Annotated in this window: 49 protein-coding genes (1 of these 49 running past the window's edge); 21 read left to right on the top strand and 28 right to left on the bottom strand. The window is 49.9% G+C overall.

Going from position 1 to position 57,671, the window contains the following annotated elements; genetic code table 11:
* From GN208_RS06110 to GN208_RS06085, 6 genes are all read left to right on the top strand, one after another.
* Positions 1 to 1,280, top strand: partial view of an amidohydrolase gene (locus GN208_RS06110; protein WP_004237585.1) — the 3' portion only. Its footprint begins 118 nt before the window's first position; only the last 1,280 of its 1,398 coding nucleotides appear in the window; its start codon lies beyond the left edge, outside the window; its stop codon occupies positions 1,278 to 1,280.
* A complete protein-coding gene (locus GN208_RS06105) occupies positions 1,277 to 2,107 on the top strand; it encodes a haloacid dehalogenase-like hydrolase (RefSeq protein WP_004237584.1) in 831 nt (276 codons plus the stop codon). Before GN208_RS06110 ends, GN208_RS06105 begins: the two co-directional genes overlap by 4 nt.
* Positions 2,108 to 2,259: 152 nt before the next feature.
* Positions 2,260 to 3,189, top strand: coding sequence for a Dyp-type peroxidase (locus GN208_RS06100; RefSeq protein ID WP_004237582.1), 930 nt, complete (start codon positions 2,260 to 2,262; stop codon positions 3,187 to 3,189).
* 132 nt (positions 3,190 to 3,321) lie between these two features.
* Entirely contained in the window at positions 3,322 to 4,674 is a 1,353-nt protein-coding gene (gene yegD, locus GN208_RS06095) for a molecular chaperone (RefSeq protein ID WP_015422706.1), read from the top strand.
* Between the two features lie 37 nt (positions 4,675 to 4,711).
* On the top strand, positions 4,712 to 5,308 hold the full coding sequence (locus GN208_RS06090; RefSeq protein ID WP_004237580.1) for a TetR/AcrR family transcriptional regulator: 597 nt from the start codon (positions 4,712 to 4,714) through the stop codon (positions 5,306 to 5,308).
* Positions 5,309 to 5,384: 76 nt separating this feature from the next.
* Complete coding sequence (locus tag GN208_RS06085; RefSeq protein WP_036417189.1) at positions 5,385 to 6,485, top strand: alkene reductase; 1,101 nt, start codon at positions 5,385 to 5,387, stop codon at positions 6,483 to 6,485.
* Between the two features lie 41 nt (positions 6,486 to 6,526).
* Here GN208_RS06085 and GN208_RS06080 read toward each other — a convergent pair whose 3' ends face one another.
* The 4 genes from GN208_RS06080 to GN208_RS06065 are packed head-to-tail and all read right to left on the bottom strand — an operon-like array spanning position 6,527 to position 11,318.
* On the bottom strand, positions 6,527 to 7,273 hold the full coding sequence (locus tag GN208_RS06080) for an ABC transporter ATP-binding protein (protein ID WP_004237577.1): 747 nt from the start codon (positions 7,271 to 7,273) through the stop codon (positions 6,527 to 6,529).
* Positions 7,270 to 8,253, bottom strand: coding sequence for an iron ABC transporter permease (locus GN208_RS06075; protein ID WP_015422705.1), 984 nt, complete (start codon positions 8,251 to 8,253; stop codon positions 7,270 to 7,272). The genes GN208_RS06080 and GN208_RS06075 overlap by 4 nt, the downstream gene beginning before the upstream one ends.
* Positions 8,250 to 9,161, bottom strand: a complete 912-nt coding sequence (locus GN208_RS06070; protein ID WP_004237574.1) for an ABC transporter substrate-binding protein — start codon at positions 9,159 to 9,161, stop codon at positions 8,250 to 8,252. Before GN208_RS06070 ends, GN208_RS06075 begins: the two co-directional genes overlap by 4 nt.
* A 9-nt stretch (positions 9,162 to 9,170) precedes the next feature.
* A complete protein-coding gene (locus GN208_RS06065; protein WP_004237573.1) occupies positions 9,171 to 11,318 on the bottom strand; it encodes a TonB-dependent receptor in 2,148 nt (715 codons plus the stop codon).
* Positions 11,319 to 11,858: 540 nt separating this feature from the next.
* On the opposite strand from GN208_RS06065, the gene GN208_RS06060 reads away from it, so the two are divergent.
* Both GN208_RS06060 and GN208_RS06055 read left to right on the top strand, forming a co-directional pair.
* Complete coding sequence (locus tag GN208_RS06060; protein ID WP_004237572.1) at positions 11,859 to 12,851, top strand: YeeE/YedE family protein; 993 nt, start codon at positions 11,859 to 11,861, stop codon at positions 12,849 to 12,851.
* 8 nt (positions 12,852 to 12,859) lie between these two features.
* Positions 12,860 to 14,230 carry a rhodanese-like domain-containing protein gene (locus GN208_RS06055; protein ID WP_243828314.1) on the top strand — a complete coding sequence of 457 codons (1,371 nt, stop codon included), beginning with the start codon at positions 12,860 to 12,862 and terminating at the stop codon, positions 14,228 to 14,230.
* Between the two features lie 55 nt (positions 14,231 to 14,285).
* Here the strand turns inward: GN208_RS06055 and GN208_RS06050 are convergent, their stop codons facing one another.
* Entirely contained in the window at positions 14,286 to 14,552 is a 267-nt protein-coding gene (locus tag GN208_RS06050) for a VF530 family protein (RefSeq protein ID WP_004237570.1), read from the bottom strand.
* A gap of 618 nt (positions 14,553 to 15,170) precedes the next feature.
* On the opposite strand from GN208_RS06050, the gene GN208_RS06045 reads away from it, so the two are divergent.
* Positions 15,171 to 16,292 (top strand): cupin domain-containing protein, encoded by a 1,122-nt coding sequence (locus tag GN208_RS06045; RefSeq protein ID WP_004237569.1) that lies wholly within the window; start codon positions 15,171 to 15,173, stop codon positions 16,290 to 16,292.
* Between the two features lie 143 nt (positions 16,293 to 16,435).
* A complete protein-coding gene (locus GN208_RS06040) occupies positions 16,436 to 16,843 on the top strand; it encodes a hypothetical protein (protein ID WP_015422704.1) in 408 nt (135 codons plus the stop codon).
* A 13-nt stretch (positions 16,844 to 16,856) separates the two neighbouring features.
* Here the strand turns inward: GN208_RS06040 and GN208_RS06035 are convergent, their stop codons facing one another.
* The 4 genes from GN208_RS06035 to GN208_RS06020 form a co-directional block, all read right to left on the bottom strand.
* Positions 16,857 to 17,342, bottom strand: a complete 486-nt coding sequence (locus tag GN208_RS06035; RefSeq protein ID WP_004237567.1) for a GNAT family N-acetyltransferase — start codon at positions 17,340 to 17,342, stop codon at positions 16,857 to 16,859.
* A gap of 82 nt (positions 17,343 to 17,424) precedes the next feature.
* On the bottom strand, positions 17,425 to 20,121 hold the full coding sequence (gene mgtA, locus GN208_RS06030; protein ID WP_004237566.1) for a magnesium-translocating P-type ATPase: 2,697 nt from the start codon (positions 20,119 to 20,121) through the stop codon (positions 17,425 to 17,427).
* A 670-nt stretch (positions 20,122 to 20,791) separates the two neighbouring features.
* Entirely contained in the window at positions 20,792 to 21,238 is a 447-nt protein-coding gene (locus GN208_RS06025; RefSeq protein ID WP_004237565.1) for a GNAT family N-acetyltransferase, read from the bottom strand.
* A 4-nt stretch (positions 21,239 to 21,242) separates the two neighbouring features.
* Positions 21,243 to 22,580, bottom strand: coding sequence for a PLP-dependent aminotransferase family protein (locus tag GN208_RS06020; RefSeq protein WP_004237564.1), 1,338 nt, complete (start codon positions 22,578 to 22,580; stop codon positions 21,243 to 21,245).
* Between the two features lie 86 nt (positions 22,581 to 22,666).
* Between GN208_RS06020 and GN208_RS06015 the strand changes: the two genes are divergently transcribed.
* Both GN208_RS06015 and GN208_RS06010 read left to right on the top strand, forming a co-directional pair.
* Positions 22,667 to 23,551, top strand: coding sequence for a DMT family transporter (locus tag GN208_RS06015; RefSeq protein WP_004237563.1), 885 nt, complete (start codon positions 22,667 to 22,669; stop codon positions 23,549 to 23,551).
* A 162-nt stretch (positions 23,552 to 23,713) separates the two neighbouring features.
* Positions 23,714 to 24,325: a M91 family zinc metallopeptidase gene (locus GN208_RS06010; protein ID WP_004237561.1), complete on the top strand. Its 612-nt coding sequence runs from the start codon at positions 23,714 to 23,716 to the stop codon at positions 24,323 to 24,325.
* Here GN208_RS06010 and GN208_RS06005 read toward each other — a convergent pair.
* The 9 genes from GN208_RS06005 to malI all read right to left on the bottom strand — a co-directional run bounded on the left by GN208_RS06005 (position 24,316) and on the right by malI (position 33,153).
* Positions 24,316 to 25,458 carry an MFS transporter gene (locus GN208_RS06005; protein ID WP_004237558.1) on the bottom strand — a complete coding sequence of 381 codons (1,143 nt, stop codon included), beginning with the start codon at positions 25,456 to 25,458 and terminating at the stop codon, positions 24,316 to 24,318. The genes GN208_RS06010 and GN208_RS06005 overlap by 10 nt on opposite strands.
* Positions 25,458 to 26,252 (bottom strand): HEXXH motif-containing putative peptide modification protein, encoded by a 795-nt coding sequence (locus tag GN208_RS06000; protein WP_225806416.1) that lies wholly within the window; start codon positions 26,250 to 26,252, stop codon positions 25,458 to 25,460. The genes GN208_RS06005 and GN208_RS06000 overlap by 1 nt, the downstream gene beginning before the upstream one ends.
* Positions 26,253 to 26,775: 523 nt before the next feature.
* Positions 26,776 to 27,801 carry an aminotransferase class I/II-fold pyridoxal phosphate-dependent enzyme gene (locus GN208_RS05995; RefSeq protein WP_004237556.1) on the bottom strand — a complete coding sequence of 342 codons (1,026 nt, stop codon included), beginning with the start codon at positions 27,799 to 27,801 and terminating at the stop codon, positions 26,776 to 26,778.
* A gap of 69 nt (positions 27,802 to 27,870) precedes the next feature.
* Positions 27,871 to 28,527, bottom strand: coding sequence for a Crp/Fnr family transcriptional regulator (locus tag GN208_RS05990; RefSeq protein WP_004237555.1), 657 nt, complete (start codon positions 28,525 to 28,527; stop codon positions 27,871 to 27,873).
* Positions 28,528 to 28,647: 120 nt separating this feature from the next.
* Positions 28,648 to 29,895 carry an adenosylhomocysteinase gene (locus GN208_RS05985; protein WP_004237554.1) on the bottom strand — a complete coding sequence of 416 codons (1,248 nt, stop codon included), beginning with the start codon at positions 29,893 to 29,895 and terminating at the stop codon, positions 28,648 to 28,650.
* Positions 29,896 to 30,012: 117 nt separating this feature from the next.
* Complete coding sequence (locus GN208_RS05980; RefSeq protein WP_004237553.1) at positions 30,013 to 30,474, bottom strand: NUDIX domain-containing protein; 462 nt, start codon at positions 30,472 to 30,474, stop codon at positions 30,013 to 30,015.
* 18 nt (positions 30,475 to 30,492) lie between these two features.
* Positions 30,493 to 31,398, bottom strand: coding sequence for an AEC family transporter (locus GN208_RS05975; protein ID WP_004237552.1), 906 nt, complete (start codon positions 31,396 to 31,398; stop codon positions 30,493 to 30,495).
* A gap of 151 nt (positions 31,399 to 31,549) precedes the next feature.
* Positions 31,550 to 32,119: a hypothetical protein gene (locus GN208_RS05970; RefSeq protein ID WP_004237551.1), complete on the bottom strand. Its 570-nt coding sequence runs from the start codon at positions 32,117 to 32,119 to the stop codon at positions 31,550 to 31,552.
* Between the two features lie 5 nt (positions 32,120 to 32,124).
* A complete protein-coding gene (gene malI / locus GN208_RS05965) occupies positions 32,125 to 33,153 on the bottom strand; it encodes a Mal regulon transcriptional regulator MalI (RefSeq protein ID WP_004237550.1) in 1,029 nt (342 codons plus the stop codon).
* A 195-nt stretch (positions 33,154 to 33,348) separates the two neighbouring features.
* Here malI and malX point away from each other — a divergent pair, with 195 nt between their 5' ends.
* Together malX and GN208_RS05955 are read left to right on the top strand one after the other, a co-directional pair.
* Entirely contained in the window at positions 33,349 to 34,965 is a 1,617-nt protein-coding gene (gene malX, locus GN208_RS05960) for a maltose/glucose-specific PTS transporter subunit IIBC (protein WP_004239373.1), read from the top strand.
* Between the two features lie 50 nt (positions 34,966 to 35,015).
* Positions 35,016 to 36,188 (top strand): MalY/PatB family protein, encoded by a 1,173-nt coding sequence (locus GN208_RS05955; RefSeq protein ID WP_004237548.1) that lies wholly within the window; start codon positions 35,016 to 35,018, stop codon positions 36,186 to 36,188.
* Between the two features lie 38 nt (positions 36,189 to 36,226).
* Here GN208_RS05955 and GN208_RS05950 read toward each other — a convergent pair whose 3' ends face one another.
* From GN208_RS05950 to GN208_RS05940, 3 genes are all read right to left on the bottom strand, one after another.
* The gene (locus GN208_RS05950) at positions 36,227 to 36,391 is read right to left on the bottom strand and encodes a hypothetical protein (RefSeq protein ID WP_004237547.1); all 165 of its coding nucleotides are present in this window, start codon (positions 36,389 to 36,391) and stop codon (positions 36,227 to 36,229) included.
* Between the two features lies 1 nt (position 36,392).
* A complete protein-coding gene (locus tag GN208_RS05945; RefSeq protein ID WP_004237546.1) occupies positions 36,393 to 37,148 on the bottom strand; it encodes a PadR family transcriptional regulator in 756 nt (251 codons plus the stop codon).
* Between the two features lie 241 nt (positions 37,149 to 37,389).
* Entirely contained in the window at positions 37,390 to 38,400 is a 1,011-nt protein-coding gene (locus GN208_RS05940) for an NAD(P)H-quinone oxidoreductase (RefSeq protein WP_004237545.1), read from the bottom strand.
* A gap of 502 nt (positions 38,401 to 38,902) precedes the next feature.
* On the opposite strand from GN208_RS05940, the gene GN208_RS05935 reads away from it, so the two are divergent.
* Positions 38,903 to 39,661, top strand: coding sequence for an FNR family transcription factor (locus GN208_RS05935; protein WP_004237544.1), 759 nt, complete (start codon positions 38,903 to 38,905; stop codon positions 39,659 to 39,661).
* A gap of 143 nt (positions 39,662 to 39,804) precedes the next feature.
* Positions 39,805 to 40,752, top strand: coding sequence for a universal stress protein UspE (gene uspE / locus GN208_RS05930; protein ID WP_004237543.1), 948 nt, complete (start codon positions 39,805 to 39,807; stop codon positions 40,750 to 40,752).
* A 58-nt stretch (positions 40,753 to 40,810) separates the two neighbouring features.
* On the opposite strand, the gene GN208_RS05925 is transcribed toward uspE, so the two are convergent.
* The 3 genes from GN208_RS05925 to pntA all read right to left on the bottom strand — a co-directional run bounded on the left by GN208_RS05925 (position 40,811) and on the right by pntA (position 44,259).
* Complete coding sequence (locus GN208_RS05925; RefSeq protein ID WP_004237542.1) at positions 40,811 to 41,254, bottom strand: hypothetical protein; 444 nt, start codon at positions 41,252 to 41,254, stop codon at positions 40,811 to 40,813.
* Positions 41,255 to 41,332: 78 nt separating this feature from the next.
* Positions 41,333 to 42,724, bottom strand: a complete 1,392-nt coding sequence (gene pntB / locus GN208_RS05920) for a Re/Si-specific NAD(P)(+) transhydrogenase subunit beta (RefSeq protein ID WP_004239384.1) — start codon at positions 42,722 to 42,724, stop codon at positions 41,333 to 41,335.
* A 5-nt stretch (positions 42,725 to 42,729) separates the two neighbouring features.
* Positions 42,730 to 44,259, bottom strand: coding sequence for a Re/Si-specific NAD(P)(+) transhydrogenase subunit alpha (pntA, locus tag GN208_RS05915; protein ID WP_004237540.1), 1,530 nt, complete (start codon positions 44,257 to 44,259; stop codon positions 42,730 to 42,732).
* A gap of 392 nt (positions 44,260 to 44,651) precedes the next feature.
* Between pntA and ydgH the strand changes: the two genes are divergently transcribed.
* Both ydgH and GN208_RS05905 read left to right on the top strand, forming a co-directional pair.
* Positions 44,652 to 45,608, top strand: a complete 957-nt coding sequence (gene ydgH / locus GN208_RS05910; RefSeq protein ID WP_004237539.1) for a DUF1471 family protein YdgH — start codon at positions 44,652 to 44,654, stop codon at positions 45,606 to 45,608.
* Between the two features lie 264 nt (positions 45,609 to 45,872).
* Positions 45,873 to 47,264 carry an amino acid permease gene (locus GN208_RS05905; protein WP_004237538.1) on the top strand — a complete coding sequence of 464 codons (1,392 nt, stop codon included), beginning with the start codon at positions 45,873 to 45,875 and terminating at the stop codon, positions 47,262 to 47,264.
* Positions 47,265 to 47,515: 251 nt separating this feature from the next.
* Here the strand turns inward: GN208_RS05905 and hrpA are convergent, their stop codons facing one another.
* Positions 47,516 to 51,409, bottom strand: a complete 3,894-nt coding sequence (gene hrpA, locus GN208_RS05900; RefSeq protein ID WP_048884227.1) for an ATP-dependent RNA helicase HrpA — start codon at positions 51,407 to 51,409, stop codon at positions 47,516 to 47,518.
* Between the two features lie 252 nt (positions 51,410 to 51,661).
* Here hrpA and GN208_RS05895 point away from each other — a divergent pair, with 252 nt between their 5' ends.
* A complete protein-coding gene (locus tag GN208_RS05895) occupies positions 51,662 to 52,267 on the top strand; it encodes an FMN-dependent NADH-azoreductase (RefSeq protein WP_004237536.1) in 606 nt (201 codons plus the stop codon).
* A 93-nt stretch (positions 52,268 to 52,360) separates the two neighbouring features.
* On the opposite strand, the gene GN208_RS05890 is transcribed toward GN208_RS05895, so the two are convergent.
* Genes GN208_RS05890 through GN208_RS05880 form a run of 3 tightly spaced genes read right to left on the bottom strand, consistent with a single transcriptional unit; the run spans position 52,361 to position 55,526 of the window.
* Positions 52,361 to 52,699 (bottom strand): YdbL family protein, encoded by a 339-nt coding sequence (locus tag GN208_RS05890; protein ID WP_004237535.1) that lies wholly within the window; start codon positions 52,697 to 52,699, stop codon positions 52,361 to 52,363.
* 8 nt (positions 52,700 to 52,707) lie between these two features.
* Positions 52,708 to 52,899 (bottom strand): YnbE family lipoprotein, encoded by a 192-nt coding sequence (locus GN208_RS05885; RefSeq protein ID WP_004237534.1) that lies wholly within the window; start codon positions 52,897 to 52,899, stop codon positions 52,708 to 52,710.
* Between the two features lie 17 nt (positions 52,900 to 52,916).
* Positions 52,917 to 55,526, bottom strand: coding sequence for a YdbH family protein (locus tag GN208_RS05880; protein ID WP_004237533.1), 2,610 nt, complete (start codon positions 55,524 to 55,526; stop codon positions 52,917 to 52,919).
* 155 nt (positions 55,527 to 55,681) lie between these two features.
* Here GN208_RS05880 and GN208_RS05875 point away from each other — a divergent pair, with 155 nt between their 5' ends.
* Positions 55,682 to 56,686, top strand: coding sequence for a 2-hydroxyacid dehydrogenase (locus GN208_RS05875; RefSeq protein ID WP_004237532.1), 1,005 nt, complete (start codon positions 55,682 to 55,684; stop codon positions 56,684 to 56,686).
* Between the two features lie 564 nt (positions 56,687 to 57,250).
* On the top strand, positions 57,251 to 57,571 hold the full coding sequence (locus GN208_RS05870; protein ID WP_015422702.1) for a hypothetical protein: 321 nt from the start codon (positions 57,251 to 57,253) through the stop codon (positions 57,569 to 57,571).
* Positions 57,572 to 57,671 lie beyond the last annotated feature (100 nt).

The following is a 57,671-nucleotide window of genomic DNA, read 5'->3' as shown; positions in this document are numbered from 1 at the left end:
ATACGGTGTTTGAACACGGTACCGTGGTGGTCAGTGACGGAAAAATTGTCGCCGTCGGCGGCCCTGAGCTGACAGCGAAATATCAGGCAAAGAAAGTGCTGGATGTAAAAGGCGATATTGTCATGCCGGGGCTGATAAACACCCACACTCACGGCTCAATGACGGTTTTCCGCTCTCTCGGGGATGATGTGCCGGATCGTCTGCACCGCTATATTTTCCCGCTGGAAAATAAACTGGTTTCCCGCGATATGGTGCGCACCGGTGCCAATCTGGCCAATATCGAAATGATTAAAGGCGGCGTGACCACCTATGCGGATATGTATTATTTCGAAGATGAGGTTGCGAAGACCGTAGATAAGGCGGGTTTACGCGCCGTGCTGGGTGAGACCATCATTAATTTCCCGGTTGCGGATGCACAGACGCCGGAAGAAGGGATCGCGTATGCGGTGCGCTTTATCCATAAATACAAAGATCATCCGCGCATCACACCGGCATTTGCCCCGCATGCCCCGTATACCAATACCACTGAAAACTTACAGAAAATCGCGGCACTGTCTGAAGAGCTGAATGTACCGGTGATGATCCATCTGGCGGAAACGGATCGCGAAAAAGAAGAGATAGCCAAACGCACCGGCGGGAAAAGCCCGGTACAGTATATGGCGGATATCGGCGTGCTGAATAACCGCCTGCTGGCGGCACATGTCATTATGGCCGATGATAATGACCTGGATCTGCTGAAAAAATATGATGTCGGGGTGGCACACAATATCAGTGCCAACACCAAATCCGCCAAAGGTGTGGCACCGGTCACGCAAATGCTGGAAAAAGGGATCCGCACCGGTCTCGGTACCGACGGGCCGATGTCCTCCAATACATTAACCACCATGAATGAACTCAATCTGGTCGGTAAAATCCATAAACTGGAAACCAAAAACCGCGCGGCCATGCCGCCGCTGACCGTGGTTGAAATGGCGACCAAGGGATCGGCCCGTGCACTGCATATGGATGATAAAATCGGCTCGCTGGAAACCGGAAAACTGGCAGATATCATTGTGGTGGATACCAAAGCACCTAATATGGTGCCGGTGTATAGTCCGTATGCCGCCTTGGTTTATGGCGCAAACGGCGCCAATGTCCGTCATACCATTGTTGACGGTGTGATCCTGATGGAAGACCGGCAGTTACTGACCGTCAATGAAAATGAAATTATTCAGGATGCACAGCGTCTTGCGGAAAAAGTCCGTGAAACCGTGCGCGCTTCAGGGGAAGAGGTGAAATGACAGAAAAACTCAAATGTGCGCTGATTTATGATTTTGACGGCACCCTGGCTGAAGGTGATTGTCCGGAACACGGGCTGATGCCCGCATTGGGTATCAGTGACACGAAAGCATTCTGGCGGGAAGTGAAGCGGTTTGCCAAAGCAGATGACGGCGACGAAATCCTCTCCTATATGGGATTACTGGCCGCCAAGGCCGCGAATAAAAAGTCAGAGGAACTGAGTATTGAAAACCTGAAGAAACACGGTGCGACGATTCCGTTGTTTCCCGGGGTGACAGAGTGGTTCACCCGGATCAATGCCTGGGCCCATGAGCAGGGGCTGGACCCGGAACACTATATTCTGTCCAGCGGACTGGACGGTATGATTCGTGGTACGGCTATCGGCCATGAATTCCGCGATATTTTTGCCTGTAAATATCACTATTCCGCTGACGGAAAAACAGCACAGTGGCCCGCTCAGGCTATCAACTACACCACCAAAACACAGTTTTTATTCCGGATAAACAAGGGAATACATAACTCGTGGGATAATGTGGCGGTTAATCATTTTATCGAGCAGGAAGAACGCGCTGTGCAGTTCCGCCATATGATCTATTTCGGTGATGGTGATACCGATATCCCGGCCATGAAGATGGTGCGTTATCAGGGCGGTTTCTCACTGGCAGTGTTTGATCAGAAGAAATGGGGCAACCCGGAAACACAGAACAAGGTCGGCAAGCTGATCGCAGAAGAGCGGGCAAATTATGTGGTACCCGCAAACTATGAGGAAGGCAGCCAGCTGGATGTGACCGTAAAAGGACTGTTACAGCTGTTCCGCCGTAAGCGCTGATATCTGCAAACCCTTATTGGTGACACTGTCACATAAAATACGGGTATTACATGTCCGTTCAGAATATTTTTGCCCGGTCACCGTCCGTAGCCTGTCAATTGGTGTACCATAACGACAGATACTATTCAGAATAAGAAATGTATGGAGAAAGTATGAAATACCAAAATGTGACTGACACGCCCGGTGAGAATTCCTATTTCCTCGTTTTTAATCTGACAGATACCCCGCAAACGCGGGAGACGGTTGTTACGCTGTGTAATAACCTGTCCGGTATTCTGCGCAGCATCCGTAACCGCTTTCCGAAACTGGAAGTCAGTTGTGTGATGGGCTTCGGGGCGGATGCGTGGCAAAAACTGTTTCCGGATGCGGGCAAACCCCGTGAACTGAATACTTTTGAAGCAATTAAGGGACCGCGCTTTACCGCCGTATCCACCCCCGGTGATATCTTCTTTCATATCCGCGCCCTGAATGTGTCCGCCTGTTACGAGCTGGGCTCAATTATCAGCCGTGCTCTGAGCGGTGCAGTGACCTGTGAGGATGAAGTTCACGGTTTCCGTTATATGGACGGACGCGCAATTATCGGCTTTGTCGACGGGACAGAAAACCCGGAATTTGAGGATGAGCGCAAAGAGTATGCGGTTATCGGCGACGAAGATCCGGGATTTGCCGGCGGCAGCTATGCCTTTGTGCAGAAATACATTCACGATATGGATGCCTGGCAGAGCCTGAGCACCGAAGATCAGGAAAAAGTCATTGGCCGTCATAAATTCAATGATGTCGAACTGACCGATGAGCAGAAAATCCCCGGCTCCCACAATGTGGTGACCAATATTCAGGACGAAGAGGGCAATGACCTGAAAATAGTCCGCGCCAATATGCCGTTCTCCAACCCGGCCAAAAATGAGCACGGCACCTATTTTATCGGCTACGCCCGTTATTTCTCCACCACCCGCAGAATGCTGGAAAATATGTTTGCCGGAAAAGAAACCGGTGCCACCGATGAATTACTGAAATTCAGTACCGCCGTGACCGGTACACTGTTCTTTATTCCGTCACCGGCCATGCTGGATGATGTTGAATAACTGACCTGATCCGGGGGATCGCTCCCGGATCACTTTTCCCGTCTGTTGTTTCCGCGTTTTTTATTGGTATTTCCCCGTTGTCTGCGGTAAAGTTTCCGGCTTTTTTCCGGCATGGCAAACAGCGGAGGCATTATGTTTATTGGTTTTGATTACGGAACATCCAACTGCTCAGTGGCAGTGATGAAAGAGGGCACTCCGGTGTTATTACCGCTGGAGGGGGATAATGTCTATATTCCGTCCACCCTGTGTGCACCGACACGCGAATCCGTCTCCGAACACTTATTCCGTCACCGCGATATTCTGCCGTCGGATAATACCGGCGAACAGTTATTACGCCGCTCTATCGCCTTTAACCGCGAAGAAAGTATTGAGCTGGTGCCGGAGGATATTTTGTTCGGTCAGGCCGCGCTGGAACTCTATCTTAATGATCCGCGTGACGTGTATTACGTCAAATCCCCGAAATCCTTTCTCGGTGCTTCCGGGCTGCATGATGTGCAAATCAGCTTCTTTGAGGATCTGGTCTGCGCCATGATGGCGAATATCAAATCTCAGGCAGAGCGTTCAACACAGGAAACTATCACCGAAACGGTGATCGGCAGACCGGTTAACTTCCACGGACTGGGCGGCGAAACCGCCAATCAGCAGGCGGAGGCCATTCTTCTGCGGGCGGCAAAACGTGCCGGTTTTCAGCAGATTACCTTTCAGTTTGAACCGGTGGCGGCCGGGCTGGAATATGAGTCGGTACTGAATACGGATCAGACGGTGCTGGTGGTGGATATCGGCGGCGGTACCACCGACTGCTCACTCATCCGCATGGGGCCGGGTTACCGGGGTCAGGCCGATCGCACCGGCAGTCTGCTGGCACACAGCGGGCAGCGGGTCGGCGGAAACGATCTTGATATCTATCTGGCCTTTAAACAGCTGATGCCGCTGTTCGGGATGAACAGCCGCGCGGCTTCCGGTATCGAAATGCCGCTGATGCAATTCTGGAACCCGATCGCCATTAATAATGTGGAAGCACAGAAAGAGTTCTACTCCCGTCAGAATCTCACACTGTTACAGCAACTGAAGCGGGATGCGGCAGAGCCGGAAAAACTGCTGCGCCTGCTGGAAGTGTATAACCAGAGCCTGGGCTACAGCATTGTCCGCCGGGCGGAAGAGGCAAAAATCGCGCTTTCCGCCTCACCGGAGTATCGTGCGGCAATCCGCCTGCTCAGTGAAACGCTGGAAACAGACATCAGCGCGGCTGAAATGGAAGAATCGATTTCCTCCCCGAAAGATAAAATGATTTCCCTGGTGAATGATGCAGTGCAGCAGGGCGGCGCAACACCGGATGCTATCTTTATCACCGGCGGTTCAGGCCGTTCACCGGTGTTATGCCGCGCGATTGAGGCACAATTACCGGGTATTCCGGTGGTCAGAGGAAACGATTTCGGCTCGGTAACCGCCGGTCTGGCACGCTGGGGCGAAATTTGTTTTAAATAAACTTGCAACAGACCGGTCGGTCTATTAAGGTATTGTCATGAACAAACACACTGAACATGATACCCGCGAACATCTTCTGGCTACCGGCGAACGCCTGTGTCTTCAGCGCGGCTTTACCGGCATGGGGCTGAGTGAGCTGCTGAAAACGGCCGGGGTGCCGAAGGGCTCGTTTTATCACTATTTTCGCTCCAAGGAATTATTCGGCGTAGCTCTGCTGGAACGCTATTACGAAGATTACCTGGAACGCCTGACCGGTCATTTTGAGCACGGCCCGGGGAATTACCGTGATCGCTTTCTCGCGTATTACGGCGATATTCTGAAAAATGCCTGTCAGCACAGCCGTATTCAGGGCTGTCTGACGGTCAAATTATCGGCCGAAGTGTGTGATTTATCGGAAGATATGAATGCCGCGATGGATAAGGGCGTCAGTAAAGTGATTGCGCTGCTGGCACAAACCCTGGAAAACGGACGAAAAGAAAATTCACTGACGTTTCAGGGCGATTCGCAGCACGCCGCACAGGTATTTTATTCATTATGGCTGGGGGCAAATTTGCAGGCAAAAATTTCCCGCAGTACTGCGCCGCTGGAAAGTGCACTGGCGCATGTTGAAACATTGATTACCGCGCCTGAGTAATTTTTTCGCAGGCGTTTTTATTTATCTGAAAACTAGTCGACTGGTCTAATCCGGAGTTACTATGTCACAACAACCATTGTCACAGAAAAAACTGTTTACCCCGCTGAAAGTGGGCGCCTTTACCGCACCGAACCGCGTATTTATGGCGCCGCTGACCCGGCTGCGCAGTATCGAACCCGGCGATATCCCGACCCCGCTGATGGGTGAATATTACCGCCAGCGTGCCGGTGCAGGGCTGATTATCTCGGAAGCCACTCAGATTTCGGCACAGGCCAAAGGCTATGCCGGTGCGCCGGGTCTGCACAGCCCGGAACAGATTGCGGCCTGGAAAAAAATCACGGCCGGTGTGCATGACGCAGGCGGCCACATTGCTGTCCAGTTGTGGCATACAGGGCGGATTTCTCATAACAGCATTCAGCCGGGACAACAGGCACCGGTAGCACCGTCTGCGATCAGTGCCGGTACCCGCACCTCACTGCGTGATGAAAACGGTCATGCTATCCGTGTTGATACTTCCATGCCGCGTGCGCTGGAAACCAGTGAAATCCCGGGGATTGTGAATGATTTCCGTCAGGCGGTAGCTAATGCCCGCGAGGCCGGGTTTGATATGGCAGAGCTGCATTCCGCTCACGGTTATCTGCTGCACCAGTTCTTATCACCGGATGCCAACCACCGTACCGATCAGTACGGCGGCAGCCGCGAAAACCGCGCCCGTCTGGTGCTGGAAGTGGTGGATGCAGTCTGTGCAGAGTGGGGACCGGAACACATCGGGATCCGTGTGTCACCAATCGGTTCTTTCCAGAATATGAGCAACGGCCCGGATGAAGAGGCGGATGCCCTGTATCTGATTGAGGAACTGAATAAACGCAATATCGCCTATCTGCATATGTCTGAACCGGACTGGGCAGGCGGCAAGCCGTACAGCGAAGATTTCCGTCGTAAGGTTCGTTCTCTGTTCCGTGGTGTGATTATCGGTGCCGGGGCTTATACCCCGGAAAAAGCAGAAGATCTGATTGAAAAAGGGCTGATTGATGCGGTGGCATTTGGCCGTGATTATATCGCCAACCCGGATCTGGCCGCGCGTCTGGCGAAAAAAGTACCGCTGAACCCGCAGCGTCCGGAATCCTTCTACGGCGGTGGTGCCGAAGGGTATACCGATTATCCGTTTATGTCATAAAAACATTAATCCGGCGGCAGAAAACAGCCGCCGGGTTATTTTTACGGACGGATAATCGTATGTGCATACACCGTACTGTAACCATCCATCTCTATTTTGCGGAATTCCACATCAAAGACTTCATTTAATAAAGAGGATTCCAGCAATGCGGCAGATGAACCGAAATAGCGCAGTTGTCCCTGTGATAGCACAATAACTGATTCAAAATAGCGGAATACCATATCCAGTTCGTGCAGACACACCACCACCAGTTTTTCTTTTCCCTGTGCCGTTAAATCCTCAATCAGCTGCATGCGGTGTTTTATATCCAGTGCCGCACCGGGTTCATCAGCAAATATCACAGGCGGATCACACATCAGTGCCATTGCGGTCAATACCCGGCTTTTTTCCCCGCCCGATAATATATGCCAGTGCTTATCCAGTAACGGCTGTAATTCATATTTCCGGCAGGCGGATGCTTTTGCGGCTTTCGGGTCAGCCGCCCGCTCTGCGGCCAGCGAAATCAATTCCTCTGTGCGCTGATCCCAGCAGGGATTAAAACTCTGCGGGATCAGCCCGATTTTCTGCATCCGCGCCGCTCCCTTATAACGGCTGATATTTTTTCCGTCCAGGGTAACGGCGCTGAATACTTCCCGGTCAAGCCCAGATAATGCCTTTATCAGAGTGGATTTACCGGAGCCGTTAGGGCCGATAAGGGCAATGCTGCCTCTGGCGGGTAAATGCAGGGAGTCAACCGTCAGTATTGTTTTATCCTGTTTGCAGACATTCAGGTTATTCACTGTGATCATGATTTTCTCACCCGTTTCGCCAGCAGATAAATAAAGAAAGGGCCGCCGATAAAGGCGGTGATCAGCCCGAGCGGTATTTCCCCCGGCGGCAGCAGGCTGCGTGATAATGCATCGGAGAACATCACCAGTGCCGCACCAATAACAGCGGAGGCGGGCAGTACATATTTATGACGGGCACCGACCTGCCAGCGGGCAATATGCGGGGCAATCAGCCCGATAAAACCAACAACGCCGCCGAGTGAAACGGCAATTGCCACAATGGCGGATCCGGCAATTAAGGCCAGCACGGTAAACCGTTCAACGGATAAACCGAAACTCATGGCCATTGTTCTGTCCAGTCCCATTAAATCCAGCCCGTCAGATAACAGATAAACGGATAATAAAATGGCGGCCAGGGTTAATATCAGGCTGATGATCAGACCTTCTCCGGACGGAGTTTGTATTCCGCCCAGAATCCAGCTTAATACCACCTGGAGGCTGGTACTTTCATCGGATAATGCCATCATCATAAACGAACGGGCGGCATTTAATACCGCACTGACCGCCACCCCGGTTAATAACAATGTGGCGGTATCCAGTGAACCGGCAATCCGGGAGACAGATAACACAATAAATATCGCCGCCAGTGCGCCGCTGAAGGCAAACAGCGGCAGCGATACCGCCAGCGGTAATCCGAGCGGCACTAATAATGCCACTGTTCCGCCGATCGCGGCACCGCCGGAGGATCCTAATAACCACGGCTCTGCCAGCGGATTGCGGAATACTCCCTGAAAAATGGCACCGCTTAATCCCAGTAATGCGCCGGTAAATCCGGCGGTAATCACACGCGGTAAACGCCATTCTGTTAATAAGCGGGATGTCAAATCATCACTGTAAAACAGGGCGCTTACCACCTTCAGCGGACTTTCCCATGTATGTCCCGCACAGGCGGAGAAAATAAATGCGGCGAAGAAAATGAGTAACAGACTGACTATTTTCACTGTCTCAGGCTCCATTGCTCAAAGATGTCAGACATATATTCAATGCCATCAATAATCCGCGGGCCGGGAATAAGCACATACGCACTTTTGACCGGATAAATATCATTATTTTTAACAGCTTTCATTTGTGACCAGCCGGGAAGTGTCAGTAAATCCCGGATTTTGTCTCCGGAAATGGTGTACAAAATAATATCCGGGTCGGCGGCGATAACCACTTCCGGAGATACCTGTTTCAGCGCCGGTCCGGCCTGTTTATATTCCTCCAGCGCCAGGGTTCCGCCCGCTTTTAAAATGGAATCGGCGGTGTAACCCGGTGTTTTTTTATACACCTGCGGCCTGGCAACCAGTAATAACCCGTTACTGACCTGACCGGTGATCATAATGACCCTTGGTGCGCGGTAACCTGCGGGCTTTTGCTGAACATTGTGCAGCCGCTGTTCTATTTCTGCCGCCACCTGTTCGCCTTTTTCCGTTGTTTTGGTGACCTGTGCCACCAGACGGATATTATGAATAATTTCCTCAATACTGTTTCCCTCCAGCACCAGCACAGGAATGCCGAATTTACGCAGCGGTGTTAATAACTGATGCGTGGCCTGGCGGGCAGGGGTCATAATCACCAGATCCGGTTTCTGTTCAATGATCCGCTCAAGGGAAAACCCGAGGCGGCCGCCGATTAACGGTTTATTTTTGATTTCATCCGGGAAATAGGTGTAGGCATCAATACCGGCGATATTGTCAGCCAGTCCGAGGATCGCCACAATTTCGGTATTTGATGAAAAGATAGTCACAATACGCTGCGGTTTTTCGTTCAGCGTGACCGGCGCAGATAATTGCGCCATCATACTGAAAGCAGGCAGAGCACGGCACAGGGCCATGCTCAGAGTGATAATTATAATCAGGACTTTCATTATTGCCGGTTAAAAACGGTATGTCACACCGGCAATAAATGACCGGCCCGGCATAGAGGTTCCCAGACTGCCGTTGGATTTTGACGGCAGCATAATATACGGGTCTTCATCCAGGGCAAAAAATACCGGATGCTCGTTTTTATCCAGAATATTGTCTATCCGTCCGTACAGCGTCAGTGACTGGCTGATATCCACATCCGCCTGAAGATTCCAGACCATAAACGGCGCTTTGCGCATCACATAAGAAGAATAAGGGCGGACATCCGGGATAATTCCTTCCTCTGTTTTATACCACATCGGTCCGCGCAGAATTCCCTGTAACTGGAGGCTCCACGGATAACGGGCATTGGTAAAATAAAGCTCGTTAATAAACGCCGCCTGATACTGATACATGCGCTGAACTTTATTACTGTTATTGATTGCGGTTATTTTGGCGCCTTTATCTTCCATATCGAAATTCCAGCTGCCGTTTAAACGCATGACCCAATCCCAGTCTGTCTGCCAGTCAAATACACGGTTAACGGTGGCACGGCTGTTAATTTCCAGCCCGCGTACCACAATATCATCGTCGCTGTTGGCGTACTGATAGACATTCGGTGCCAGAACGTTGGTCTGTATTCTGTTCTGAATCGTATTTTGGAACAGGGCAATATCGACGGAATTCAGGGAATCACCAAGTGTCGCGCCCACTTCAAACTGACGGTTACTTTCCGCTTTCAGGGAACTGTTGCCCAGATATTGCGTACCGGACAGCGTAATATAATCCGCGCCCAACTGTGTGGCGGTCGGCGCACGGTAGCCGGTGGCGACAGAGGATTTCAGGTTCAGCCAGTCATTGACCTGATAGTTGGTACCGAGACTCCAGGTTAACTTATTATATGAGGCACTGCCGGTGAACTGATTATCCAGGTTCGGTGTTTTATCGAAATTGGTTTTCCCGTAGGTATAACGCATCCCGCCGCGGATTATCCAGCTGTCATCAAATAAACTCTGCCGGTCATCAAAATAAACGGCATACTGATTTTCAGTCTGGTTATTATCATACGGCGCGGATTGTTTCAGCGGGTTGCCGCTGACACTGACCTGATCCCGTTCTGAACGCAGACGGCTGTATTCGTAATCCACCCCTAATAACAGATCGTTCTGCTCATGGAGTTTAATCACCGGCTGGAATTTCACGCCGTAAATATCCAGTTGGCGGCGGTTATGATCACTGCGGGTTTTTGCGGTTAACGGTGATGCCCAGCGGAAATTATCCACATCCTGCACAAAATAGGCGTGGCTGTTCATTCTGAAAATACTGTCGTCAGTGCCGTTTTTCCAGACCACATCCGCTGAACGGTTATAACGGGTATCTTTGGCGTAAATATTCCCGGTTGATCCCCGGAAACCGCCGTCATAAATACCGTCAGTCCGCAGTGACACATCGAGCAGGTTACTTTCGTTGATCTGCCAGCCTAAATTACCGCTTAAACCAAAGCGTTCCCAGTTGGTATTTTCCTGTTTGTGGCCGCCTTTCCCGGAATGGTAATCATCGCGGCGTCCAGCTTCAAACCCGACATAGCCGTAAATATCGCCGTCATCATTCTGAAAACCATAGCCGCCGTAAGTCTGTGCCAGTCCCCAGGATCCGGTTTCTGCTGAGATTTTCCCGCCTTCGTCGGTTAATCCGTTTTTCAGGAAAATATTAATCACGCCGCCCATCGCCTGGGAGCCGTAAATAACCGAAGAAGGGCCCCGGATAACTTCAATCCGGCTGACATCTTTCGGTGATAATTTGGATAAGTTCGCGGTTCCTGCCCGGCGGCCGTTAACTAATACCAGCACCTGTCCGGCAAAATCTTTTCCCTGACCATCCGTTGCAGCACCGCGGATATTAATGGATGTCTGCCCGGGACTCCATTCACTGAAAAAGCCGACGCTGTTCTGTGCCAGTAATTCGGTCAGACTTTCCGCCCGTGAGCGTTCAATCTGGTCGCTGTCGATAACCTGGGTGGTAACGGTGGATTTTCGCTGCTGTTCTTCACGCCCTGAAGCGGTGACGATTAGTGTGTCACTGTCCGGATCCTGTTTTGCGGTATTTTCCGCCCCGGCGGAGAATTGTGAATATGACAGGATCAGTGAAACCAGTGCCAGTTTCCTGCTGTTTATTTTCATTGTTAAAAACTCATTTTTATATAATGCCTGACCAAAACACCGGCTGTTACCGGTGAATTTCCCTGAAACAACTTTTCTGAAACAAATAACATCAAGTGTTAATGCGATCCGTTTTCATCTTAAGAAAACAGGAAAGGCTAAGTCACTAAAAAATATGACTAAAAGTCCGAAACGGGAAAGCGGTCAAGGTAATTGAAAATAAACCGTTATAATCACATGGGTGAATTATAAAAAAGGTGAGCAGATGTTGAAAATATGCTGCGTTGTTAAAAAGTCGGCGGCACCGGTAGCGTTGCCGCTTTTCCGGATTGGCGGTTTAATTCTCTGTTGCGCCAGAAGATTTACGGTCCCGGTTATCAGTGCGTTGTGTTCCTTACCGTCTAGTGTCTGAACAGGGTAAGAGAGTGTTCACCGCCGGGACAGCAGATATATCTGATAAGAGGTTAACTATCCTTAACTTGATTTTGCGCCATAACGGCGAATAATGGGGCGGGTAAAATTCACAGATACACGCAGTTGTTTATTCCCCGGGGTTTCTTCATGGTCAGTGGTTTATTTATCGGCATCCTGTTCGGCGGATTGCTCCAGTCAGGTCAGTTCTGTTTTGTTTCCGGATTCAGAAACATTCTTTACCAGCGAAATACCCGGTTTCTTACCGCACTGCTGATTGCGGTCACTATTCAGTCCGCAGGTTTCTTTGCTCTGGAATCCGCCGGATTATTACATATACCGGAAGGAAATCTGCCAATCACCGCAACACTTGCCGGTGGTCTTTTATTTGGTGCGGGCATGGTACTGGCCGGTTGTTGCGGCAGCGGCGCATGGTTTCGTTCCGGTGAAGGATTAACCGGTACCTGGATTGCCTTATTTGCCTTTGTTGTTACCATGGCGACCGCTCAGAAAGGCAGCCTGAAACATTGGTTTGAACCCTTATTACAGCATCCCGCACAGCCGGATACGATTTATAAAACACTGGATATCTCTCCGTGGTTTCTGGTCGCGTTTTTAATTATTCTCACCGCCGGATTACTGATTTATCAGCATTATCATCCCCGTTATACGCCACCTTCACAGGGACGCTTTAATTATCTGCCGCTGAATATTACCGGTATGCTGATCGGTATTCTCGGGATTATTGCCTGGGTTTTCAGTGCTGAGGCCGGACGTAATTTTGGCTATGGCGTTGCTGTTCCTTCCGGCAATGTTATTCAGTATCTGATCACCGGACAGCAGCGTTATTTTAACTGGGGAACCTTATTTGTTATCGGTATTTTCGCCGGTTCAATGATAAGTGCGGTTATCCGCAAAGAATTCAGATTAAGACTTCCGCCTGATGGTATTACCGTCGTTAAACGCCTGACCGGCGGGATTGTTATGGGAGCAGGGGCAACACTGGCAGGCGGCTGTACCGTCACGAATTCCCTTGTGGCAACCGCTTATTTCTCCTGGCAGGGATGGATTTCCACATTCATGATTATGGCTGGTGTTTGGATCACCAGTTATTTTTTCCGTTCAGGGCAATGTCGTTTATAGGATCACATATGAAAACAAAATCACTCTTTCTTCTGATACCGTTATTACTCTCAGGTTGTGACCAGACGGTGGTAAAAGAGATCGGCATTGAAGAATTGTCGGAGAACCTGAACAATCCGGAATACATTATTATCGATACCCGGCCGGACAGTTTATATTTCGGTTTTAAAGATAAAGGCGCGGCCCGCGGCGGCCATATTAAAGGTGCGATGCAGTTTACGACCGGCTGGCTGGATTTTATCGATGAGAATAAATTTGATACGTTTGTCGAAGAAAAGGGGATTTCCAAAGAAAAAACCCTGGTATTTTACGACAGTGACCCGGATTCACTGGAACGTATTACTGCTGAATTTGCTGCCAAAGGTTTTCAGGTCAGGGCATTTAAATCCTTTATCCAGTACAGCAATTCTGATCTGCCGATGGATAAATACCCGAATTACTTTCTGAGTGTTTCTCCCGCCTGGGTTCAGGCCGCACTGAACGGTGAAAAACCGGAAAGTTATACCAGTGATCAAAAACCGGTGATATTTGAAGTGTCGTGGGGGGATGCGGAGCAATCAAAATCCTATGCAACGCATATTAAAGGTGCTTTCCATTTTAATACCGACTGGATAGAAAATGCGCCGGTCTGGAATTTATCCGAACCTGACGTTATCAAAAATAATCTGCTGAAAAACGGGATCCGCAAAGATACCCCGGTTGTCGTCTATTCTGAAAATCAGATGGCAGCATTGCGGGTATTATGGGCGCTGAAATGGGCGGGTGTTGAGGATGTCCGTTTCCTGAACGGCGGTTTAAATGTCTGGACTGATGCGGAATTACCAACAGAAACCACCCTGAATATTCCGGTACCGGTTGCGGATTTTGGTGCGGAAATTCCGGTTAATCCGCAGGTCACTATTGCCATGCCGGCAGAAGCCATACAGGGTCAGAAATCCGGCCTTAAACTTATCAGCAACCGGACATGGGATGAACATACCGGCAAAATCTCCGGTTATGACTATATTCCGCGCAAAGGTGAACCGGCCGGGGCAATATGGGGATTCGGCGGTAAAAATTCGAATGATATGTCCGATTACTATGACCCGGACGGCACATTACGTAATCCGGAAGAGATTTTTGCTTTATGGAAAACGCAGGGTATTGAACCGACAGACCAGGTCGCGTTTTACTGCGGCACCGGCTGGCGGGCAAGTGTTTCCTGGTTTATGACCCAACTGGCGGGCTGGGAAAACAGCCGGATTTATGACGGCGGCTGGAATGCCTGGCAGATGGATCCGACATTACCGGTATTAAATAATATTCAGAGCCAAAAACCGGCAGCACTGAATGATTATGGTGAAATAATCAAAAAACTGGGACAATCCTGTAAAAGCTGATTTAACTGAAACACTGGTTTCCGCAGAAATAACGGAAGCCGGTATTATTGGTTATTTACCATGGACCTTCCGGCCAGATGCTGTCTGTTTTTTTGGCAGCATCATCATCCAGTGAATCGAGATATAAATTCTCAACCTCGGTACGGGCCCAGGGAGTGCGGCGGAGAAATTTCAGACTTGATTTTACACTGGGGTCATTCTTAAAACAGTTAATATTGATTAACTTACCCAGCTTTGCCCAGCCATATTTTTCGACCAGTGCATTAACCTGCATTTCGAGAGTAACGCCATGCAGCGGATCGTTGGATTTGTGGGCTGTCATGAATGAATATCCTGTTATTTTGCCTGAGCCGGGAAGAATACCGCAAACGCCGGAGTATGACAATTATCCCTCCCGGCAGACTCATTCCGTATTACTTCAGGATCTGCATTCTTCCGTTAGTCACCTTACCTTCACTGACTAATTTTCCGGCAGTATCGAATTGTTTAACTGAGCCGGTAAGGGCACCGTTTTCCATTGTACCTTGTATATAGACCCCATTACTGGCGGAGTCGTGATAATATTTGAACGGGCCATATAACCGTCCGTCACGGACAGTTACTACTGACAAAAACCACCATTACCGTTAAAGATGGCATATTTAAATTGGGGTAGTGACGTGTATCAGAGTGCCGGTGCCCATGAATATCGTTTAACATAATATACATTATGCGAACTAAAGTATGAAATAACGAAATCTGTTATTCCGCCAGGCTAAATCATGCTGGTTCATTTATCGTGGATAACGATTTCTTGTCTCCGACCGTCCGACAACTGAATCACTATAAGCCCACGAATCTCCCCGCAAAAGTTATTGACCCGCACTTGACCCCAAACAAAAATATGACAGCGCATTGCTTCTATAATTATCCGCTTATTTCCTCATATAGATGTGGTCACATGGTTAACAAACTGAATCTTAACTGGCCTGAATTTTTAGAAAAATACTGGCAGAAAAAACCCGTTGTACTGAAAAATGCATTTCCTGATTTTGCCGACCCTATCACGCCGGATGAACTGGCCGGCCTGGCTATGGAGCCGGAAGTTGACAGCCGCCTGGTCAGCTTCATTGATAACAAATGGGAAGCGAGTCACGGTCCGTTTGAGGACTACAGCCAGTTAGGTGAAAAAGGATGGTCATTGCTGGTACAGGCTGTCAACCATTGGCATATGCCGGCTGCGGAATTGGTAAAACCGTTCCGCGTGCTGCCTGAGTGGCGTCTTGATGACCTGATGATTTCCTACTCAGTGCCCGGCGGTGGTGTCGGACCACATATTGATAACTATGATGTTTTCATTATCCAGGGCATGGGCCGCCGTCGCTGGCGTGTGGGTGACGCCCTTCCCATGCGTCAGTTCTGCGCACATCCGGCATTACTGCATGTCGACCCGTTTGAGCCGATAATTGATGTGGAAATGGCGCCGGGCGATATTCTGTATATTCCGCCGGGATTTCCTCACGATGGTTTCACCTTCGAAGATACCATGAACTATTCTGTCGGCTTTCGCGGACCGACCGGACGTGATTTGCTGAGCAGTTTTGCAGACTACGCTCTGGAACAGGATCTGGGTGGCGTCAATTATGGCGACCCTGACCTGAAAGTACGTGAAAACTCAGGTTCAATGGAATCTTATGAGGTTGAACGCCTGCGTGCCATGATGATTGAAATGATCAACAAGCCAGGTGATTTCGAACAGTGGTTAGGCCGTTTTGCAACTACCCCGCGCCATGAGCTGGATATTGCACCTTCGGAACCGCCGTATGAGCCGGAAGAAGTACTTAGTGCTCTGAATGCCGGTGAAAAACTGATACGACTGAGCGGACTGCGTGTTCTGCGTATCGGGGAACATTTCTTCGTTAATACCGAAGGCTGGATGACCACCGAAATTAAAGGTGCGGATACATTGTGCCGGTTAACCGAAGTCGGCGTGAATGAGCTCGGTGAAGCACTGGAGAACCCGGTTTTTGTTGCGGAATTAACCGAATTTATCAATCAGGGATATTGGTATTTCGACGAATAAGTCACATCAGCCCGACAAGATAAAACACCCGCTGACGGGTGTTTTGTCTCCGCGTTTCAAAAACCTCTCGTTCACTACGCTCAGCCATGATAAATTGGCCGGATGTCCATCCCCAAATATTTCCTTTTTTGTGAGATAGTTCAATGAGTAAGAGTGGAAGAAACTATACAAAAGAAAAAATAAGACAGCGCCATATAGCAAATAAAAAAAGAAAACACCCTATTCGTCTTTTTATCAAAAGTTGGGATTTTTGGGGTAAATCCTGCCTTGGCCTTTTTGTTTTTGGCATGTTTATTTATTCATTAAATGATAATGTAACCATTCATTTTTTATGGATAATCTATGCCTGCATTTGTTTACCTTTATTTCCGTTTGCTAAAAAATGCAGTGATGATGTCCTTCGTCATTATTTTTCAGAATCAACATTTGAGGATGTTATTAATGGTAGTAGCCCCCGGGGGCTTGGCGGATTGTATCTGATGCTCATTATTCCGTTTGTCATCCCACTGGCAGCGGGATACTTTATATATCAGATTATAAATTACAAATAAAATCTATCGTTATTTAATCATGTCCATCTGTATGATCTGAAAATAACCGGAATCGCCGGAAATCCACACCATCATAGTTAACAGAACCATCCGGCTGAAATCCGTAACGTGTTATAAACCGGGAAACTTTCCGGGATAATGGTAATAAAATGGTGATACTGGTTAAGTGTATTTCATCAAATGCGTGGCGGATAATTTCATCACAGATGATTTTTCCCGTTCCCCAGAAATCAGGATGAAGTACCAGCGCCAGGTCAGCATCATCACCTTCTTTCTGAAGCCCTCCCCAGCCTGCAAATACATCGTCGATCACAAATGCCCAAGGGCCATATCCATTTATTTCCCACTGAGCGTCTTTTTCTTCTGCCCAGTTGCGGCTTTTTCCATCATCAAAATCCGGACTACCCAGCGGCATTTGCTGTAACACTTTCGGGTGATTGTTCAGTGCGGTAATATCGGCCGGTTTTATCTGAGTGAGCCGTTTAAATTCTAAGTGCATAGTATTCCTTTTATTTTGATACTCTGATTGTACCTATTATTCAGTAAAAATCAGCTGAATAACAGGTACAACATATCTTAACTTACAGCCACATTCCGAAACGGCGGATATAAATACCCTTCATGATTTGTGCCAGACCGCAATAGCTGACCAGCGTAGCAGCAAGCCACGGGAAATATTCCCACGGTAACGGCTCAAGCCCGATATAACTTCCGATTGGTGAAAACGGCAGCCAGATCCCGATGGCCATAACAATCCCGGTAACCAATAATACCGGCAGTGTTGCTGTGCTCTGAATAAACGGGATCCGTTGTGTTCTCAGCATATGCACGACCAGCGTTTGTGATAATAACCCCTCAACAAACCAGCCGGAATGGAATAAAACCTGACTGTCCGGACTGTTTGCCCCGAAAACAAACCATAATAATGCAAAGGTGGTGATATCAAATACAGACGATGTCGGGCCAATCCAGATCATAAAGCGCCGGATATTGCCCGCATCCCATTTACGGGGTTTGCGCAGGAATTCTTTATCCATTTTATCCCACGGCAGCGCAAGCTGAGACATATCATAAAGCAGGTTCTGAATCAGTAACTGAATGGCCAGCATCGGCAGGAACGGAATAAAGGCACTGGCGATAAGAACAGAAAATACATTACCGAAGTTAGAGCTGGCGGTCATATTCAGGTATTTAATAATATTACCGAATGTCTCGCGCCCTTTAATGACACCCTCCTCCAGAACCATCAGATCTTTTTCCAGCAGGATAATATCCGCGGATTCTTTGGCGATATCCGTTCCGCTGTCCACGGAAATTCCGACATCCGCGTCCCGTAATGCCGGCGCGTCATTAATGCCGTCCCCGAGAAAACCAACGGTATGTCCGGCGGATTGCAAAATCCTGACCAGGGCTGATTTTTGCAGCGGCGTCAGTTTGCAGAAAATAGTGTGTGTTTGCGCCACCTGTTTCAGTTCCTCATCACCGAGGAGCGCCAATTGATCACCACTGATACTCATCGAGGCATCCAGCCCGACTTCACGACAGATTTTTGCTGTGACAACCGCATTGTCCCCGGTCAGTACTTTTACGGTTACCCCGTTATGCTTCAGTGCTTTAAGAGCTTTTGCCGCACTGTCTTTCGGCGGATCCAGGAAGGTCAGAATTCCACATAAAATCATATTTTGTTCACTGTCTGCGGAGAGCGGCAATCCCTGCTCTTTGCTATCCAGAACCCGCTCTGCGAGCAGCAGTACTCTGAATCCGGTCTCATTGTAATGATTGACCAGCGCCATAATGGCCTGTTTTTTCTCATCATCCGCAGGAGAAATATGATTTCCGGTCCGGATCAGAGAACAGCACGCCAGCATCTCTTCCGCCGCACCTTTACAGATAAGCAAGGCGGTACCATCCGGTTTTCTTACTGATACAGACAGACGTCTGCGGACAAAATCAAACGGCAGTTCGTCAATTTTCTGATAACTGTGCAGAGATTCTGTTTCGGCTTTGCCGCGCCCGAAACGGATGATCGCCTGATCCATCAGGTTACGTGTGCCGCTCTGGTGAAAGCTGTTCAGCCACGCCAGTCCCAGTATGGCTTCATCGGTATTACCCTCCGTATCAAGATGATGCTCGAGGATAATATTGTCCTGTGTCAGCGTTCCTGTTTTATCCGTGCACAGGATATCCATCGCACCAAAATTTTGTATTGCATTCAGCCGTTTAACGATAACTTTTCGCCGCGACATTGCAATTGCACCTTTTGCCAGGTTCGAACTGACAATCATCGGCAGCATTTCCGGGGTTAACCCGACTGCGACAGCAAGTGCAAAGAGCGTGGCATCAAACCAGTCGCCTTTGGTAAATCCGTTAATCAGCAGGACAACCGGCACCATCACCAACATAAAGCGAATCAGCAGGATACTGACACTATTCACCCCGCGATCGAATGAAGTTTGTGAGCGAGTCCCGACAATGGATTTTGCCAGTGAGCCAAAATAGGTTTTGTCACCGGTTGCCACCACAACACCCAGTGCCGTGCCACTGGCCACATTGGTGCCCATCAGGCAGATATTGCCGGATTCCGTCAGTGACTGACCGTTTTCTGTTATCGTTGCGGCATCTTTTTCATGGATATCTCCCTGGGTATCATATTTTTCCACCGGAACCGATTCCCCGGTCAGAATGGCCTGGCTGATAAAAAGATCACGGGAACGAAGCAGCCGCAAGTCCGCCGGTATCATATCCCCGGCGCTCAGAACTACTATATCCCCCGGAACCAGACATTTTACCGGCAGTTCTGCCCGGACAGATCGTCCTTTTTTACGCCGGAGTACTGTGGCAGTGGTTTTTACCAGTGATTTCAGGGCTTCTGCGGCTTTGTTGGTCCGGTATTCCTGCCAGAAACGCAGTACCACACTCAGAAAAACCATCGTTCCGATGATCAGTACACCGGTGAGGTCAGTGTCTTCGCCCTGTTGCAGGGGGATCAGATAATCCGTCATAAAGCTGATAACGGCCAGCGCCAGCAATACATAAATAAACGGATTATGAAATGCGGAAATAAACTGAATAAACGCGGGAGGTGCTTTGTCATGTGCCACCACGTTTTCCTGATGTTCTATCAGGCGGTCAAGGGCATCAATTTCATCCAGCCCCAGCATATCAGAATGTAATTCTGCTAATGTTTCGTCTGGTGTTTTTGCAGCATATACCGCCGCAGGGAAAGTATTATTATCGCGCACAGCCGGAGTGACAGTGCGGTTAACGTTGACAGTCATGGTACGATTCCTTTTATTTCCTCAGATAAACTGAGTCATTTATTTTTCACCGGACTGTCTGATTTAATAGTTAATTTAAATAACTGTCATGATAACGGACAGCCCGGGAAATGATATATTTCCGGGTCCGGGTGGTGTGTCCATATATTCCTTATCAGCAAAAGATAGCCTGTACGCTTATTCATAAATGAATACGTACTGTGAATTTTTTAATAAAAAGCCATGTCCCTTCCGTTCTGAATAAACGGAATAGCAAGATACGGTGCACAAGCATGGCAATTTAAATTGAATTAACCGAAAAATAATCAGTTAGGAGGGAATAACGCCAGCATATAGAGATTCATGATAAATCCGTCCTTTCGGGCCTATCCCGTGAAAGATAAGCGAAATTAAATAAGGAAGTACCATTTACAGAGGGAGGTACTGCCGCAGTATTACTGCCGGCAGTCAGAGGAAAACAGAATTACCGGCAGGATCAATGTATTTTGATAAATAATCTATGACTGTCCAATTACGTGTTCTCCGCAAGAAATAAACACATGAAGTATATTCCCGTAAAATCACAAAGTAAATCGTTTTCTCTGAGGGGAAAACAATATATATAATAGTATTATTTAATTAAACAACACACTGATTTAACAGCGTATATACGATAAAACAGTATCCCTTTTCACTGTTTATAAATATCCGGTCTGACAATCTGCCAGATATAATTTTCCCGGTTGACCGGGCTGTAACCCGATTTTTCATATAACCACGGGGCTGACGATGTGACCAGCATAATGCGTCTCAGCCGGTTCATCACCGGATGTGACTGACAGCACTCCATCAGCCAGCGGCCGAGTCCTTGTTTCTGATATTCCCCGATAATATAAACATCACAGAGATACCCGAATGTGGCCCCATCGGTGACAACCCGTGCAAAACCGATTTGTTCTGTACCGGCAAATAACCCGAAACACAGGCTGTTCAATATACTTTCATTAACCAACTCCCGGCTGATCCCTTCCGCCCATGCGGAATGCGTCAGATAGTCATGAATTTTACCGATATCCAGCCTGGTGATATCTGTTGTTACGGTATAGTGCCGGTCATGCCATTCGTGAATGCTTTTCATAACATCATAAATCCATCAGATAGGTAATGGTGTCTCTGACCGTCATCAGCGCGGATTCCAGGTCATCATACGGCAGTGTGCTGACCGCCACACGGATAGCCTGCGGGATATCGCGGGTGACGGCATAAGATTCCGCCGGGCTGACGGCAATATTGGCCGCTCTCAGGCGGCTGATAACCGCATCGCAGCGTACATTTTCCGGTAACGGGATCCACAAAAAATAGCCGGCCGGATGTGCGATATGGGGTAAATCAGCAAAAATCCGGCTGACAATTTTTTGCCGGGCTTTGGCATCGCGGCGCTTTTTCTGTTCCAGTTTTTCGGCTTCGCCCTGCTCCAGCCACTCACGGACAATACCGGTCATCAGTGCTGGTGTATTCCAGGTAGTGATGCGGATAATTTTTTCCAGCTCAGCAATATATTCCGGAGGAGCAACAATTAATCCGACCCGCAAGCCGGTGGCGATATTTTTGGAAAATCCGGTGACATAAAATGTGATATCCGGCGCCAGTTCTGCCAGCGGAGCCGGTGCTGGTTTCTGCAGAAAAGCATAAGAGCCGTCTTCTATCAGAAAAAATCTGTTTTCCCGGGCAAGGTTTATCAGTTTCCTGCGGGATGTCAGATCCATCACCCAGCCGAGCGGATTATGCAGTGTCGGCATGGTGAAATAGCCGCGGATTTTCCGCTGGCGGCATAATTGTGCCAGCGCTGCCAAATCCGGGCCTTCCGGGGTAACCGGCACCGGAACCAATTCGATATGACAGGTTTGTGCCAGTGCTTTAAACCCGGGATAAGTCAGTGCATCCGCCGCAATTACATCACCGGGGCTGAACATGCTCAGAACAATGGAAGCCAGACCGTGCTGGGCTCCGCTGACCATGACAACAGTATCCGGGTCAACGGCAGAAAAACCACGCAACTTCAGGTGATCAGCAACAACAACCCTCTCCTGATGCCGCCCGGCGTGAGGCAGATAATGCAGCAGACTTTCCAGATCGCCGCTCATGGATAACCGGCGCAGCGTGTGGCGCAGTAATGCGGTCTGTTCCGTGACTTCCGGATAGATAAAGTTAAGGTCATACATTGCCGGAGTGACATCACATTCAATACCGGTAACCGGTAATAAACTGATATCTCTGACAAATGTTCCCCGTCCGGTTTCACCACTGACCAGCCCCTGATTGATCAGTTCCTGATACACACGTGACGCTGTCACTAATGACAGCCCTTCCTGAGCCGCAAAAGCACGATGAGTAGGCAATTGTGTTCCGGCCGCCAGTTCACCGTTACGGATACGGGCAGCAAGGGTATCGACGTACTGTTTATAACGCGGTGTTGCCATACAAATGTATCCATGACAATTTTTTGATTGTCATAATTATCCGCATTACTCTCTGTAATAACAAGACGTAATTAACGGAGTACAGGATGGATAATGCAATAACAACAGTTTCCCGCTCAACACGCGGCTGGATCAACGGTTTTATCGGCGTGCTGATTTTCAGCGGCTCCCTGCCCGCCACCAAGGCTGGTATCACCGGCTTCGCACCGGATTTTCTGACAACCGCCCGCGCTGCGATTGCCGGTATTGCCGCTCTTCTCATTCTGGCCGTTCTGCGCCAGCGTTTGCCTGCTGCGAAGTATCTGTTGTCGCTGATCGTTGTGGCGGCGGGTGTCGTCGTCGGGTTTCCGCTGCTGACAGCCCTTGCTCTTCAGTATGTCAGTTCGGCGCACTCGATTGTGTATCTGGGATTGTTGCCGCTGGCGACGGCACTGTTTGGTGTACTGCGCAGCAATGAGCGTCCGCGCCCGGCGTTCTGGCTTTTTTCTGTCCTCGGCAGCTTGTTTGTGATGGGGTTTGCTTTATTTCAGGGCGGAAAAAGCACCCTGACCGGGGATTTGTATATGGTAGCGGCCGTGTTGCTGTGCGGATTGGGTTACGCGGAAGGTGCCCGCCTTTCCCGGCCACTCGGCAGTTGGCAGGTGATTTGCTGGGCATTGGTGCTTTCTCTGCCGCTGATGCTGATTCTCAGTATTGTTTTCCTGCCGGTGACATTCAGCGGCATACCGGCACAGGCCTGGGGCGGACTGATTTACGTTTCGTTATTCAGCATGCTGATTGGTTTTTTCTTCTGGTATCGCGGCCTGGCGGAAGGCGGTATTACCGGTGTCAGCCAACTACAACTGTTACAACCATTTTTTGGGCTGGTGCTTTCCGCGTGGTTACTGAATGAAACCGTCAGCTCCGTAATGGTTGCGTCAACCTGTGGTGTGATTGCCTGTGTTGCCGGTTCAAAGCGGTTTTCCCGGTGAGGAAAACCATGTTGTGCCCGGTATCTGCCGGGCTGGCTATTTCCGGAATATTAATGGCCGTACGGTGCATTTATTGAAAGTTATGTATTTTGTCTGCGTTATCCTGAGAGCTGACAGAATATAACAATATCCCGCTGACCATTAATTTTACATGGAGATTTTATGAAACTGGGTTCTGTTACAGCATCCCCGGCACCGGATATTTCGTTTTCACCGGATAATTTAGCGGAATGCAGGAAAACTTCTGATGTCAGCCTGATCCGATACTGTGAAAATCTCATATTTAAGGACAGTAACTTCATTCAGTTTTTACGTTTTAATGGTGCGATAGATTTAATTAACAGCACTGATTCCGGTCGCATACTGCTTAATTGTATTGAAACACTGTTGCAATTTAAATCAGAAAAGCTGGTGGTATATCTCACATCATCAGAACTTGCCACTATTCCTCATCGTGTCAAAGATTCAGGAAATGGCCGGGGTACAGGCGCTGATTTGCATTGTCATTTTGATCTGGCAGATCAACGGAACAGCGAAGGTCTGAGTGAAAAACAATTTCACGCATCTGTTTTGTATCATGAATTAGTACATGTACTCCATTATCTGCAAGGTGAATGTATACACATCATTCCTGCTGATTCCCCTGAAAGTATCCGTTATCCTTATTGGGAAGAAGAAGCCAGAACCATTGGCTTCGGTCCTTTTACATCAGAAACTATCTCTGAAAATACTTTTCGTGCAGAAATAGGTGTTCCGCTGAGAATTCACTGGTAACCCACTCCCTTTCGCGATGCCAGTATACCGGCGACAACCAGATACAGCGCAATAACCAGCGGTAAAAACAGTATCGAATCGCTGTAAACCGCCGCTGTCATTGCCGCACCGATTGCCAGTGAAATGCCCGAGATACCGTCGAGAACCGCAATTTTACGGGGCGAATCCGCCAGTGTAATCAATGTATCGATACCCGCACCGTAAAACATTTCCAGCAGAGTGACGCCCAGCACCATCAGTAACAGACCGGGAAGTTCTGCAATACCGGAGAACCACGGAATAAACAAAAAAATGCATAAACCGGTTGCCGCCATAAGCGCGGTAATAATACCCCACTTCTCCGTGAAGTAACGGTATACCGGGATTTGCCCTGCGATAATAACCAGGGTATTAAACAACAAAACCGGTCCTATCAGATACTCAGTGCCGGACCGGATAAGTTCCAGCGGCACAATGACTTCAAAACTGTAATACAGCATGGCAAAAATAATGCTGACCACAGAGATCAGAACGGTGTCTCTGCCGGTGAGATCAGAAAAATGGAGGTAACAAAAACGTTTTCCCTCTTCACTGGGACAAGAACGCAGTTTTGCTGAGAAGAGAATACCAATCATGAAAATTCCGGTCAGAATCAGTAATGCGTACGTAAAAGGCAGTGAAAAAAAGACACACAGTGTAATGAGTACCGGTGCAACAGCAGCACCCGTATTATTCAGCGTCATCCGGACTGAAAAACTTTCGCTGATATTTTCCGCGGTGGCTTTAATATAGTATTTTGCTGCTACTGAAAATACGGAGGTAGCAATACCGTTTGCCAGCATCACCACAAGACACAGGTAAAATGTTTGTCCGATAAATAAAAATGACAGTGACAGTAATTTAAGTAATAGTGAAAAAACAATGGTTTTTCTGCTGTCAAACCGGCTTATCAGCGGAATAATAAAAAAATAGGCCAGTGAAAATGACCAGAATTTAATCGTGCCTAGATACAGAATTTCTTTTTCACTGAGTGTTTTCCCGGCAAAATAAAGTAATGCCAGCGGCATCAATAACCCGGAGCCCAGCGCATTAAAGAAAAAGCAGATATTAATCGCCCTGCTTTTCCGTTCAAAAATCACCCGGTAAATCTGCATCAGCTGAGGTTCCAGCGCTGACAGATAGCCGTGAAAATATTTTTTCCTGTTTCTGTCAGTATGGCATGTTGCCTGACAATATCGGCGGTATTACGAAGCTTTTCCAGATTACTGCTCAGCCGGTCATAATATTCCGGCTCTGGTATACCGTCACTGTTACGGATAATTTCAGAAAATACATAACATATCCGAGATAATACAAACAAAGCATGAAAAATACCGATCATCGGCCGGTCGTCATCACGCAGTGGCGCGGCAAAGACCTCGTCAGCAGGGTTAAGTACCAGCGGATCCCCCGCATTGAGAATATTCAGTGCCGTATGGCCGCATTCATGTGCCAGAATATCAATATAATACGCGACCGAATGTGACGGATGAACATAAGCAAACATCATTCCCCACATATAGAAATTGGTACCGGAACGCATAAAGCGGGAGCCGTCTGCGGTTTCCTGAGTCAGGTATATCTGATGGATAAACCGGTCAATTTCATTGCCGGTTTCCGGCGCGCAGCGATGAATAACGGATAATGCCTGTGTTATTTTTTCCGTTTCCGCTGCTGCCAGTACCGGATCATCACAATAGCCGAAACCAAGTTGTTTATCGTCACGGATAATTTTCAGGATCATCTTTTCTGCTAATGAATGACCAGCAGATGTCAGTGGCGAGATAGTCAGTGATAACGGTGTTCTTTTTCGCATCAACTGATTGAGGTAAGTTACCGCCTCCGCATGTTCATCATCTTCCGCATATTTACCGGCGATATAATGAATAGCGCAATTTTGCCATGACAACGGAACTTCCGAGCTTATTTCGGGTAAATGATAATAGGATAATAAGTAATTAAGTGATTCATAGACTTCATCAGAAAAATACTGATAAGCATACTGATGTTTATAATCAGGAAAAGTCAGATTTATCATATAACAGCTTCCGTCAGACGGATAAACCATGTCCGGATTGACAGACATGGTTTATCAATTAGTTAGTGTATTTATTATTTACTGAATGACCATCCTGATAATGGTGATTTTATTTTCAGTAATTTACTTTTGTCTAATTTTTTCATTATTTCACTTCCTTATTAATAACAGATTATATGAATAGATGTACTGTGCACTCAGATTGCTGTTAAACCCTAGAATAAAAATAACGATTAAAAAACACTTTTTTTAGTCAGTATTATTTTTCTGAATCAGTATCACGGAAATAAGCAGGAATAATGATGAAATAAATAATTGCCATAATATGAAGTATAAAAAAACCACGCTGTGTTTTCACCGCGTGGTTTTATCAATACGGAAATTATCCGGGCACTCAGATCAGTGACAAAAATGTCTTTTTAAAGTCATCGATATCATGCTGTGTGGTTGCCCACGAGGTGCACAGACGCAGACAGGATTTTCCCGGTTCCTGCAGCAGCGTTTCATGGAAAACAAACTGTTTTTTCAGCTTTTCTGCCAGTGCAGAAGGCAGAATAACAAAGACCTGGTTGGATTCCGGCGGTGCCAAGAAGGTAAAACCCTGCTCCGTAAAGAATGCCGCCAGTTGGCCGGCCATGCTGTTGAGGTGTTTGCCTAATGAGAAATAGAGATCGTCAGTAAACAGCGCCAGGAACTGTGCACCAAGCAGCCAGCCTTTTGCCTGAAGCGCGCCCTTCTGTTTGATACTGAACCGGAAATCATCTTTCAGCGCCGGATTATTGATCACCAGAGCTTCCGCCGCGATCGCACCGATTTTGGTACCGCCGATATAGAACGCATCTGTCAGTGCCGCGATATCCTCAATTGTCAGATCACTTTGTGCGGACATTAATCCGGATGCGAGACGGGCCCCGTCAAGATAGAGCCATAACCCGTGCTCATCACAGAAACGACGCAGTGCCTGTAATTCTGCTTTGCGGTAAACCGTGCCGATCTCGGTGGAATTAGTGATATAGACCAGCTTCGGCTGTACCCAGTGCTCATCATTATGTTCGGCAATGACCGGTTTAAGATGATCGGGTGTCAGTTTGCCATCCGGGGAAAAAACAGTGATGACTTTGTGTCCGGTCGCTTCAATTGCCCCGGTTTCATGGGTGGCAATATGGCCGGTGCTGACGGAGATCACTGCCTGATGCGGACGCAGAAAATGGGAAATCGCCGTCAGGTTAGTAATCGTGCCGCCGTTAAAGAAGTGGATATCAGCCTGCGGCTGACCAATCCGCTGTTTAATCAGCGCTGCGGCATCACCGCATAAAGTATCCGTGCCATAACCGTCATGGCGGTGGCCTGCTGTGTCAGTAATGGCTTTTAAAACAGCCGGATGTGCAACTTCATTATAATCATTCTGAAAACGGTACATATGCTCCTCCGATAGTGTGCAGTAATACTATGCTTATACTTACCGGCGCACAATGGCACGGATCGCAGTTCAGTCCGGTTTTACCAGCCCGATCACACCTTCACTGAGGGTAATTTTTCCCTGTGTTTTCAGGCGAAGCAGAACTTTGTCAGTATGACGCCGCGATGTGCCGAGAATGCTGGCCAGCATGTCACGGGGAAGATGGATCTGATGGCCGCTGATTTGTGTCAGCATATAGAGCAGATTGTTTTCGATGGAATCAACCGCATTCATCAGCCGCTGTTCACCGTTGATAAGACAGCGCTTTGCCAGCTGGCGGTTAAGCAGCAGAGACAGGCGGTGATCCTGTGACAGCCAGGACAGAAATGTAGCCGCCGGCATCCGCAGTACACGGCAGTCTGACAGCGCAATCACATCATAACGGTATGCCTGCCGGCAAATCGCCTCCATCTCCCCGAGGAATTCACCACGGTAGCAGAATGTCAGTCCGACCTGCTTACCATTCTCCGCCTGCTTGTTAACAATAAACTCGCCGTCCAGAATGATGTAGACCGCCTGAGCCGGGTCGCCCTGGCAAATCAGATTCTGTCCGTTATAAATATGCAGTGTGGTTACACTGTTTCTGACAACATCCGGTGCATCACGGAGCAGGCTGTCTGCCTCCGGCAGCAGCTCTTCTTCGCTGAATTTCAGCCATAATTCACGAAACGGGGTTGTATTTTGCATGTGCCGTATCTGTCAGGACGGGATAATCAGTGGGTAAACGTTAGCATGGTTAACAACAGGTTTGAACCGGTAAACACCGGTTTTGACGGGCTGCGGATTGCCGGCAGCCCGTCTGTCAGATTACTTCAGCTCGTAGCCGTTCAGATACTGCTGCTGTCTGGTGGTCAGATTATCAAGTGAAACACCCATATCCTGTAGCTTCAGTGCCGCCACTTCACGGTCGATTTCATCACTGACATCATAGACTTTTGCTTCAAGCTCATGGCTGAGCAGATACTCGGCACTGAGTGCCTGAAGAGCAAAACTCATGTCCATAATTTCTGCCGGATGCCCGTCCGCACAGGCAATATTAACCAATGCACCACGGCCCAGCAGATAGAGTGTGCGGCCATTTTTCAGGGTATAACCTTCGATATTCTCGCGGGCAATTGTGACACTGTCACTTAACTGCTGAAGATCGGTCAGATTGATTTCATCCTCAAAGTGCCCGGTATTACTGATAATGGCACCCTCTTTCATCAGGCTGAAATGCCCGGATGTCAGCACGTCACAGCAGCCGGTGGCGGTGATAAAAATATCACCCAGTGGTGCTGCGGCAGACATGGTCATGACCGCAAAACCATCCATTTTCGCTTCCAGGGCTTTTATCGGATCCACTTCTGTGACAATCACTTCCGCGCCCAGCCCTTTCGCCCGCATGGCACAGCCTTTGCCGCACCAGCCGTAACCGGCAACAACCACGGTTTTTCCGGCAATAACCAGATTGGTGGTGCGCATAATGCCGTCAAAAGTGGATTGTCCGGTACCGTAGCGGTTATCAAACAGGTGTTTGGATTGTGCACCGTTAATCGACAGCACCGGGAAATTCAGTGCGTTGTTTTTTTCACGGGCAACTGCACGCAGAACACCGGTGGTGGTCTCTTCACAGGCACCGATCGTGTGTTTTGCATATTCCGGATACAGACTGTGCAGTTCATGCACCAGGTCACCACCGTCATCAATAACAATGTGCGGTTCACAAGCCAGAGTCTGTTTTACAAAGTTGCGGTAAGCTTCCGCATCCGCGCCGTGGATGGCAAACGTATGAATACCGCTGACAACCAGTGCGGCCACAATATCGTCTTTGGTGGACATCGGGTTGCTGCCGGTGACGGACACTTCAGCACCGCCAGCTGCCAGAACCCGTGCCAGATAGGCAGTTTTGGCTTCCAGGTGAATAGAGAGCGCAATGCGTTTTCCGGCAAACGGCTGTTCTTGTGTGAAACGCTGTTCCAGTGCACGCAGCAGCGGCATATGGGCGCGAACCCAGGCAATTTTTTGCTCACCCTGTGGTGCTAAGGAGAGATCTTTATAAATACTGGTAACCATGGCAACTCCTGCATACGGCTTTTATAACGGGATGAGCCACAGTAACCGGAGGTTGCGGGGGTCTCCAGGGCATTTGCCCTGAATCAGAAAAAAAAGACAGCCGGGTGAAAGCTTTGTTCAGCGGCGCGCCTGCACCATAGCAATCAGGCCGCAGACATCCTGCGGGACATTGTCTGTTTTAAGGATCTCCTCCGGCGTCATCCACTGAAAGTCCGGATGTGGTACGGCGGTTTCATCCACCGGACGGCACCAGTACACCATATCAATATGCCAGTGATCGCCGGTTTTCTTGTCCGGGATAAACTCTTTCAGGATCGCCATCGGCAATGGCAGCACGCCGGTTTCCGGCAGTGGTGTGATAAATTGCTGCGCCTGTGTATCCCAGCTGATAATCCGGCATTCCAGTCCGGTTTCTTCGTGAATTTCACGCAGTACAGCATCCTGCGGCTCTTCATTTTCCTCAATATGCCCGCCGGGCGGCAGCCAGATACCGAGCTTCGGATGGCGATGGAGCAGAAAACGGCCGTGGCTGTCACTGACCAGACCGGAAGCGGTAAAATGTTTGATAACAGACGTCATTATTTTTTCTCAGGTTATTCAGGTGATCATGGTCAGAACCACCGGCAGAGTCAACACTGCCACCATGGTCTGAAACGTGATAATCCCGGCCATCAGCTGACTGTCACCGCCGAGCTGACGCGATAAAATATAGGCGGTCGGTGCGGTCGGAATAGCAAAAAAGATCACAAACAGCTGATATTCCAGTTGGGTTAATCCCATCACGGTCGCCACAGCAATCGCCAGCAATGGCATAACACACAGGCGGACAAGGCTGTTAAGGCTGATTTTCAGTGCGGAATAGCGGATAGTCGCCACCTGCAATGCCGCCCCAACACAGAGCAGCCCCAGCGGCAGACTGGCACCGGCCAGCAATCTGGCAAACTGACCGGTGTTATACGGAAGACCGGCACCGGTGACATTCAGGAGCATCCCGATAATACAGGAAATAATCAGCGGGTTTGTCAGAATGGGTAACAACAGGCGGCGCAGCGATAACTGCCGAAATTCAGATAACGCAACCACGGAAATGATATTACACAGCGGAACCAGTACCGCGAGGATCACCGCCGCCACCGCCACACCGGACGGGCCGTAAAAATCATTGACGATGGATAGCCCGAGATAGGTATTAAAGCGGATCGCGCCCTGCAGCAGTACGCCGAATTCTGCCGTTGGTATTCCGCGCAGACGTTTTACCACCGCAAATGCTGCGGTGGCCAGCCCGAGCATAATTACCAGTGCGATTGCCAGTTTCGGCAGTTGCGGGTTATCCAGCGGAGCAACGGCGAGGCTGTTGATAAGCAGCGCCGGAAATAAGATATAGTAGTTCAGCTTTTCCGCGCCGTTCCAAAACCCGGCATCGAAAACCGGCCGCCGCTTCAGAATGCAGCCGAGCAAAATCAGCGCAAACAGCGGCCATAATGTCATCAGAATTGCGAACATCAGCGGAAATCCGGCAAGAAACGTATTCCCGCATCATAACAGGAACAACAGGTTACGCGAGCAGCAACGCCGGTTTTGTATCGCTGATCTCGTTTTTACATTTTATCTGCCGCAGCGCATAAAACGCACTACGTTTTGCCGGGGCTATATGTTAGCCCCCGGCAGACGTAATCACCTGATAAGTGCAGTCAAATGCCGCTTTCTGAATACGGTAACTGTCCTGCGGATCCTGTCGCGAGCGCAGCAGCACATCCCCTTTCATAACCCGCTGTTTTTCACCCCACGGCGCAATAATCACAAACGGTTTTTCCTGCGTGATCACCAGATAATCCATCGGCTCTCCCTGCGGCCGGAAACGCTGCCGGTTGCCGCTGTCAGACGGTGTCAGTGCACTGCCGTAACGGCGTGTAAACGCCGTTTTTTTCACCAGAATTTCTTCATTGCCGGTAGCGTCACAGATGTTCTGTACCACCCAATCCCCGGCTTCCGCCGGTTTTGAACGGGTTTCTTCCCCTTCACCCCGGATAAGGGTCACTACGATTTCACCGGGCACCGCCGGACGGGCGAGAACGTCTCTGGTTTTACGGGCAACACCGGTACGGTTCCCCGCGTCCGCAAATAATTGGTTGCGATCCTGAACCGGCAGCAAATCCAAATCTTCCGCCGGTGCGGAAAACGCAGGCAGCGTCAGGAATAGCAGTCCGGAGAGTATTTTTTGCATCGTCGTTATCCGTTTAGCTGGGAAAATCCGGGTGACAGTGTCACGCTTGCAGGCGGCGAGCTATCACCACCAATACGCCGCAGCAGACGCGTTGCGGCACTGCGGCCCACATCCCGCGATGGCTGGGTGATAAAGGCCACCGGGATGTCATACAGTGCTTCACTGCCGATATCATCAAACCCCACCAGGGCGATTTCCTGAGTGAAATAACTTTCGTTATCCCCCTGTCTGACCGTGTTACCGGTGCTCAGGGCGGCAAAATACGCGCCCAGCGCCGTACCGGTGTTGTGGCAGACAATCGCACTGACTTTGGGGTACTGATACATAAATTCAGATACCCGGCGGATAATATTCTGCTGTTTGTTATCCGTTTCCACTATCCATTCGGTGCGGAACGGCAACCCGTACTGCACCAGTGTCGAGCAGTAACCGCCGACCCGCTCAGCGCGGGTGAGAGAATCACTTTCACCGCCGAAATAGGCAATCTGGCGGTGACCGTTTTTGATCAGGTATTCCGTTGCCATTCTGGCGGCAGAGGCATTGTCCGGGCGGACAACATCAATGCCGGAGAACTCACTGGCCCGGGCCGCGCACACCATCGGGATCTGATAATGATTTATCCGCTCAACCACGTCATTGGTGAGAAATTTACCGCCACCGACAATCACACCGTCCACGCCGTAGCGGATCAGACTGTCCAGAGAGCGGGCAAACCCGGCAGAAGAATTGCCGCACTGAGTCAGAAAAACCTGTTTGCCCTGTGTTTCCGCATATTCACTGACACCGGCAGCGACTTCCGCATAAAACGGTTCGGTAATATCTTTAACAATCAGGCCGATTACATTGGAGATATTGTCCCGCAATGTGGCAGCCTGCTGATTGCGGACATACCCCAGTTCTTCAATTGCCGCGTTGACTTTATCCGCGGTTTTCCGCGAGATCCGCCCTTTTCCGCTGAGCACCAGTGACACCGTGGTCACGGATACCCCTGCCTGCTGCGCCACATCAACTATCGTGACTTTTCTGAGATTCATAACGCCGGATACTTCCTTATGCTCAGGATACTGCGCGGGATTTTACACAAAATCCGATAAAACGTTTTATCTATTTCCGAAATATGGTTGCCAGGTCATGTTTATTTTTTGTGATCGGGCAACTATTATAATTTGGTAAAACGTTTTATCTTATTTTACCTTCACAACACCACACTGACATTTACAGGATACCGTATGAGTAGCCAACCAAAACAAAAAGTCACGCTCTGGGAGTTTTTCCAGGGACTTGGCAAAACCTTTATGCTGCCTGTCGCGCTGCTCTCGTTCTGCGGGATCATCCTCGGCATCGGCAGTTCCCTCAGCAGCCGGGATGTACTGACACTGCTGCCGTTTCTGGATCACACCGTCTTCCAGTTACTGTTCACCTGGATGAGCAAAATCGGCTCATTTGCCTTCAGTTTCCTGCCGGTGATGTTTGCTATCGCCATTCCGCTGGGGCTGGCGCGTGAAAACAAAGGCGTGGCTGCATTTGCCGGGTTTGTCGGCTTTGCGGTATTTAACCTCGCCACTAACTTTTACCTCACTGCCGCTGATATTTTACCGACTACCGACCCTGCTATCCTGAAAGCCCACAACATCCGTGATGTGCTGGGGATTCAGTCAATCGACAGCGGGATCCTCGGTGCGGTTATCGTCGGTATTATTGTGTATATGCTGCATGAACGCTTCAATACCATCCGTCTGCCGGATGCCCTGGCGTTCTTCGGCGGTACGCGTTTTGTGCCGATTATCACCACTCTTGTACTCGGCCTGTGCGGCCTGCTGGTTCCGCTGATCTGGCCGTGGTTTGCTATGGGGATCAACGGATTAGGCAAACTGATTCAGAGCGCAGGGGCTTTCGGTCCGATGATTTTCGGCTCCGGTGAACGGCTGTTACTGCCGTTTGGTCTGCATCACATACTGGTGGCGCTGATCCGCTTTACTGAAGCGGGCGGCACCATGGAAGTATGCGGCAATACGGTTAACGGCGCACTGACCATTTTCCAGGCGCAGCTCTCCTGCCCGGAAACCCAGGGCTTTGCGGCCAGTGCCACACAGTTCCTGTCTCAGGGTAAAATGCCGGCGTTCCTCGGCGGCCTGCCGGGTGCGGCATTAGCGATGTATCACTGTGCTCATCCTGAAAATCGTCATAAAATTAAGGGATTACTGATTTCCGGTGTGGTTGCCTGTGTTATCGGCGGCACAACTGAACCGCTGGAATTCCTGTTCCTGTTTGTCGCGCCGTTCCTGTATCTGATCCACGCAATTCTGACCGGCCTGGGCTTCACCGTAATGGCGATTACCGGTGTCACTATCGGTAACACCGACGGTAACCTGATTGACTTTGTGGTCTTCGGGATCCTCCACGGTATCCAGACCAAGTGGTATATGGTGCCGGTGGTGGCCTTTATCTGGTTCGCTTCTTACTATGCGATTTTCCGTTTCGCCATTACCCGCTTCAATATCAAAACCCCGGGCCGCGATACAGACACCAAAGAAAGCGCACCGGCAACCGGCAGTTCCGCAGGAAAATCCGGCTATGATGTTCCGGCTATTCTGGCGGCGCTGGGCGGTAAAGAGAACATTATTTCACTGGATAACTGTATCACCCGTCTGCGGATGTCCGTGCAGGACATGAGCAAAGTGGATGACGCACAGCTTAAAGCATTGCGGGCGATCGGGGTTGTCCATCTGAATGAACATAACTTACAGGTGGTTATCGGCCCGCAGGTTCAGTCTGTCAAAGATGAACTGGAAAAGCTGATGAAATCCGCGCCTGATTCCGCTCAGCCGGAACCGCAAAACGCCTGATAACTGACACCGCACTGCCTGACAGTGCGGTTTTTCTTTACGGAGAAACTATGTCCTCTCTCTTTTCTGTCCCGGTTGACCGCCACGGCACTTACTGCACGCAATGGGATTTTGTGCAGGATCGCTTTGGTCAGGCGGATTTACTGCCTTTTACTATCTCAGATATGGATTTTGTCACCGCACCGGTGATCCTGAAAGCCATTTCAGAACGCACCGCGCACGGCGTGTTCGGCTACAGCCGCTGGCAGCACAACGATTTTCTCAGCGCTGTTGCACACTGGTTTTCATCCCGCTTTCAGGCGCAGATTGATACTCAGGCGCTGGTGTACGGGCCATCAGTGATTTACATGGTCAGCCAGATGATCCGCCTGTGGTCACAGCCCGGTGACGGTGTGGTGGTGCATACCCCGGCGTATGATGCATTTTATAAGACGATCACCGGTAATCAGCGCACTATTGTTCCCTGCCCGCTGCAAAAAACTCCTGAGGGCTGGTGGTGCGATATGGATGCACTGGGATCCCTGTTTGCAAAACCAGAGACGCGGATTCTGCTGCTGTGCAGCCCGCATAACCCGACCGGGAAAGTCTGGACCCGCGAAGAACTGACCACCATGGCAGAATTGTGTGAACGGCATAATGTGCGGGTGATCAGTGATGAAATTCATATGGATCTGTGCCGGGCGCCGCATCAGCACACGCCGTGGTCTGAAACCGGGCGCGGAGAGTGGGCATTATTCACCTCAGCATCCAAATCCTTCAATATCCCGGCACTGACCGGCGCTTACGGGCTGATTTCAGATACCGCCTCCCGCGAAGCCTATTTTCATCAGCTGAAAGCCTGTGACGGGCTCTCTTCTCCTGCCGTGCTGGCGGTTATCGCTCATATCGCCGCCTACCGGGAAGGTGCGCCGTGGCTGGATGAGCTGCGTGATTATCTCTTTGCTAATCTGGATTATATAAAGCAGCGGCTGGATGCTGAATTTCCGCAGCTGAACTGGCAGGTGCCGGAATCCACCTATCTGGCGTGGATAGATCTGAACCCGCTGAATGTTGATGATAATGCCCTGCAACATGCACTGATTACACAGGAAAAAGTGGCGATCATGCCGGGATATACCTACGGAGAGGAAGGACGCGGATTTTTGCGTCTCAATGCCGGATGCCCGCGTGATAAACTCGCCGCAGGCATGGATAAATTAATTAATGCGCTGAAATCACGCTGATTTTTTTGCACGACCCGGGCGCATTCGCTGCGCCCCGGTTATTCGTGTTTGCCGACCTTATTGCGCAAGGCGCGGCGTAAATAGGAAAACGGTAAGCTGGGACACGACTTATCTGCGGGCCTGCCGGTGTTCACCGCTTCCTGTTTTTCATCCTGAACCGGCTTTTCCGGCGGGATTTTTCCGGAGGTGGTGTTTTCCGCCATATTATTCCCCTTCTTTACTCAGAGCGTCGTTAACCGCTTCTATTTTCCGTACTGCATCATTAAGAATATCGGCAATCTGCCCGAGCTTGGTTTCATCCAGTTCACTGGTGACCAGTTTATGGCGCAGCAGTGCCCGTAAATTCCCCAGAGCCTGCTCGATTTCATCTGATAACAGAGAACCACGGCGGAAAGATTTGGTCTCCTGCAGGCGCTGTGCAATCTGTTCCAGAACATCGGTGTTCTCTTCCAGATGCATTTTACCTTCCGGTGTCAGGCTGTAGCTTTTACGGCCGTTACCGGTGTTTTCCGCGACAATCAGCTGCTGATCTTCGAGCAGGGTCAGTGTCGGGTAAATCACGCCCGGACTCGGTGTATAGAGGCCGGAAGTCAGCTGACCGATAGATTTGATTAACTCATAACCGTGACTCGGTTTCTGGTTAAGATTAGCCAGCATCATAATACGCAGGTCACCATGATCAAGCAGACGGCGAAGCCCTTTTCCGCGACCGCGGTGACGACCGTGGCCTTCGTGGTGCTCATGATGATCACCGTGGCAACCATGTTCGTGTTGTCCGTCATGTCCGTGATGATCACCATGGCAGCAATGGCTGCGGTGTTCGTCGTGACCGTGATGTTCGCCGTGGCAACGATGCCCGTCTTGTCCGTGGCGTTCCCCGTGACGGCCGCCATGACCCCCGCGGCGCTGACGCCCTTCCTGTGAATCACAGGCGCGGTGGCGTAACGCATGAAGAAACATAATAAATTCCTTTTGTGATAAATAGTGATAATCAGCAAAATCAGAATTTAGATATATCTGTTTTGCCTTCAGGAACTACTATAGTCTCCCGGAATAGAAAGATCAAATTAGATATATCTAAAATAGCACTTTTTGTCTTTTAACGGGAATGATTATCACTATCACAGTATAGCAGGAAGTGACCTGCACAATCAGCAAATGGTGCGAAACACCCTGACAGTGCAGGTATAAAGGAAGAAAATCAGAAGTCAGGATTAATCAGAACAATTTTTCCGGTTAAATCGCCGGACTCCATCAGCTGGTGGGCCTGTGCCGCATCCGCCAGGTTAAAGGTATAGTTGACCAGTGGCTTGACCTTTCCTGACCGCAGCAGCGGCCAGACTTTATGCGCAAGATCCCGGGCAATCACCGCCTTCTCTTCCGGCGTCCGCGCCCGCAGTGTCGAACCGGTATGCAGCAGGCGTTTTACCATCAGCGGCATCAGATTCAGGTTCTGCGGATTACCTCGCATCAGGCCAATCTGGATAATCCGCCCGCCTTTAGCCGCAACCTCATAGTTTTTGCTGACATAATCACCACCGATAAGGTCAACAACCATATTTACACCCTGACCGCCGGTCAGTTCCGGAATGACCTGTGCAAAATCCTCTTCACGGTAATTAATGACGTGATCGGCGCCCAGTTGCCGGGCAAGCTCTGCTTTTTCACTGCTGCCGACGGTGGTGTATACCGTGGCACCAAAAGCTTTCGCCAGCATGATCGCCACACTGCCGATACCGGAGGTGCCGCCGTGGATAAGCACACTCTCTTCACTCTGCAGTTTGCCGGTCTGAAAGACGTTCGCCCACACGGTGAAAAAGTTTTCCGGAATGGCTGCCGCTTCCGTGTAACTCAGGTTTTCCAGCGGCAGCGCGATACTGTCATGAACCAGGCAATATTCCGCATATCCCCCGCCCGCAACCAGCGCACACACCTTATCGCCGACCTGGCGGCGTTTGCAGTCTTCCCCGACAGCCACAACGTCACCCGCGATTTCCAGTCCCGGAATCGGGGAAGCATCCGGCGGCGGCGGGTAACTGCCCTGACGCTGGAAGACGTCAGGCCGGTTGACACCGGCTGCGGCGACTTTAACCAGCAGGTATTCTCCCTGTACCTTCGGCAACGGCATCTCAATCGCCTGTAATACTTCCGGGCCACCGTGCCGGGTAATATCAATTGCCATCATCGATTCAGGTAATGCATATGACATCATTACTTTTCCTTAACTTAAACAGTCCCGGTTTTGTAATACCTGTCGTTTTATGACGAATCAGGCAAATTACGGTTTCAGCATAATGCAGCATATCAAAGATAGCACTGCAGGTTTATGACGGTGTATTATGTCCGGCTGCTGCTTTTTTATATTTTTTATCTGTGCCGGACCGTGTTTCTTTTCGTTATTTATTTGTGATTTTTTTTAATGTATCACACCACTTTATAACGTGAAAAGAACGCGTTATTCATATTTAATCCATTTATTAACATACTGATGAGCAGGAAATTGACCTGCATTCCCTCCCTCTGTTATTTTAAACTGGATTATTGAGAGTTTAATCAAATAATTCACATTATGACATCACGAAAAAAGCATAATATGTCAATATTATGCCCCTGTTTTCAGCCCGGTATGACGATATTTAAACTCAGACCACTTACCACTTTTGGTAGTCTGTGATAAAATTGATTCAAATCAATATTATTTCAAGAGCAAGCCTATGATCCCGGAAAAACGTGTAGTACGTAGAATTCAATCAGGTGGCTGCGCGATCCACTGCCAGGATTGCAGCATCAGCCAGCTTTGCATCCCGTTCACGCTCAATGAGCATGAGCTGGATCAGCTCGATAATATCATCGAGCGCAAAAAGCCTATCCAGAAAGGCCAGGCACTGTTTAAAGCCGGAGATGAGCTGAAATCACTGTATGCAATCCGCTCCGGGACCATCAAGAGCTACACCATCACCGAAGAAGGTGATGAGCAGATCACCGGTTTCCATCTTGCCGGTGACCTCGTCGGCTTTGATGCCATTATCAATACCGAGCATCCGAGTTTCGCCCAGGCGCTGGAAACGTCCATGGTCTGTGAGATTCCGTATGAGACCCTGGATGACCTGTCCGGTAAAATGCCTAACCTGCGCCAGCAGATGATGCGCCTGATGAGCGGCGAAATCAAAGGTGATCAGGAAATGATCCTGCTGCTCTCCAAAAAGAATGCGGAAGAGCGTCTGGCTGCTTTTATTTATAACCTGTCCCGCCGTTTTGCGCAGCGCGGTTTCTCCCCTCGCGAATTCCGCCTGACCATGACCCGTGGCGACATCGGTAACTATCTGGGCCTGACGGTCGAAACCATCAGCCGTCTGCTGGGTCGTTTCCAGAAGAGCGGAATGCTGGCAGTAAAAGGCAAATATATCACCATCGAAGATATGGAACAGCTGGCGGCCCTGGCCGGTAAAGTACCTGCACTGCCACAGGATTAGTAATTCCTTCCCCGGCAACATTTTTGGCTGCCGTAAAACGCATCAGACCGGTTTATTTCGGTCTGGTGCGAATATTTCCTACATTCCTGCTCCCGTTTGGTTTATCTTTATAGATACGTATCCAGCCCCGCGAGGAGAGATGAATGTCTGAATATCAGAACCTCTTAGTTGCAATAGACCCCAATCAGGATGATCAGCCGGCATTACGGCGTGCGGTATATATCGTGCAACGCAATGGCGGACGCATCAAAGCTTTCTTACCTATCTATGATCTGTCATACGATATGACCACCCTGTTGTCCCCTGAAGAACGGGATGCTATGCGCAAAGGCGTAATTGCCCAGCGTTGCGCGTGGATCAAACAGCAGGCGCGTTATTATCTGGAAGCCGGCATCGATATCGAAGTGAAAGTGGTATGGCATAACCGGCCTTATGAGGCGATTATCAGGGAAGTTGTCAGTGGTGGTCATGACCTGCTGCTGAAAATGGCGCATCAGAATGATAAGTTTGAGTCTCTGATTTTCACCCCGCTGGACTGGCAGCTTCTGCGCAAATGTCCGTGTCCGGTCTGGATGGTTAAGGATAAAGTCTGGCCGGAACAGGGTTCTGTGGTGGTCGGTGTGAACCTGTCCAATGAAGAATCCTACCATGATGCGCTGAATCTCAAACTGGTGTCGCTGACACAGGATCTCGCAAAACGGATTGTGAAAGACCCGGCAATCCATCTGGTCAGTGCTTATCCGGTGGCGCCTATCAATATCGCTATCGAATTACCGGATTTTGACCCGAATACTTACAATAACGCGCTGCGCGGCCAGCATCTCATCGCCATGAAAGAACTGCGCCAGCAATTCTCCATCGGCGAAGAGTACACCCACGTTTATGAGGGATTACCGGAGAAAGTGATCCCGGAAGTGTGCGGTGAACTGAATGCCGGGGTGGTGGTGCTGGGTATTATCGGCCGGACCGGTATTTCTGCCGCGTTCCTCGGCAATACCGCAGAGCATGTTATCGACCATCTGAAGTGTGATTTGCTGGCGGTGAAACCGGACGGCTTTGTTTGTCCGATCGATACCAGTGATGATGATTAATCCTGTCTCCCGCAGAGGCCACGGCTTCTGCGGGAATTTTCTGCGCGTTCTGCGATAATCAGAACAATGGCGCACACATCCCGTCACCGAGCACTTTCTTCACGTTCTTCTTATTCGGTTTAAATTCACCGACTAATTTATTATCGGAATAAACCTTAAATTCCGCAGCTTTACTGAGCGCTTCAGTCAGATTGGTCCAGGCCGCAGCACCGGCACGGTGTTTGGTGCTGTCCGGTACAAAATATGCTTCGTCGTCAATCAGAAATTCAATCTGCCCTTCCACTTCATGATCACCGGCCGAAATATCAATACTGTGATCGATTGAATTTTCATAATCCTCCGGGTCCGCCCCGACGTTACAGGCAACGACAACGGTCACGCCGGTGTCATTACTGATCCCGTACTCGATAAACCCCTGGCCGAAACCGGATGTCCAGATATTCGGAATGGCTAATGCGGAGGCAGAAAAGAGAAAGAGTGAAACGGCCATCATTTTTTTCATTAATCTGAGCCCTCTGAGTGAAAAAAAGGCGGGTAACGCATTTACCCGCCTTGTGCATTTTATGCTTTTTTACCCGGATTACAGTGCGCGCAGAATAGCGTCACAGCTGGCTTTGGCATCGCCAAACAGCATCTGGGTGTTTTCTTTGAAGAACAGCGGGTTCTGAACCCCGGCATAACCGGTATTCATCGAACGTTTGAAGACAATCACGTTCTGCGCTTTCCACACTTCCAGAACCGGCATCCCGGCAATCGGGCTGTTCGGATCTTCCAGTGCCGCAGGGTTAACGGTGTCGTTCGCGCCGATCACCAGAACCACGTCGGTGTCTTTGAAATCATCATTGATTTCATCCATTTCCAGCACGATATCGTAAGGCACTTTTGCTTCAGCCAGCAGGACGTTCATGTGCCCCGGCAGACGACCGGCAACAGGATGGATACCAAAACGGACTTCGATGCCCTTATCACGCAGTTTCTGAGTGATATCGTGAACCGGATACTGAGCCTGGGCAACCGCCATACCGTAGCCCGGGGTGATGATAACGGAACTTGCCCCTTTGAGCATTTCCGCCACATCTTCCGCACTGATTTCACGGTGTTCGCCCTGCTCTTCATCACCGGATGATGCCGTACCGTCAGTACCGAAACCACCGGCAATCACACTGATAAAGGAGCGGTTCATCGCCTTACACATAATGTAAGACAGGATCGCACCGGAAGAACCGACCAGCGCACCGGTGACAATCAGCAGGTCGTTGCTGAGCATAAAGCCCGCCGCCGCCGCTGCCCATCCGGAATAGGAGTTCAGCATGGAAACCACTACCGGCATATCCGCACCGCCGATAGAGGCGACGAGATGCCAGCCGAAAGCCAGTGCAATCACGGTCATCAGGATCAGGGTGAAGACCTGTAAGCCGGTGCTGTCGGTTTTGACAAAGGTCCATAACAGCAGGAAGGACACCACCAGTGCCGCCAGGTTCAGCTTATGGCGGTTAGGCAGCATCAGCGGTTTGGAGGATAATTTTCCGCATAATTTGCCGTAAGCAACAATAGAACCGGTGAAGGTCACCGCACCGATAAAGATGCCGAGGAACACTTCTGTCAGGTGAATATTGTTCATCACCGCCGAGGTCAGCGCCTGGTTGTGATCCATATAGCTGTTGAAACCGACCAGGACTGCCGCCAGACCCACAAAGCTGTGCAGAACAGCAACCAGCTCCGGCATTTCGGTCATTTCGACTTTACGTGCCAGACGAATACCGATTACCGCACCAATCACCATGGCAACAATAATCCAGCCGATATTGGCAGAATACGGCCCGAAGATGGTGGCAACCAGCGCGATAGCCATACCGGTAATACCCAGCAGGTTACCCCGTTGTGAGGTTTCATGGCGGGATAACCCGGCCAGACTGAAAATAAATAAGATTGCGGCAACAATATATGCCGCTGTAACGACTCCGCCCGACATATTCATTACCCCTTACGAAACATTTTAAGCATACGCTGTGTGACGGTGAATCCGCCGAAAATATTGATACTGGCAATCAGTACCGCAATGAAGGAGAAGAATGTCACCCAGCCGCCGCTGCCGATTTGCAGCAGTGCGCCGACAACGATAATCCCCGAAATTGCGTTGGTCACCGCCATCAGCGGGGTATGCAGCGCATGACTGACATTCCAGACCACGTAATAGCCGACCACACAGGAGAGTGCGAACACGGTAAAGTGGGATAAAAACTCCGGCGGAGCCACGTTGGCCAGCCAGGAGAACAGGATAAATGCCAGTGCCATCAGGCCGTATTTCAGCCACGGTGACATCGGTTTTTCCGGTTTTTTCTCTGCTTTCACAGCGGCCGGTTTTGCCTGCGGTTGTGCGGATACCTGAATCGGCGGCGCAGGCCAGGTGATTTCACCGGCTTTCACTACCGTCAGACCGCGGATCACCACATCATCAAAATCAATGTTGATCTGCCCGTCTTTCTCTTTGCACATCAGCTTCATCAGGTTCACCAGGTTGGTGCCGTAAAGCTGGGATGACTGTGTGGCAAGGCGCGCCGCCAGGTCGGTATAACCGATGATTTTCACGCCGTTTTCCGTGGTGTGGATTTCCCCCGGAACGGTCAGTTCACAGTTACCGCCGTTCTGAGCCGCCAGGTCAACAATCACGCTGCCTGATTTCATCGACTCAACCATTTCTCTGGTGATGAGTTTCGGTGCCGGTTTACCCGGAATCAGTGCGGTGGTGACAATAATATCCACTTCTTTCGCCTGATCCGCGAACAGCGCCATCTCAGCTTTAATAAAAGCTTCCGACATGACTTTCGCGTAACCGTCACCGCTGCCCGCAGTTTCTTCGAAATCAAGTTCGAGGAATTCGGCACCCATACTTTTAACCTGATCTTTTACCTCAGGACGGGTATCAAAGGCACGGACAATGGCCCCGAGGCTGCCTGCCGCACCGATAGCGGCCAGACCGGCAACACCGGCACCGATAACCAGCACTTTGGCAGGCGGTACTTTACCGGCAGCAGTGATCTGCCCGGTGAAGAAACGGCCGAAGGCGTTGGCGGCTTCCACAATCGCACGGTAACCGGCGATATTGGCCATCGAACTCAGTGCATCCAGCGACTGGGCGCGTGAGATACGCGGTACAGAATCCATCGCGAAGACGTTAACACCCTGTGCTGACAGTTTTTCCAGCAGCTGCGGGTTCTGGGCAGGCCAGATAAAGCTGACCAGTGAGCTGCCCGCCTTCATCAGCGGAATTTCATCATCCTGAGGAGCATTCACTTTAAAAATAAGGTCAGACTGCCAGGCTTCCTGTGTGCTGACAATATCAGCACCGGCTTCGCGGTAAGCGTTGTCATCAAAACTGGCAAGATGACCGGCTCCTGTTTCAACAGCCACATCAAATCCGAGTTTTTTCAGTTGTATTACTGTTGCCGGCGTGGCGGCGACCCGGGTTTCACTGGACTGTCGCTCTTTTGGTACACCAATACGCATAATGTTCCCTTATATAAGCTCAAGTGTTTTACGGATGATTGGTCGGACATGTGCGTAAAAAAACAACCAACTGCACAAATTCAGATCAAAAGCACCCTTTTATCCGATATGTCCTAATAAGCTACTGAAAAATGTGATATCGATCCATCTAATTTGTTTGCTGAATGAAATTAAAACGGTATTTATCCGGGCTGAAATTTTTTTTGCCGATAAATGACTATGATTGCATAAATTTATGGTAAAAATAGCTGTATGATTAACAGTCGTTAGATTGCACGATAAATTAAAGCGACAACAAGCACAAATACATGTCATAATTGTGCGGCCAGGATATAAAATTTACAGGTTCAGCACGTTATGAATATTAATTGCGCAAGGCGGAAGGATTTTGTATGAAGCTGAAAACAACGGTCATCGCATCTGCGATGTTTTTTTCATTTACCAGTCTGCTCCCCGCTCAGGCGGCACAGGAATTAACACCGGAACAGGCCGCTCAGTACCAGCCTTTCGAGCGGATTGCAGTTACAGGGCGTTTTAATGCTATTTATGAAGCCGCAGCTGCCGTTTCGCGTAAAGCAGACAAAATGGGTGCCGATGCTTTCTATATCCAGAGCCTCGATGATCTGAACAACAACGGCAATATGCGTGTTGTTGCGGATGTTTACCACCGCGATGCACCACCGGCCGAGGAAAAAGGCTACCGCCAGTTCCGTGGCGTTAATGAATTACCTGAGAAAGATGCTATCGGCCTTCAGCCGTTTGATACCGTCACTGTCAGCGGCTTTTTTGCCAACAGCCCTGATCTGAACGATGCTATCGCCAAAGAAGCAGTGAAAAAAGATGCGGCCTCTTTCTTTATCGTCCGTAATATTTTCACCAACGATGGCGGTAACCAGCTGGTCACTGCATATGTCTATAAAGCGGATGCACCAAAACGTGTACTGCAGACAGAAGAAGCGCTGATCCCTGCGGATTCTGATGCCGGTCGTGCCGCACTGGCTGCCGGTGGCGAAGCTGCCAAACAGGTCGAAATCCCTGGTGTGGCCTCCTCTACTGACACCGCCGGTAACAATGTCGGTCGTTTCTTTGAAACCCAGTCCTCCCGCAGCGGCCGTTATACCGTGACTCTGCCGGACGGCACCCAGGTTCAGGAACTGAACAAGGCGTCAGCCGCTGTTATGGCACCGTTTGACAGCGTAACCTTTACCGGTTACTACACCACGTCACCGGAAGTCTCTTATCAGGTCGCCAAACGTGCGGCAGCCAAAGGGGCGAAATATTATCATATCACCCGTCAGTGGCAGTCCAGCGGCGGTAACGTGACTATCAGCGCTGATTTATTTAAATAATCACCGCCTGACAGTTCACCGGAAAAAGCGTATCTCTGATACGCTTTTTTTATGGCTTTTGTCCGGGGTATTAACACTTTCACTACATTCTTCTGCTGTCGTTCTGATAAACAGTAAATATGCATAATATAATGCAATTAATGCATGATTAAACATTGCATATCCCGCCGTGTATCCGTACAATCAGCGCCAATTTTTGCGTATTCAGTCAGATTGACTGCATGAATACCCTGCTTACCGCATCAGATTTACCGGGAAGGTCTTTTGGATAAGAAACTCAGTTTAACCGCGCTCACCGCATTAGTGCTCAGTTCTATGGTTGGTGCCGGTGTGTTTAGTCTTCCGCAGAATATGGCCGAAGTGGCCAGTCCGGCTGCACTTATTATCGGCTGGTCAATTACCGGTGTCGGTATCCTCTTTCTGGCTTTCGCCCTGCTGCTGCTTTCCCGGCTGCGTCCGGATCTCGACGGCGGCATCTTTACCTATGCCAAAGACGGTTTCGGGGAACTGATTGGTTTCTGCTCCGCCTGGGGATACTGGTTATGTGCAGTGATCGCCAACGTCTCCTATCTGGTGATTGTGTTTGCGGCGTTCAGCTTTTTTACGGATACCCCGGACAATATTGTTTTCGGCGACGGAAATACCTGGCAGGCGCTGATTGGTGAATCTGTTCTGCTGTGGTTTGTGCATTGCCTGGTGCTGCGCGGCGTACAGACTGCCGCCGGTATCAATAAACTGGCAACGTTCGCTAAACTGGTGCCGCTCGGCCTGTTTATCGTACTGGCTGTGATCGCTTTCCGCTGGGATACCTTCCATCTTGATTTCACCGGTGTGGATCTCGGAGTACCTGTGTGGCAGCAGGTGAAAGATACCATGCTGATCACCCTGTGGGTGTTTATCGGGATTGAAGGTGCTGTTGTGGTTTCTGCCCGTGCCCGCCGCCGCAAAGATGTCGGCCTGGCCACAATGATGGCAGTGATTTCCGCACTGACGATTTATATCCTGGTTACCCTGCTGTCAATGGGGGTTGTTGCCCGTCCGGAACTGGCAGAAATGCGCAACCCGTCAATGGCGACACTGATGGTGAACCTGATTGGCGGCAGCGGTGAGATTATTATCGCAGCGGGTCTGATTATTTCTGTCTGTGGTGCATATCTGAGCTGGACAATTATGGCTGCCGAAGTGCCGTTTATCGCCGCACTGCATGGCTCTTTCCCGTCACCGTTTAAAAAACAGAATGCGAATAATGCCCCATCCTCCTCTTTATGGATGACTAACGGTGCGGTACAGCTGGCACTGGTGCTGATCTGGCTCAGCGGCAGTAATTACAATACGCTGCTGACCATTGCTTCTGAAATGATTCTGGTGCCCTATTTCCTGGTCGGTGCATTCCTGGTAAAAACCGCCCTGAGAATGAAAAAACCGGCACTGCTCGGCGTGGGTATGATTGCGGCAATGTATGGCTTATGGCTGATTTATGCATCCGGCATTATTAATCTGATGCTGTCAGTTGTGCTCTATGCACCGGGTATTCTGGTATTTCTCTATGCCCTGAAAAACCGTGAGATAAAAACCACACTGCATTTTATCGAGTGGAGCATTATTGCAGCCCTGCTGATAGCGGCAGTTCCCGCACTCTGGTATCTGGTGCGCTGAAAATCTGAAAACAGGAGCCGGTCACTGACCGGCTTTTTTGTCTCCTCCCCCGCATCCCGCCAATTTTCTCTGCCGAACATAAACAAGCACTGTTGCTTCCTGCGGAGGATTGAGATGAAAACACATTGTATGTTGTAACTAAAATAGTAAAAAACAGAAAAAGGATAAAAGAAAACGGGCGATGATATGCCCGTTTGTTACTACAATCACCAACACTGGATAAATAAACAGCGTTCCGCAAAAACGGCACTTTACCCGCTGATTTGTTCCATTGCCTGAATAATCCGTTTATCAGAAACCGGATACGGCGTTCCCAGTTGCTGGGCGAACAGACTGATACGCAACTCTTCTATCATCCAGCGCACAGCCTCCGCTTCCGGTCTGCGTTTCTCCACCGGTGATAACTTACCCTGCCACTGCTTCCACAGGTTCTGAACATGCTCAATTTTACTCATATTCGCCCTGTCGCGGTTAACGTCAGATACCAGTTTTTCGATGCGCCGCTCTATCCCCTGTAAATAGCGCAGGATATCCGGCAGACGCTGCCAGCCGTGAGCCGTTACAAAGCCCGGGAAGACCAGTCCGCTCATTTGTGCTTTGATGTCAGAGAGCGCAAACGCCATCTGCATATCAATCCGCCCTTTCAGGCGTTTACTGATGGCAAATGTGGTGGTCAGGATCTGCTCCACCAGCTTCGCGATACCGACAACGGTTTCGTTCAGCTCAGCCCGGACAAACCCCTGTAACTGCGCGAATTTATCTTCCTGCCAGACCACGCCGCCGTATTGTGCGATCAGCTTGTCAACGCCACAGGCGATACAGTCATCAATCAGATCCAGCACTTTACCGTACGGGTTAAAATACAGCCCCAGTTTGGCTTTGTTCGGTAATTTTTCATGCAGATATTTGATCGGCGACGGAATATTCAGCAGCAGTAAGCGCCGCGTTCCCGCCTGCATCGCCAGCTGCTGCTCAAATTCCGTTTCAAAGACCTTAATCCCGACACTCTGCTTTTCATCCACCAGCGCCGGGTAAGCTTTCACCGCATAACCACCGCGTTTTTGCTCATAACAGCCGGGAATATCGCCGAAACGCCAGATATGCGCACCGCTTTGTTCGATACCGTCATCGACCACATCAGACAATGTCTGCTGCACCTGCTCTTTCAGGCTCAGTTTTAAAGCTTCCAGATCGTAACCTTCCGCCAGTTTTTTCTGTTTATCCCCCGTGATACGGAAGGTGATTTTCAGATGTGACGGAATTTGATCCAACTGCCAGGATTCGCGATCAACCGTGACACCGGTCATACGGCGCAGTTCCCGCTCCAGCGCATCCAGCAGTGCGCCCTGCGGCTCAGGTACCCGCTCCATAAATGCGCCCGCATAGTTTGGTGCAGGCACAAAATTGCGGCGTACCGGTTTCGGCAGCGATTTAATCAGCGCAATAACCAGCTCTTCACGCAGCCCGGGGATTTGCCAGTCAAACCCTTCCGGACTGACCTGATTCAGTACCGGCAGCGGAATATGTACGGTCACACCGTCCGCTTCGGTTCCGGGTTCAAACTGATAGCTCAGGCGGAATTTCAGATCCCCCTGATACCAGTAGTTCGGATAATCCTGTGCAGTTACCTGATTAGCATCAGAGCGGATCAGCATGTTTTTCTCATAATTGAGAAAATCCGGTTTCTGTAGCCGTTCCCGTTTCCACCAGTTATCAAAGTGGCGTGACGAGATAATATCCGGCGGCAGACGGGTATCGTAGAAACTGAACAGAGTTTCATCATCCACAAGGATATCGCGGCGCCGGGATTTGTGTTCCAGCTCTTCCACTTCATTACGCAGTTTCTGGTTTTCCCGGAAGAACGCATGACGGGTCAGCCAGTCACCTTCCACCAGCGCATGACGGATAAAGAGTTCACGACACAGCGCCGGATCGATATTACCGTAGTTCACCGGACGTCCCGCCACGACCGGCAGGCCATAGAGAGTCACTTTTTCCATTGCCATCACCGCACCCTGAGATTTCTCCCAGTGCGGCTCGCTGTAGTGATATTTCACCAGATGCGGTGCCAGCGGCTCTATCCATTCCGGTTCAATTTTAGCGGCAATCCGCCCCCATAACCGGCTGGTTTCCACCAGCTCCGCCACCATTACCCATTTCGGCGGCTTCTTAAATAAGCCGGAACCCGGGAAGACGGAGAAACGCGCATTACGCGCCCCGGTGAACTCCTGTTTTTCCGTGTCTTTCTGCCCGACATGGGACAGCAGACCGCTCAGGAGCGACAGATGGACACTTTTATAATCCGCCGGTTCGCTGTTCACCGGAATTCCCTGCTCTTTCACCACCTGGCGCAGCTGGGTATACACATCCTGCCATTCGCGGATCCGCAGATAGTTAAGAAACTCCTGACGACACTGTTTGCGCAACTGCGAGTTGGATAACACTTTCTGCTGTTCTTTCAGGTAGTTCCACAGATTCACAAAGGCAATAAAGTCAGATTCTTTATCCGCAAAGCGGCGGTGTTTTTCATCGGACGCCTGCTGTTTCTCCAGCGGACGCTCACGGGGATCCTGGATGGAGAGTGCGGCGGCGATCACCATGGTTTCCCGCACCGCGCCGTGGTTACGGGCTTCCAGCACCATCCGCGCCAGGCGCGGGTCAATCGGCAGTTTCGCCAGCTGACGGCCGGTTTGTGTCAGATGATAATGCCCTTCGGCGGAGGTTTTACCGTCGATAGCACCCAGTTCTTCCAGCAGTTTGACGCCATCCTGGATATTGCGTTTATCCGGCGCTTCCACAAACGGGAAGGCGGCGATATCCCCCAGCCCGATCGCGGTCATCTGCAGAATAACGGAGGCCAGGTTGGTACGCAGAATTTCCGGGTCGGTAAATTCCGGCCGTGACAGGAAATCATCCTCCGAATAGAGTCGGATGCAGATCCCGTCAGAAACACGGCCGCAACGCCCTTTGCGCTGGTTTGCCGAGGCCTGCGAAATTGGTTCTATCGGCAGACGCTGAACTTTTGTCCGGTAACTGTAGCGGCTGACACGGGCAAACCCGGTATCAATCACATATTTGATGCCGGGAACGGTCAGCGAAGTTTCCGCCACGTTGGTGGCCAGTACGATACGGCGCCCGGTGTGCGGCTGAAAAATCCGGTTCTGTTCACTGTTGGAAAGACGGGCAAACAGCGGCAGCACTTCGGTATGGCGTAAATCTGCTTTATTCAGGGCATCGGCGGTTTCACGGATCTCCCGCTCCCCGCTCATAAAGATAAGGATATCCCCCGCACTTTCCCGTCCCAGTTCATGCACGGCATCCAGAATGCCCTGAGTCAGGTCACGATCCGAATCATTCTCTTCCCCCATCACCGGACGATAACGGACTTCCACCGGATAAGTACGCCCGGAGACTTCAATAATCGGTGCATTACCGAAATGACGGGAAAACCGCTCCGGATCAATGGTCGCGGAGGTGATGATCACTTTCAGATCCGGACGTTTCGGCAGAAGCTGACGCAGATAGCCGAGGATAAAATCAATATTCAGGCTGCGTTCGTGGGCTTCATCGATGATGATGGTGTCATACTGCAGCAGCAGCTTGTCCTGCTGTAATTCTGCCAGCAGGATCCCGTCCGTCATCAGCTTAACCAGCGAATTATCACTGACCTGATCACTGAAGCGGACTTTATAACCGACGGCGCCGCCAAGCGGGACTTTCAGTTCCTCCGCAATACGGGAAGCTACGGTCCGTGCAGCCAGACGACGCGGCTGGGTATGACCGATAAACCCGGTGATACCGCGTCCCAGTTCCAGACAGATTTTCGGGATCTGCGTGGTTTTACCGGATCCGGTTTCACCCGCGATGATCACCACCTGATTATCACGGATCGCGTTATAAATCGCTTCGCGCTTCTGCGAGACCGGCAGATTATCCGGATAGGTAATCTCCGGCCGGTTGGCAATGCGCAGCTCTGTGCGGGTAATACCGCGCAGCATCTCATCCTGTAACCCTGCCAGCACCTTCTGCTGAGATTCGGGGTTGCGGATCTTCGCCACCCCCGCCAGCCGTTTGCGGAACTGATGCTGCTCCCGCAGCGATAGATGGGGGATTAACTGTTTTAATTCATTAAGAAGGGAATTCACCTTGCTGTCCTTCTGATAGGTAATATCGTGCCGTCTGTACGGTTTGGCTTTTTGTGCGGCGGGTCTCCCCTCTGTCATTGTTATCCCGTTTTCGGAGTAACGCACACCGCGTGTCTTTATTAAACTTGCCGTATCCGGCCATTGTCAGATTTTTTGATGTTATGCGCCGAATTTATCTGCTGTTCTTTATACAGCGGCTTTCATACACTGATTACGTAATAAATAAGCTGAATCACAATAACAAGGTTTACTATGCAAAAAGTTCTCGTTCTGAAATCCAGTATTCTTGCGGACTACTCACACACCAACAAAATGGCGGATTATTTTATCGGACAATGGCGGAAAAATCATGCAGATGATGCGATCACTGTCCGCGACCTGAGTGCTGACCCGGTACCGGTTCTGGATAACGAAATTGTTTCCGGTATGCATGGTTCCGCAGGCGGCACCTTAACACAGCGTCAGGAGTCCGCAAATGCATTACAGACTGAACTGATTGATGAGCTTTTTGCACACGACGTTATCGTATTCACCGCACCAATGTATAACTTCACCATACCGACACAGCTGAAAACCTATCTGGATTTCATTGCAGCTGCCGGCAAGACCTTCCGCTATACCGAAAAAGGTGCCGAAGGGCTGGTGACGGGCAAACGTGCGATTGTTCTGACTGCACGCGGCGGTTTCCACCGCGATCAGACGTCTGACCTGATTGTGCCGTTTATGACACAGTTCCTGGGTTTTATCGGGATCAGCGATATTGAGTTTATTTATGCCGAAGGTGTCTCGATGGGTGAGGATTTTGCTGAAAAAGCACAGCAGAATGCCCGTCAGTGCGTTGAAGCGCTTTCCGCATAACCGGATAACAACACAAAAACAAGCAGTATCATCATTAATCATCCTTGTTCCGCGCCGGGTCATCCGGCGCTTTTTTTTGCATCCGTTAATCCGTTACTCTTTCTTCAGCCATTTACCGTTGATACCGAGCACATATTCGCCCTGCGGCGCGCGGGTCACCAGTTTCTGTCCGGCGATTTTAGCCACTTCATCCGCTTTCATCCGGTTGGTTTGTGCCAGTTCGCTGTATTTTTGCGTCCGGGCTGTATTAATCTCTTTCACCAGACCGCTGACATCCTGCCGTGACGATGCTTTATCCACGGCCGCGATATAACCGCTGAAGGTTTCGCCCACCAGTCCCTGCTGTTTGGCCTCATCCAGGGTCAGTGCAAACGCAGAGCTGCTGATCAGTAATGTCAGCGCGGCCAGCCCGCTGTTAATGAATTTACGCATTATTCACCTCAAAATATCGCTGAGTTATTTTTCAGCAAATCTTCAACCTGGCGGTCAATTTTGACATTAATTTCATGTTCAATTTTGACATTCATATTGATATCAATGGGTTTATCCGGTGTGGCCACTTCCACCCGCAGACAACCGTTAAGCGCGATAATCATCAGCGGTAATACCGCACCTGCTATCCATTTTTTCATTCTGACTCCGTCGGATGTTACTCCTGATTCTGTGAAATACTCTTTTCCAGCCAGGCTTCCAGATTGCTGCCGAAACGCAGACTGCGCCATAACTGAAACACATTTTCCTCATGCCGGTAATTCAGATTTACCGCCCGCCGTGCATCCAGTACCGGATTATAGCCGGAAACCACTGATGACATCGTCAGGACACCCAGGTTGGTCAGATTAACATCCGTCCGCACCCGTTTCATCACCAGATAATCCAGCCAGTTAATCGCCGTACCCGCTGAAATATTGTTTTCACTGACCGATTCAACAAACTGATTATCCAGATTGAGGGTCAGCGGTTCGTCGTTTTCCACCCAACCGTTATGCACAATCCACTGCGGATTATCAATATAAAACGGTAATTCCCCGCTGATACTGCCTTCAAGGGCAAACTGTGTCACTTTCAGCGTATTGATCAGCGGACCGGTATTCAGTTTATCCAGTTTTATCACCGCTGCGGTTTTCTGCGGAATGGTCAGTGACGGCATGGTGACCTGTCCGCCCAGAATATCCAGACTGACGCCGGACAGTTCCAGCGGATACGTCTCATCGTACGGGTAATAGCCCTGCAAATCGGCTTTAATATCCGTCACTTCAAACAGATTCTCAACGCGCGCAATCCGCAGCATCACAGGCGTTTTACTGCCGAGCTGCCAGCGGCTGTCCGCGAGCCGCCACGGCAGCACAAAATCCACACCGCTCACTTCGCCGTCTTTCAGCCACATGCCCGCCTGTTTGACCACCCAGTGACCACCGGCGACAAATCCCTGACCCGGTGCAGCGGAATACGCCGCCTGGGCATAGAAAACGCCGTTACGCAGTGTGATCCCCAGGTCGGCCGGGATCAGCGTCTGAAATGCCCGCATATCCTGCTCCGGCCAGCGGGCCTCACCACGCAGACGGACACCGTCCCAGCGGCTCCAGTAATGTATCGGCCCGATATTTTTTCCGGCTGACAGTGTGCCTTTAACAGAAAAATCGCGGGGGTCACGGCCATCCAGCGTCATATCAAAGGTCGCGGACGGCAGATAGCTGTTATCCAGCCGGATTTTCCGGGTGGTCAGCTGCACTTTCCCGGACAGTTTCTCCTGCCCGTCAACCCGCGTCCAGATCAGCGGGGATAACAGTGTCAGCGCCGGGGCATCCATCGACATCATACCGTAGCGGATACCGTTGAATCCGGTGTTCAGTTTACGGATACGGATTTCCTCATCCAGCCAGGAACCGGCACCGGAGAATGTCCAGTCCGCATTCAGCGGTTTCATCCGGCCTTTTCCCCAGATTTGCCAGTACCAGCGGCCATTATCCGGCAGGAATTCCCGCGCCTGGCCTTTCATCTGAAAACGGTAACGCCCCAGCTCCGGATTATTCACCGTCACAATAGCATCCAGCGGCCCGGAAATTCCCTGCTGTGACAACGAGGTTCCCGCCAGCGGCAGACGCAGTTCTTCCACCAGAAAATCCGGACTGAGCTGCCCGCGTGCCCGCACCAGTGCCCCGGAGCGTAACCGGATCACCGGATCGGAAAATGTGCCGGTCAGTACCGCCGGTACCCGTCCTGCTGCCCACATATCATTGTGATTAACCTGCCCGGCCAGCTCAAAAGGAATATCAAACTCAGTCAGCGGAAGCGGTGTTTCCGGTAACTGCAATACCACCGTGCCTTTACCGCGCACACCCTGCGTGGTCACGGAGAGCCGCGCCCCCAAAAGCATATCCGCCGGTGAGGAGAGCCAGTTTTTCAGTTCTGCGCTGATAGTTCCCCGCAGGGGCTGTTCCCACTCATCCCAGCGCCATTCCCCGTTTTTAATCAGAATACTTTCCGCCGTGGCTTCCCAGGGAATATTCAGCAGCACGGTCTGCGGATCAGTTTCACTCAGCGTCAGAACACCCTGCCGCCCCTGCCAGTCAAAGGCAGCCATCAGCGGCTGTGGCCGGTATGTGGTTGTGATTTCAGCCTGTAATCTGCCTTTATCCGGCAGCTCCGCTGTATTCAGCGGCAGTGTCAGTGCGCCGCTGAGCGCAAATTTTTCATCACCAACAGTGGCATCCAGTTGTGACAGAGTCAGGTTCAGCGCCGGATCAACCGCCAGCTCCGCCTGAATGTTCTCACCCTGATAACTCAATTGCTGTCCCCGGCCGGGTGCGGTTGTCAGGCTCAGTTTTCCCCGGTACATCTGCCAGGGCGCGGGGATAACGTTATCAGCGGTCAGCGTCACCGGCGGCAACTGCGATAACAGCGCACCGATATCAACCGGTGTAGTGTCTGTTTCTTCAGGGCCGGAAGGTAATTTCTGAAAGCAACCCGCATCACCGGTCAGTGAACCGGCATCAATAATCCAGCGGCCGCCGCGCTGATAGTGAAGTGACAGCTTTTCCCCGCCCGCCAGCTGACATTCATTACTGCGGAGAGCCGCTTCTTCTATATAGAGGCCACCCGCACGAATTTTTGGCTGAGAAAGTGACAGTGTAACGCCATCCGGCAGAGAGGATTTCACCACGGCAGGCAGCCAGCGCGGAATTGTCAGCCAGGCCGCCGGGAGGATAATCATCAGCAGAGCAAGCAGTACCACCAGCACTTTCAGTAATTTTTTCATAGACCTCAGAGGTGCAGTTCCCCGGTTACAGATACATCAACTAAGCGTTATACTGTAGTCAGCAGATTTCAATCATTTCTGAACACAGGACAGCCCTATTTTGTCAGGGCTATCCGGTTTAGTGTAGCGATTTATTTTTTAGCGGAGGAACCCCGATGAAAATCGTCAGTTACAGTACCAAACATTACGACAGCAAACATATGGATTTGATTAATCAGGATCCGCGCTTTCAGTATGATATCGAATATTTTGATTTCCCGCTGACACAACAAACCGCAAAAAACGCCGTAGGTGCCGATGCTGTCTGTATTTTTGTTAATGATGATGCGAACCGGGAAGTATTGCAGGAACTGGCAGATCTCAATATCAGAATCCTCGCACTGCGTTGCGCAGGTTTTAACAATGTGGATTTAGCCGCTGCTGAAGAGCTGGGTATACAGGTTGTCCGTGTTCCGGCCTATTCCCCGGAAGCTGTGGCTGAGCATGCCGTCGGCATGATGCTGAGCCTGAACCGCCGTATTCACCGTGCTTACCAGCGCACCCGCGATGCTAACTTTTCTCTCGAGGGTCTGACCGGCTTTAATATGCATAACCGCACAGCCGGGATTGTCGGAACAGGCAAAATCGGCCTGGCCGTACTGCGGATATTAAAGGGATTCGGGATGCGCCTGCTGGTGTCTGATCCTTATCCTAACCAGACAGCACTGGATCTGGGTGCAGAATATGTCGATCTGAACACGCTGTTTGCGCAATCTGATGTGATTTCACTTCACTGCCCGCTGACGCCGGAAAATCATCATCTGCTGAATGAAACCGCATTTGCCAAAATGAAAGACGGCGTGATGATTATCAATACCAGCCGCGGTGCATTAATTGATTCCGCTGCCGCCATTAATGCCCTCAAACAGCAGAAAATTGGCGCGCTGGGTATGGATGTGTATGAAAATGAACGTGATTTATTCTTTGAAGATAAATCGAATGATGTGATTCAGGATGATGTGTTCCGCCGTCTCTCTTCCTGCCATAACGTCCTGTTTACCGGCCATCAGGCGTTTCTGACAGAAGAAGCTCTGTTGAGTATCAGCGAAACCACGCTGGAAAACATCACTAAGCTCTATAATGGCGAAACATCTTGTAACATTGTGTTACAGAATTGGTAGCTATTACACGGAACATTACAATTTAATCCCGGGGATTTTATTTTGTTTCCCGGGATTCTGGTCATAAAAAAACCAATAAACATAAACTTAGGTGATGTCATTCAGTTTATTCTTAATTTTGCCCATCCCGATTTTTGATGCTAATATTCGCTCCGTTTTTTGATGAGTTTTCCTCAATAATCACAGCAACTGACATTCCCGTTTATATTGATCAAATTTAAACAGGAATGTATTTCGGATAAAAAAAGCCCCGTAACGGGGCGGACAGGATATAGATACTGAGTAAAGTGTTTTTGTTTTAATGTCCGCATTATAAACTACACTTAATAAACAAATCCTAAATAAAAAGAACAGAAATAACAGCCCTTGTTTTTGTTGCGACAGGCTATTTGTTATGGGTCTGTTTAATAATACTGATGTAACATTCAAACTATAAAGTAAGACGTAGCGATCATATATTATCATTAACCGTTAACTATCATTTGTGATGTTATTAACTGATACTTTTCTCATAATATTAAAACGGGACACTTTCAGTTAATATCGAATACAGAGAGTAAAAATATGTCTATGTTAAACCGTTTAGTTTTAGTTGCAGGTATTGCATTATCTTTTGTTACACACAGCGCATCATTGCAGGGTCAGCAAGGCGGCGTCATCAATTTCTACGGGTCACTGACAGAAGCCCCCTGCACCTATCAGGTATCCGGCAATAACGTCAATGCCGAATGTTACCGTTCCGGTGAAACCGCCAAATATAACAGCAGTATTCAGGCGGATAATAAACCTAACGGTACATTAATACCGGATAACATTGGTGAAGTAAATATCACTCCGGTTTTATCTGATTCAGAAAAACATATTGTCACCATAAGCTATCGCTGATTCGGCAAAGATATACTACACAGCAAATATAGAAGTCAAATAACGGATTTATTAAAAATAACATTCATCCCGTATTATAAAAAATAATAAGCAATATATC

The sequence above is a fragment of the Morganella sp. HSTU-ASny43 genome (assembly GCF_022819185.1).
In the GTDB taxonomy this organism is placed as follows: domain Bacteria; phylum Pseudomonadota; class Gammaproteobacteria; order Enterobacterales; family Enterobacteriaceae; genus Morganella; species Morganella morganii.
Note: the sequence above shows the minus strand (reverse complement) of the source record. Positions and strands in the feature narration are given on the sequence as shown.

What these genes read in the sequence shown, in the direction of transcription:
- GN208_RS06105 (WP_004237584.1), top strand. Translation starts at nt 1,277, where the DNA reads ATGACAGAAAAACTCAAATGTGCGCTGATTTATGATTTTGACGGCACC.
- GN208_RS06100 (WP_004237582.1), top strand. Translation starts at nt 2,260, where the DNA reads ATGAAATACCAAAATGTGACTGACACGCCCGGTGAGAATTCCTATTTC.
- yegD (WP_015422706.1), top strand. Translation starts at nt 3,322, where the DNA reads ATGTTTATTGGTTTTGATTACGGAACATCCAACTGCTCAGTGGCAGTG.
- GN208_RS06090 (WP_004237580.1), top strand. Translation starts at nt 4,712, where the DNA reads ATGAACAAACACACTGAACATGATACCCGCGAACATCTTCTGGCTACC.
- GN208_RS06080 (WP_004237577.1), bottom strand. Translation starts at nt 7,273, where the DNA reads ATGATCACAGTGAATAACCTGAATGTCTGCAAACAGGATAAAACAATA.
- GN208_RS06070 (WP_004237574.1), bottom strand. Translation starts at nt 9,161, where the DNA reads ATGAAAGTCCTGATTATAATTATCACTCTGAGCATGGCCCTGTGCCGT.
- GN208_RS06065 (WP_004237573.1), bottom strand. Translation starts at nt 11,318, where the DNA reads ATGAAAATAAACAGCAGGAAACTGGCACTGGTTTCACTGATCCTGTCA.
- GN208_RS06060 (WP_004237572.1), top strand. Translation starts at nt 11,859, where the DNA reads ATGGTCAGTGGTTTATTTATCGGCATCCTGTTCGGCGGATTGCTCCAG.
- GN208_RS06055 (WP_243828314.1), top strand. Translation starts at nt 12,860, where the DNA reads ATGAAAACAAAATCACTCTTTCTTCTGATACCGTTATTACTCTCAGGT.
- GN208_RS06050 (WP_004237570.1), bottom strand. Translation starts at nt 14,552, where the DNA reads ATGACAGCCCACAAATCCAACGATCCGCTGCATGGCGTTACTCTCGAA.
- GN208_RS06045 (WP_004237569.1), top strand. Translation starts at nt 15,171, where the DNA reads ATGGTTAACAAACTGAATCTTAACTGGCCTGAATTTTTAGAAAAATAC.
- GN208_RS06040 (WP_015422704.1), top strand. Translation starts at nt 16,436, where the DNA reads ATGAGTAAGAGTGGAAGAAACTATACAAAAGAAAAAATAAGACAGCGC.
- GN208_RS06035 (WP_004237567.1), bottom strand. Translation starts at nt 17,342, where the DNA reads ATGCACTTAGAATTTAAACGGCTCACTCAGATAAAACCGGCCGATATT.
- mgtA (WP_004237566.1), bottom strand. Translation starts at nt 20,121, where the DNA reads ATGACTGTCAACGTTAACCGCACTGTCACTCCGGCTGTGCGCGATAAT.
- GN208_RS06025 (WP_004237565.1), bottom strand. Translation starts at nt 21,238, where the DNA reads ATGAAAAGCATTCACGAATGGCATGACCGGCACTATACCGTAACAACA.
- GN208_RS06020 (WP_004237564.1), bottom strand. Translation starts at nt 22,580, where the DNA reads ATGGCAACACCGCGTTATAAACAGTACGTCGATACCCTTGCTGCCCGT.
- GN208_RS06015 (WP_004237563.1), top strand. Translation starts at nt 22,667, where the DNA reads ATGGATAATGCAATAACAACAGTTTCCCGCTCAACACGCGGCTGGATC.
- GN208_RS06010 (WP_004237561.1), top strand. Translation starts at nt 23,714, where the DNA reads ATGAAACTGGGTTCTGTTACAGCATCCCCGGCACCGGATATTTCGTTT.
- GN208_RS06005 (WP_004237558.1), bottom strand. Translation starts at nt 25,458, where the DNA reads ATGCAGATTTACCGGGTGATTTTTGAACGGAAAAGCAGGGCGATTAAT.
- GN208_RS05995 (WP_004237556.1), bottom strand. Translation starts at nt 27,801, where the DNA reads ATGTACCGTTTTCAGAATGATTATAATGAAGTTGCACATCCGGCTGTT.
- GN208_RS05990 (WP_004237555.1), bottom strand. Translation starts at nt 28,527, where the DNA reads ATGCAAAATACAACCCCGTTTCGTGAATTATGGCTGAAATTCAGCGAA.
- GN208_RS05985 (WP_004237554.1), bottom strand. Translation starts at nt 29,895, where the DNA reads ATGGTTACCAGTATTTATAAAGATCTCTCCTTAGCACCACAGGGTGAG.
- GN208_RS05980 (WP_004237553.1), bottom strand. Translation starts at nt 30,474, where the DNA reads ATGACGTCTGTTATCAAACATTTTACCGCTTCCGGTCTGGTCAGTGAC.
- GN208_RS05975 (WP_004237552.1), bottom strand. Translation starts at nt 31,398, where the DNA reads ATGTTCGCAATTCTGATGACATTATGGCCGCTGTTTGCGCTGATTTTG.
- GN208_RS05970 (WP_004237551.1), bottom strand. Translation starts at nt 32,119, where the DNA reads ATGCAAAAAATACTCTCCGGACTGCTATTCCTGACGCTGCCTGCGTTT.
- malI (WP_004237550.1), bottom strand. Translation starts at nt 33,153, where the DNA reads ATGAATCTCAGAAAAGTCACGATAGTTGATGTGGCGCAGCAGGCAGGG.
- malX (WP_004239373.1), top strand. Translation starts at nt 33,349, where the DNA reads ATGAGTAGCCAACCAAAACAAAAAGTCACGCTCTGGGAGTTTTTCCAG.
- GN208_RS05955 (WP_004237548.1), top strand. Translation starts at nt 35,016, where the DNA reads ATGTCCTCTCTCTTTTCTGTCCCGGTTGACCGCCACGGCACTTACTGC.
- GN208_RS05950 (WP_004237547.1), bottom strand. Translation starts at nt 36,391, where the DNA reads ATGGCGGAAAACACCACCTCCGGAAAAATCCCGCCGGAAAAGCCGGTT.
- GN208_RS05945 (WP_004237546.1), bottom strand. Translation starts at nt 37,148, where the DNA reads ATGTTTCTTCATGCGTTACGCCACCGCGCCTGTGATTCACAGGAAGGG.
- GN208_RS05940 (WP_004237545.1), bottom strand. Translation starts at nt 38,400, where the DNA reads ATGATGTCATATGCATTACCTGAATCGATGATGGCAATTGATATTACC.
- GN208_RS05935 (WP_004237544.1), top strand. Translation starts at nt 38,903, where the DNA reads ATGATCCCGGAAAAACGTGTAGTACGTAGAATTCAATCAGGTGGCTGC.
- uspE (WP_004237543.1), top strand. Translation starts at nt 39,805, where the DNA reads ATGTCTGAATATCAGAACCTCTTAGTTGCAATAGACCCCAATCAGGAT.
- GN208_RS05925 (WP_004237542.1), bottom strand. Translation starts at nt 41,254, where the DNA reads ATGAAAAAAATGATGGCCGTTTCACTCTTTCTCTTTTCTGCCTCCGCA.
- pntB (WP_004239384.1), bottom strand. Translation starts at nt 42,724, where the DNA reads ATGTCGGGCGGAGTCGTTACAGCGGCATATATTGTTGCCGCAATCTTA.
- pntA (WP_004237540.1), bottom strand. Translation starts at nt 44,259, where the DNA reads ATGCGTATTGGTGTACCAAAAGAGCGACAGTCCAGTGAAACCCGGGTC.
- ydgH (WP_004237539.1), top strand. Translation starts at nt 44,652, where the DNA reads ATGAAGCTGAAAACAACGGTCATCGCATCTGCGATGTTTTTTTCATTT.
- GN208_RS05895 (WP_004237536.1), top strand. Translation starts at nt 51,662, where the DNA reads ATGCAAAAAGTTCTCGTTCTGAAATCCAGTATTCTTGCGGACTACTCA.
- GN208_RS05890 (WP_004237535.1), bottom strand. Translation starts at nt 52,699, where the DNA reads ATGCGTAAATTCATTAACAGCGGGCTGGCCGCGCTGACATTACTGATC.
- GN208_RS05885 (WP_004237534.1), bottom strand. Translation starts at nt 52,899, where the DNA reads ATGAAAAAATGGATAGCAGGTGCGGTATTACCGCTGATGATTATCGCG.
- GN208_RS05880 (WP_004237533.1), bottom strand. Translation starts at nt 55,526, where the DNA reads ATGAAAAAATTACTGAAAGTGCTGGTGGTACTGCTTGCTCTGCTGATG.
- GN208_RS05875 (WP_004237532.1), top strand. Translation starts at nt 55,682, where the DNA reads ATGAAAATCGTCAGTTACAGTACCAAACATTACGACAGCAAACATATG.
- GN208_RS05870 (WP_015422702.1), top strand. Translation starts at nt 57,251, where the DNA reads ATGTCTATGTTAAACCGTTTAGTTTTAGTTGCAGGTATTGCATTATCT.